This window comes from Thermodesulfovibrionales bacterium, assembly GCA_035686305.1.
GTDB lineage: Bacteria > Nitrospirota > Thermodesulfovibrionia > Thermodesulfovibrionales > UBA9159 > DASRZP01.
The window spans coordinates 57672-101273 of record DASRZP010000063.1; the positions used below are offsets into that span (position 1 = coordinate 57672).

40 protein-coding genes (1 of these 40 cut by a window edge) are annotated in these 43602 nt (G+C 52.7%); 21 read left to right on the forward strand and 19 right to left on the reverse strand.

The window, feature by feature from the left end:
* The 12 genes from VFG09_07720 to VFG09_07775 form a co-directional block, all read left to right on the forward strand.
* Positions 1 to 770, forward strand: partial view of a family 1 glycosylhydrolase gene (locus VFG09_07720; protein ID HET6515031.1) — the 3' portion only. It extends 475 nt beyond the left edge of the window; 770 of the gene's 1245 nt are visible here — the last part of the coding sequence; the start codon falls outside the window, past its left edge; it ends in the stop codon at positions 768 to 770.
* Positions 771 to 1015: 245 nt separating this feature from the next.
* Positions 1016 to 1708, forward strand: coding sequence for a PHP domain-containing protein (locus VFG09_07725; protein HET6515032.1), 693 nt, complete (start codon positions 1016 to 1018; stop codon positions 1706 to 1708).
* 6 nt (positions 1709 to 1714) lie between these two features.
* Positions 1715 to 2938 carry a ceramide glucosyltransferase gene (locus VFG09_07730; GenBank protein HET6515033.1) on the forward strand — a complete coding sequence of 408 codons (1224 nt, stop codon included), beginning with the start codon at positions 1715 to 1717 and terminating at the stop codon, positions 2936 to 2938.
* Between the two features lie 14 nt (positions 2939 to 2952).
* Positions 2953 to 3153 (forward strand): hypothetical protein, encoded by a 201-nt coding sequence (locus tag VFG09_07735; protein HET6515034.1) that lies wholly within the window; start codon positions 2953 to 2955, stop codon positions 3151 to 3153.
* An 83-nt stretch (positions 3154 to 3236) separates the two neighbouring features.
* Positions 3237 to 3440 (forward strand): hypothetical protein, encoded by a 204-nt coding sequence (locus tag VFG09_07740; GenBank protein HET6515035.1) that lies wholly within the window; start codon positions 3237 to 3239, stop codon positions 3438 to 3440.
* Positions 3441 to 3704: 264 nt separating this feature from the next.
* Entirely contained in the window at positions 3705 to 5069 is a 1365-nt protein-coding gene (locus VFG09_07745) for a PhoH family protein (GenBank protein HET6515036.1), read from the forward strand.
* Positions 5070 to 5443: 374 nt separating this feature from the next.
* On the forward strand, positions 5444 to 5833 hold the full coding sequence (locus VFG09_07750; protein ID HET6515037.1) for a hypothetical protein: 390 nt from the start codon (positions 5444 to 5446) through the stop codon (positions 5831 to 5833).
* 155 nt (positions 5834 to 5988) lie between these two features.
* Positions 5989 to 6219 (forward strand): DUF3562 domain-containing protein, encoded by a 231-nt coding sequence (locus VFG09_07755; protein HET6515038.1) that lies wholly within the window; start codon positions 5989 to 5991, stop codon positions 6217 to 6219.
* 268 nt (positions 6220 to 6487) lie between these two features.
* Positions 6488 to 7840, forward strand: coding sequence for a hypothetical protein (locus VFG09_07760; protein ID HET6515039.1), 1353 nt, complete (start codon positions 6488 to 6490; stop codon positions 7838 to 7840).
* 187 nt (positions 7841 to 8027) lie between these two features.
* Entirely contained in the window at positions 8028 to 8327 is a 300-nt protein-coding gene (locus VFG09_07765; protein HET6515040.1) for an IS1 family transposase, read from the forward strand.
* Complete coding sequence (locus VFG09_07770) at positions 8324 to 8695, forward strand: cation transporter (GenBank protein HET6515041.1); 372 nt, start codon at positions 8324 to 8326, stop codon at positions 8693 to 8695. Before VFG09_07765 ends, VFG09_07770 begins: the two co-directional genes overlap by 4 nt.
* Positions 8696 to 8957: 262 nt before the next feature.
* Complete coding sequence (locus tag VFG09_07775; protein HET6515042.1) at positions 8958 to 9800, forward strand: cation diffusion facilitator family transporter; 843 nt, start codon at positions 8958 to 8960, stop codon at positions 9798 to 9800.
* A 33-nt stretch (positions 9801 to 9833) separates the two neighbouring features.
* Here VFG09_07775 and VFG09_07780 read toward each other — a convergent pair whose 3' ends face one another.
* From VFG09_07780 to VFG09_07810, 7 genes are all read right to left on the reverse strand, one after another.
* The gene (locus VFG09_07780) at positions 9834 to 10622 is read right to left on the reverse strand and encodes a GNAT family N-acyltransferase (protein HET6515043.1); all 789 of its coding nucleotides are present in this window, start codon (positions 10620 to 10622) and stop codon (positions 9834 to 9836) included.
* 121 nt (positions 10623 to 10743) lie between these two features.
* Positions 10744 to 11955, reverse strand: a complete 1212-nt coding sequence (gene metK, locus VFG09_07785) for a methionine adenosyltransferase (protein ID HET6515044.1) — start codon at positions 11953 to 11955, stop codon at positions 10744 to 10746.
* The gene (locus VFG09_07790) at positions 11952 to 15116 is read right to left on the reverse strand and encodes an HAD-IC family P-type ATPase (protein ID HET6515045.1); all 3165 of its coding nucleotides are present in this window, start codon (positions 15114 to 15116) and stop codon (positions 11952 to 11954) included. Before VFG09_07790 ends, metK begins: the two co-directional genes overlap by 4 nt.
* Before the next feature lie 4 nt (positions 15117 to 15120).
* On the reverse strand, positions 15121 to 15804 hold the full coding sequence (locus tag VFG09_07795; GenBank protein HET6515046.1) for a hypothetical protein: 684 nt from the start codon (positions 15802 to 15804) through the stop codon (positions 15121 to 15123).
* Between the two features lie 138 nt (positions 15805 to 15942).
* On the reverse strand, positions 15943 to 16422 hold the full coding sequence (locus VFG09_07800) for a hypothetical protein (GenBank protein HET6515047.1): 480 nt from the start codon (positions 16420 to 16422) through the stop codon (positions 15943 to 15945).
* Positions 16415 to 16708, reverse strand: a complete 294-nt coding sequence (locus VFG09_07805) for a DUF5132 domain-containing protein (GenBank protein HET6515048.1) — start codon at positions 16706 to 16708, stop codon at positions 16415 to 16417. The genes VFG09_07800 and VFG09_07805 overlap by 8 nt, the downstream gene beginning before the upstream one ends.
* Positions 16709 to 17304: 596 nt before the next feature.
* Positions 17305 to 17499, reverse strand: coding sequence for a hypothetical protein (locus VFG09_07810; GenBank protein ID HET6515049.1), 195 nt, complete (start codon positions 17497 to 17499; stop codon positions 17305 to 17307).
* A 303-nt stretch (positions 17500 to 17802) separates the two neighbouring features.
* Between VFG09_07810 and pstS the strand changes: the two genes are divergently transcribed.
* The 5 genes from pstS (at position 17803) to phoU (ending at position 22114) form a co-directional block, all read left to right on the forward strand.
* Positions 17803 to 18813 (forward strand): phosphate ABC transporter substrate-binding protein PstS, encoded by a 1011-nt coding sequence (gene pstS, locus VFG09_07815; GenBank protein ID HET6515050.1) that lies wholly within the window; start codon positions 17803 to 17805, stop codon positions 18811 to 18813.
* 85 nt (positions 18814 to 18898) lie between these two features.
* Complete coding sequence (gene pstC / locus VFG09_07820; GenBank protein ID HET6515051.1) at positions 18899 to 19840, forward strand: phosphate ABC transporter permease subunit PstC; 942 nt, start codon at positions 18899 to 18901, stop codon at positions 19838 to 19840.
* On the forward strand, positions 19837 to 20676 hold the full coding sequence (gene pstA, locus VFG09_07825) for a phosphate ABC transporter permease PstA (protein ID HET6515052.1): 840 nt from the start codon (positions 19837 to 19839) through the stop codon (positions 20674 to 20676). The genes pstC and pstA overlap by 4 nt, the downstream gene beginning before the upstream one ends.
* Positions 20676 to 21440 (forward strand): phosphate ABC transporter ATP-binding protein PstB, encoded by a 765-nt coding sequence (gene pstB / locus VFG09_07830; GenBank protein HET6515053.1) that lies wholly within the window; start codon positions 20676 to 20678, stop codon positions 21438 to 21440. Before pstA ends, pstB begins: the two co-directional genes overlap by 1 nt.
* A complete protein-coding gene (gene phoU, locus VFG09_07835) occupies positions 21440 to 22114 on the forward strand; it encodes a phosphate signaling complex protein PhoU (protein HET6515054.1) in 675 nt (224 codons plus the stop codon). Before pstB ends, phoU begins: the two co-directional genes overlap by 1 nt.
* Before the next feature lie 151 nt (positions 22115 to 22265).
* Here phoU and VFG09_07840 read toward each other — a convergent pair whose 3' ends face one another.
* The 5 genes from VFG09_07840 to VFG09_07860 form a co-directional block, all read right to left on the reverse strand.
* A complete protein-coding gene (locus VFG09_07840; GenBank protein HET6515055.1) occupies positions 22266 to 23051 on the reverse strand; it encodes a hypothetical protein in 786 nt (261 codons plus the stop codon).
* A gap of 126 nt (positions 23052 to 23177) precedes the next feature.
* Complete coding sequence (locus tag VFG09_07845; GenBank protein ID HET6515056.1) at positions 23178 to 23396, reverse strand: hypothetical protein; 219 nt, start codon at positions 23394 to 23396, stop codon at positions 23178 to 23180.
* 19 nt (positions 23397 to 23415) lie between these two features.
* The gene (locus VFG09_07850; GenBank protein HET6515057.1) at positions 23416 to 23916 is read right to left on the reverse strand and encodes a hypothetical protein; all 501 of its coding nucleotides are present in this window, start codon (positions 23914 to 23916) and stop codon (positions 23416 to 23418) included.
* A 329-nt stretch (positions 23917 to 24245) separates the two neighbouring features.
* Positions 24246 to 25592, reverse strand: coding sequence for an ATP-binding protein (locus tag VFG09_07855; protein HET6515058.1), 1347 nt, complete (start codon positions 25590 to 25592; stop codon positions 24246 to 24248).
* 95 nt (positions 25593 to 25687) lie between these two features.
* Complete coding sequence (locus tag VFG09_07860) at positions 25688 to 26074, reverse strand: YbgC/FadM family acyl-CoA thioesterase (protein HET6515059.1); 387 nt, start codon at positions 26072 to 26074, stop codon at positions 25688 to 25690.
* Between the two features lie 59 nt (positions 26075 to 26133).
* Here VFG09_07860 and VFG09_07865 point away from each other — a divergent pair, with 59 nt between their 5' ends.
* From VFG09_07865 to VFG09_07875, 3 genes are all read left to right on the forward strand, one after another.
* Positions 26134 to 26547, forward strand: a complete 414-nt coding sequence (locus tag VFG09_07865) for a DUF1284 domain-containing protein (GenBank protein HET6515060.1) — start codon at positions 26134 to 26136, stop codon at positions 26545 to 26547.
* 79 nt (positions 26548 to 26626) lie between these two features.
* The gene (locus VFG09_07870) at positions 26627 to 27415 is read left to right on the forward strand and encodes an inositol monophosphatase family protein (GenBank protein ID HET6515061.1); all 789 of its coding nucleotides are present in this window, start codon (positions 26627 to 26629) and stop codon (positions 27413 to 27415) included.
* 14 nt (positions 27416 to 27429) lie between these two features.
* Positions 27430 to 28107 (forward strand): HAD-IA family hydrolase, encoded by a 678-nt coding sequence (locus VFG09_07875; protein HET6515062.1) that lies wholly within the window; start codon positions 27430 to 27432, stop codon positions 28105 to 28107.
* A 42-nt stretch (positions 28108 to 28149) separates the two neighbouring features.
* On the opposite strand, the gene VFG09_07880 is transcribed toward VFG09_07875, so the two are convergent.
* The 3 genes from VFG09_07880 to VFG09_07890 all read right to left on the reverse strand — a co-directional run bounded on the left by VFG09_07880 (position 28150) and on the right by VFG09_07890 (position 30218).
* A complete protein-coding gene (locus VFG09_07880) occupies positions 28150 to 28332 on the reverse strand; it encodes a ferredoxin (GenBank protein HET6515063.1) in 183 nt (60 codons plus the stop codon).
* 227 nt (positions 28333 to 28559) lie between these two features.
* Positions 28560 to 29399 carry a 1,4-dihydroxy-6-naphthoate synthase gene (locus VFG09_07885; GenBank protein ID HET6515064.1) on the reverse strand — a complete coding sequence of 280 codons (840 nt, stop codon included), beginning with the start codon at positions 29397 to 29399 and terminating at the stop codon, positions 28560 to 28562.
* A 294-nt stretch (positions 29400 to 29693) separates the two neighbouring features.
* The gene (locus VFG09_07890) at positions 29694 to 30218 is read right to left on the reverse strand and encodes a GDSL-type esterase/lipase family protein (protein HET6515065.1); all 525 of its coding nucleotides are present in this window, start codon (positions 30216 to 30218) and stop codon (positions 29694 to 29696) included.
* A gap of 83 nt (positions 30219 to 30301) precedes the next feature.
* Here VFG09_07890 and VFG09_07895 point away from each other — a divergent pair, with 83 nt between their 5' ends.
* The gene (locus VFG09_07895) at positions 30302 to 30856 is read left to right on the forward strand and encodes a nitroreductase family protein (protein ID HET6515066.1); all 555 of its coding nucleotides are present in this window, start codon (positions 30302 to 30304) and stop codon (positions 30854 to 30856) included.
* Positions 30857 to 30952: 96 nt separating this feature from the next.
* Here VFG09_07895 and VFG09_07900 read toward each other — a convergent pair whose 3' ends face one another.
* The 4 genes from VFG09_07900 to proA all read right to left on the reverse strand — a co-directional run.
* The gene (locus tag VFG09_07900; protein HET6515067.1) at positions 30953 to 37552 is read right to left on the reverse strand and encodes an amino acid adenylation domain-containing protein; all 6600 of its coding nucleotides are present in this window, start codon (positions 37550 to 37552) and stop codon (positions 30953 to 30955) included.
* A 3-nt stretch (positions 37553 to 37555) separates the two neighbouring features.
* Entirely contained in the window at positions 37556 to 42082 is a 4527-nt protein-coding gene (locus VFG09_07905) for a thiamine pyrophosphate-requiring protein (protein ID HET6515068.1), read from the reverse strand.
* Between the two features lie 407 nt (positions 42083 to 42489).
* Positions 42490 to 43194 carry a futalosine hydrolase gene (gene mqnB / locus VFG09_07910; GenBank protein ID HET6515069.1) on the reverse strand — a complete coding sequence of 235 codons (705 nt, stop codon included), beginning with the start codon at positions 43192 to 43194 and terminating at the stop codon, positions 42490 to 42492.
* Positions 43195 to 43215: 21 nt separating this feature from the next.
* Positions 43216 to 43602, reverse strand: a 387-nt coding sequence (proA, locus tag VFG09_07915) for a gamma-glutamyl-phosphate reductase (GenBank protein ID HET6515070.1), incomplete at its 5' end; no start/stop codon positions are given.

Below are 43602 nucleotides of genomic sequence, written 5' to 3' on the forward strand. Positions count from 1 at the left end.
GGTACTTTGAAGGGTGCACGCCTCCGGCGATAAAGAGTGTGCAGCTGGGTGTCAGGGCCTTGGCAAATATTCTGAGGGCTCACGCAGGGGCATTCGAGATCATCCATGATGCTCACCCCAACGCAAGAGTGAGCGTGGCCCATAATATGGCTGCCCTTGCCCCCTGGAAGAAATGGAATCCCCTGGACAGGCTCCTTGCGCGACTTGCGAAACGCTTCTATAATCACTCCCTCCTCGATGCCTTTCTGACCGGGTCACTGAAGATCAAGTTTCCCTTCAAGGAAGAAATGGAGATTCCCGTTCCCATCAAAGGCAAGCTCGACTTTTTCGGCGTTAATTACTACACGAGGATCCACATGCGGTTCAATCCCCTGAAGACGATGGGAGCGGAGATGAGACACCTTGACATTGGCGGTCATGGCCTAACCGACATGGGGTGGGAAATCCATCCTCATGGCCTCGAGAAGGTCCTCCGCTACGCCACAAAGCTCGAAGTCCCCCTCATCATAACCGAAAATGGCATCGCCACAAAGGACAGCCAGAAGAAGATACGCTTCATGCAGAACCATATCGATGTGATGGAGCATTGCAAGAAAGAGGGAATGGATATCAGGGGCTATTTCTACTGGTCCCTCATCGACAACTACGAGTGGCTCCAGGGACTCGATGCACGCTTCGGGCTTTACAAGGTAAACTTTGAGACCCTCGAACGTATACCCACGAACGCAGCCGCATATTATTCCTACCTCATAAAAAACAGGAAGTTTTAGCCGGTCTCCCTTCTCACCGCCAAGACCCCTGCCGATGAGCCGAGGGTCGGACCGGACTGCCCGTCGTTGGCCGGAGAGATGGAGGGGGTACCCGGCCTCCTCCGTTCAGGGGCGGAAGATAATGATACTATGCCTGCCCTTCAGGTTTCACATTTAACCATAATGTAACGCCAATTTCATCATACTGACATGTTTACTGCCTATGATATAAGCCATGATGATTATCTATCGAACCAAGCAGATCCATGCTGCTGTGTGATTTCCATATTCATACAACCTATTCTGACGGCTCAGTGGAGCTGAGGAGGACAGTCGATCTTTTCGGACAGGCAGGCTTTGATGTCATAGCGATAACAGACCATGTCGTTAATGGCGACAACCCGCTCGGCAAACTCGCCCACCGGTTTCGGCTTTCCGTAACAGCCGCCAACTTCGAAGAATATATCGAAGACATAAAAGAGGAAGCTGAAAGAGCCCAGGCCAAATACGGCATGCTCGTCATTCCCGGAATTGAGATAACCAAGAACCATCGTACCACAGATACTTCAGCCCACATCTTGATCATTGACGTCCAGGACTTTATTCCCGCCTGCATGAGTTATGAAGAGATATTTCTCGAGGCGAAAAGGCAGAAGGCCCTGACGATAGCCTGCCATCCGCACTACATGTCGGCGATGACTGACAGGGATACCCTCTTTCTCTGGAACAACAGGGAACGGTATGCGCGCTACATCGACGCCTGGGAGATCGCCAACCGCGATGATGTGTTTAACGTTATTAGCCTGAAGAAGTATCCCTATGTTGCGAACAGCGACTTCCACAAGCCGAGGCACCTCTATTCGTGGAAGACACTGCTCAACTGCGAGAAGGATACCGCTTCCATCAAGGAATGTATAAAACACAACAAGGGTGTCGCACTCACACTCTTCAGGAATTAGGAGGTGATGATGCTACTATTCTGGACATTTGCGTGCCTGACGCTCTTCGGGATAATCGGATATCTGTTTCAAATGGCCGCTGTTCGGTCATATGTCTTCCCCCCCGACTCAGGGGAAAGCGCAGGCTTTCCCCGATCTTATCCTCCTGTCTCAATCCTCAAACCTCTCAAGGGTCTTGATGACGGGCTTTTTGACAACCTCGAAAGCTTCTGCAATCTTGATTATCCCCGCTATGAGATCATCTTTGCCCTTCAGAACCGGAATGATCCTGCCCACAAGGTCGTACAGAAGATAAGGGAAAAATACCCGTCCTGCGACATATCGATCGTTGTGGAATTTTGCGATGCCGGACTTAACCCCAAAGTCAACAACCTAATCCCCGCTTATAAACGGGCGAGACACGACCTCATACTCATCAGCGACAGCAATGTGCGTGTCGAGAAGGATTATCTGAAGGATACGGTGAGGCATATGGCCGACCCGTCGGTGGGGCTGGTCAGCAATATTATCAGGGGCGTCAGGGGCCGTTCCCTCGGCGCGGTCTTTGAGAACCTCCACCTGAATTCCTTCGTCGTCGGCAACGTCTGCCTCCTGGACCGGTATCTCGGCATGCCATGTGTGGTAGGCAAATCCATGCTCATGAGAAAGGATGATCTCGAATCCATCGGCGGATTGTATACGGTGAAGGACCTCCTTGCTGAAGACTATATCATGGGTGAGCGGATACATGCTCTCGGCAAACGAGTCGTTCTCTCCGGTCACGTCATCAACAACGTGAATGAGGACTGGGGCATCGGAAAGTTTCTGGGGAGGCACATCCGGTGGGGCAAACTGAGATGGAAGATCGGGGGCGCCAAGTACTTCTTTGAACTTGTCAGCAACACGATCGTGGTGGCGTGCTTACCCCTCATATTTTCCCCGGTCACAACTGGGGCGCTCCTCCTGGCAGGTTTCACAGGAGTGGTGAAGATTGCCCGTGATTTCTACCTGGGCAGGAAGATCGGGGCGGATATGAAACCTTTCCTCTATCTGCTCGCTCCCGCCAAAGACCTCTTCATCGGAATCATCTGGATCTTTCCTATCCTGAGCAATACCGTAACGTGGAGGGGGAACCGCTACCAGATCGGGAAGAACTCGATGCTCTATCCCTGTCCCGAGACGGGGCTCAAGGTCTGGAAGCCAAGGATTATGACCGTGATAAAGACACGACTGGCGTTGTCAAAGTTCTAAGGAAGGAGGCCTCCATGACGCAACACTATGCGATATCTTACCGTGACCTGGGCGAGGAACATGCTTGCCCGTTCAGCGACAAGGAGACCAATATCTGTTCAGCGTCCCTTTCATCCATGATCATCGGCAGGCACAAGGACCAGATCTACTGTTCCAGCGACAATTATGACAACTGCCCGATGTTCCTCTCAAAGATTCTGAGAAAGAGGGGCTGATCTTGCCGGTTACAGAATCTTAACCGTTTTGTAATGTATTTTTAACAAAAGATTCTTTATTATAGTTCCCGAAGGAGGTAACGATGACAACGCTCGGATTTGTCTTCTGCCCGAATCTCAGGGGCAGCATGGAAGGGATAAAATGTGGTATTACGAATAACCTCATCAGGGACATGGACGACGTTTCACCCAAGCTCTGTATGAGCAGGAGGCACGAAGCATGTGCCATATATATGCAGTCCCTGCAGCTTATGATTGAATGCGGTTCATATACCAACTGCGCGTAGGGTCATGTGAAGATATGTGCCTTTTCCTCGAGTCGTAACGATATTCATACCGTGCCAGCATACGCATGGCGGCAGATGACACCCTTGCTCTTGTGGTTTGCCCGGCATTGATTTCCGCACGAAGAGATCGTTTTACGGATGTCGTTGTCAAGATTATCGCATTCTTAATTTATCTGCCTTCTGTCGCTTCTCTCTGTTTCCCCGCCGCTATAAAGAAAGCATGTTCCTGCTTCCACAAAGGTTCATACGAAAGGGAGGTTCCGTATGCAGCAAGCAGAATGCCTCAGGCCTCTTTGCTCTGACGGAGGTTCACCCGACGTGCCGGTTCCGGACCAGACCGTTGAAAAACGGCTGAAGAAGAAGATATTCGTCCTGGACACGAACGTACTGATCCATGATCCAAGCTCCCTCTTCAGGTTCGGCACCCATGATGTGGTGATACCGTTTGTTGTTTTAGAGGAGCTCGACAGGCTCAAGAAAGGGCACGGAGAGAAAGCGGTATCGGCGCGGAGCGCGCTCAGGATCATTGACCGTTTAACGGAGAAGGGCCCGTTGATGAAGGGCATCGCGATGGAAACAGGCGGTCTCCTTTCCATCGGCATCACGTTAAGCAGCGTCCCCACTGCCTTCATGGACGGCGTCACCGAGGATAACGCGATCATAAAGACGGCCCTCGGCGTCGTGGAACAGCAGCAGACCGACGGACGAGGAAATATGGTACCCGTCACCTTGGTCTCCAAAGACACGACGGTGAGAATAAAGGCCGAGGCATGTGGTCTCCACGCGGAAGACTACGAGAGCGATAAAACGACCATCTTCCAGAAGTATGGACGGGTGCTGGAAGAATCCGATTACACGAACGGCATTCATTCCATACGGTACGTGAAGTCAGGGGAAGAGGTCTTCAGGCTGCAGGGCTGCAGCGCCCACACAAAGATCAAGAACGGAAAATCTCTGGAAGGCATTGCACCAAAAAATATCGAGCAACGATGCGCGATCGATGCGTTAATAAACCCTGACATCGAGGTCGTTGCCCTTACCGGCTCTGCGGGAACGGGGAAGACCCTTCTCGCCCTTGCCGCGGGGATACACCAGACCACAAAGAAATCACCCTTGTATGAGCAGGTCGTGGTGGCGCGACCGGTTGTCCCCATGGGCAATGATATCGGGTATCTGCCGGGGGACGTGAACGAAAAGCTGACACCCTGGATGCAGCCGATCTTTGACAGCCTGGAGGTGATCGTCAACACGCCGAAAGGGCATATCAAGGATGATCGATCAACAGCACAATACCGGAGCTTTCAGTACCTCATCGATGCGGGTGTGCTTCAGATCGAGGCATTGACCTATATCCGCGGACGGAGCCTTCCCCAGCGGTATTTCATCGTGGATGAAGCTCAGAATCTGAGGCCCGTCGATGTCAAGACGATCATTACCCGGTGCGGAGAAGGCACGAAGATCGTCTTTACCGGTGACCTGAACCAGATCGATACGCCCTATCTGGACGCAAAGAGCAACGGCCTTGCTTACCTCATCAGCCGCTTCATTGATGAGGAGAATTTCTGTTATCTGAACCTTCACTCCAGCGTCAGATCGAGGCTTGCAGAACAGGGCGCACGACTGCTGTAAGGGGACGTAAGGCATGCCTTACGGTCTCGTGTCGACAAAGAGAGATTTGACCTTAGGTTCATAGTCATACAACAGTTTGTTGTTATCAATTTGCTGCTGTTACGTCCTCCCGCGTACTCGAATTCGAAGTACTCCTGCTGAGAATCGTGAGAAAATGATATATAATAACGGAAGGAAATTGAACCTCCGGCGTTGATGCGCTGCGTCTATTTCCCTACTTGCTCATGCTGGGGCGAGCGATGAGGTGATAGAGGAAACAACGGAAATTAGAGCGGCAAAAGGAATCATCGTTGATTCACCGGGAAATGAATCGGAAGAATAGACCCACGGACGGCTTTCCATGAAAACCGGTCGGCGGAAGAGAGGAGGAGAGAATGAATTTCTGGGAAAAGGTAAAGAAAGATCTGCAGAAGGGACTGGAGGAAGGTATCACCTATGTCGTGGAGGGCGCCTCTATCGTGAAGAAGAAGGCAGAGGAGCTTACTGAAGAAGGGAAAAGGCGGTACAGGCTCTATGAGCTGAAGACAAAAGTGCAGCAGGAGATCGCCGAACTTGGAGGAAAAGTGTATGAGTTGAGCGGGAAGGTCAGGAACCCCATGCTCGACAGCAAGGTGAAGGCAATAAAGGCGAGAATCAAGAAACTGGAACTGGAGATAATAAAGCTCGAAGGCATTCCAAAAAGCACAGTGAGAAAAACAACCTCCCGAGCGTCAACTGCGAGAACAACCACAAAGCGGAAGGCATCTGGGGTCAAGACCGTTTAGAAGAACAGAGAGCTCCGGCCTGTGACTCAGGAGATGGCCACATGCTTAGGCAAATAATGAAAGAAACCGATGTCGGCTGCCGATTCTCATGGTAAACTTAGTTCGGGGATCTTCAAAACCAAGCCGAAGTGAGAGGGTGGAAAGGGCGAGGAGTTATGGCGACTGCATATCAGTACGAAAATGATGCGGAACGGAACAAACATTGTGAAGCCATCCGGAGACTCGCAGAGAAGCTGGGCGTACCTGAAGAGCAGATAAGGATGCTCTACGAGGAAAACCTCCTCAGTATTAAGCAAGGGGCGAGAATAAAAGACTATCTCGTCATTCTCGTGAGCCGCCACGTGAGAGATTCGATAGGGAGGGGCTCGTTTCAGAAGATGTCGTAAGAGCTGAGATGCAATAAGAAACGAGCTGCTGCTCATCGCCTCAAAGGACTCAAGGGATTGGAGGGTGATCATTGATTACCCTTCCAGCCCCGGGATCGTTCCTTGGCCACATTCTTCTTGCTTTCCCGCACGTTACAATCACAATTTAACGATTCTTTCATAGAACTGACATATTTCTGTAACAATATGATGCTAAGCTGATAGCATCGTATTGGACCCATTACAGGAACAGTTTATAAAGCACCTACCTTGCCAAAGGAGGTTCTGGATGAAAAGAAGATGGTCCGCTTTTATCCTTGGGTTATGTTGCCTTCTCCTGTCAGCGGGGGTATCAGAGTCTGCAAGCATCACGAATCCTATTCTGAAGAAGCTTGTGGAAAAAGGTATTCTCTCCGAGCAAGAGGCTCTTGAAGTAATGCAGGATATGGAAAAAGAGATACGGGAGAAGGACAAAGCAACAGAAGTCAAGATTGAAGAGAAGGTTGCCGAGAAGGTCAGTGAGACAGCGCCTGCGGAAAAGAACGAGGAGATCGATAAAATTGTGAAAGCCTTCAAAGGTCTTAAGTTCAGCGGCCTCTGGTACCTCTCTTATGGTTATGGAAAGACAGGAGGCATACCAAGCGGTGCGCAATTCAACAATTTTAATGTAAAACGAGGGTATTTCACCTTAGAAAAGGAGCTCTTTCCATGGTTGTCAGGCCGGATGACAACTGATGTGACGACGGTGAATCTGAAGACACAGAATCTTGGACCTGGTGAGAATGTCTCTCTCAACGTCAACGGCTCCCTGGCGGTAAGAATAAAGTACCTTTATGCTCTCGTTACCCCTCCGGATTTGGCATTTCTCACCAAACCGGGCGCTGAAGTCGGCATTGTGCACACGCCGTGGCTTGATTTTGAAGAGCACATAAATTATTACCGTTTGCAGGACACGATGTTTATCGAAAGAAACGGCATCATGAGTTCAGCGGATTACGGCGTAACCTTTGCCGCGCTCTTAGGTGGGCTCATGGATGAGAGTTATCGTAAAAATGTCAATCCCTCATATCCTGGCAGCTACGGGAGCATTCAGGCAGGAATTTATAATGGCGGAGGATACACGACGACCGAGCAGAACAGGAATAAGGTGCTCGAGGGACGGATAACCGTCAGGCCTCTACCCGACATTATCCCGGGACTTCAGCTCTCGTATTTTGGGGTGACGGGCAAGGGCAACGTTGCCGCGCACCCCAATTGGACCGCAAATCTTGCATTCGGCAGTTTTGAGCACGAATACTTTGTCGTGACAGGGCAGTACTTCTGGGGGGATGGGAACGCCCAGGGATCGGATCAATTCCAGAAGAGAGGTTATTCCCTGTTTACGGAACTGAAGCCTTTTATTGAATTGAAGTTCCCGCTTGAGAGATTCACTCTCATTGGTCGCTTCGACCACTTTAATCCCAATAAGAATGTGAGCGATGCCTTGTCAGGGGAAAACAACAGGTATATTGTAGGTATAGCTTACAGTATAGACAGACTGCATAATAACATGGTCCTCCTCGATTACGATAATGTAGAATACAAGCAACCGGGAAAGACACGTGATGAGAGAATACAGCTGACGTTGCAGGTGGCTTTTTAGTCTGCTTTGGTGCTTGCGGCAGTTGTCGCCCTTTCCGGCCGACATGGACGGGATCCTCTACCGCGGGAAATGGAACGACCTGACCTGATATATGCGCGGCTGCTAAAGCATGGCGAAGAAATGTTACAAAAATTTAACATTCCCTTCATGTAGCCGTAACAATAGGGCGTTATAATTAATATTAGATATGCTGGCAAGCATAGCAATGGATCAAGTGACAGAAATACGATGCCCCTCCTGCGAGGGTGATGCAGTGTACCGTTACGGCAGGATAAAGACCGGTGCCCAGCGGTTCATCTGCCTCGTTTGTGGCATGCAGTTTACCCCCGGGGCAAAGAAGGCGTTGCTCAAGGGTAAGCCGCTCTGTCCGGAGTGTGGCAAGACAATGAATGTCTATAAGCTTGAGGGACTGGTCATACGTTTCAGATGCTCGGGCTATCCTGTTTGCAAGACGTTCAGAAAATACACCATGAAGGAGGAAGAATGAGCTATTACCTGCATAATGTCCCCGGTCGACTCAGAGTAAAGAGCCCCCTCTTAAAGAGAAACAGTGATGCGGGAGAGGAACTGAAAAAGGCGCTGAGTACGATTCAGGGCATCGCAACCGTTGACTTTAACCCCGTGACAGGAAGTCTCCTGGTCAACTATAACCATAGGACAACGAAGCAAGAGGACATCATCTCTCTGCTTGAGCGCAAGGGGTATTTCGACCGGGGGAGGGCGACGACGAATGAAGACTATATTCATGTCGCAGCCGAAAAGACCGGACGCCTCGTCGGCAAGGCAGTGCTTGGAATAGCGATCGACAAGGCCCTTGAAGGTACCGCGTTGTCACTCATCGGATTGCTGATTTAGTTTTTGAACGGAGGATTTCGAGGTCCTTTCTGATCTCATCGCCTAAGTATTTTCCCTTTTCTGCCAGTAGTTTTCTTTTATCGATCATTCTTTCGACTCTTTCTCGGCTCCAGGAGGTCCCTTCCCTTCGTGGCGGGCAGTTAAACACCTTCAGACGTACCATGGCTGCTTTGAATTTCAGGGCTCTTTCCTCGGAGCAGCCGCAGAGGCAGGTAATGATCGAATCATTGGACAAGGCATGTACAGCGTATTAAAGTAGGCCATGGATACTCAACCGCAAAAAATTGTTCTCTCCCTGACGATCGCGTACTTCTTTATCGAGCTCAGCGGTGGACTCTATTACCGGAGCCTCGCCCTCGTCACGGACGCATCTTTTATGGCCATCAATGTCGTGGGCCAGGCGCTCGCCTTGTTAGCGGGCAAGCTCTCCGAGAGGCTGCCGGACAGAGACAACACCTTCGGATATGAGAGGGCAAAGGTCCTGTCGGGGCTTTTCAACGGGATACTCGTGGGATTCCTCATTTTCTATGTTCTCATAGAAGCATACAAGAAGATCATGCACCCCGAGCCCATTGCCGCAGACAAGGTACTGATAATAGCCATTCTCGGCCTCGCGGTGAATGCATATGGATTATTCAGGTTCAAAGAGCATGCGAACCTCATGCATATCAAGGGCGCGAGGCTTCTTGTTCTCAACGACACCTTGGGATCAGTGGGTGTTATAACCTCGTCCGTTCTTATCCATTTTACCGGTCTCTACCTCCTCGATCCCCTTGCCGGGGTTCTCATCAGCCTCCTCGTGGGATATCCAACCTACTACCTGATAAAAGACAGCCTGCGTATCCTAATGGAGGGTAACCCCTCCTCCTTCACCGGAGAGGACATAGAGAAGTTCATCTACAGGAACTTTCAGAACGTCAAACGTGTGAAGGATCTCCATATATGGGGGTTATCTACGGAGAGGATCATCTGTGTCGCAAGGGTCAGGACCGCCGGACCGATAGACCACAGGGACACGGTGAGAAGCATGAAGCATCGTCTCATGAAGCATTTTGGATTCTCCGATGTCTTTGTTGAGGAATATGAAGCAGGAGATGAGAAGTGATCATGCGTCTGGCAGTGGCCGTAGAGGTCTTTGCTATGCCGCGCACGCATGCTCTGCCCCTTCCCTGAGGACCTTCCTGCGCCAGCGCTCAATGAGCCTATCCGTATCGAGGAGGACAAAAAAATCTGTGGTTCCGAACAAAGGATTAAAGGTCGGCTCGCCGCATATCTGGGCTCCTAGCCTGAGGTAACCCTTCATGAGCGTCGGCATGAGAGAATGGGCCGCATCCCTGTCGCAGAACGACAGCATCTGCACACCCGGCTGGCGCTTCAACGGGTCTACGGTGTAACGCTCGTCAGCCCTATGGACGCGGTTTAGGTAGGAGTATACGATATTCACCAAGGCCGTGTTCGCGCTGTGCAGGCTCGCGCAGCCGAAGAGATAGCGGATGCCATACCTTTCCACATAAGCGGCAATCCCCCGCCAGAGGAGGCCGATGATCGGGACGGTTCTGTAATCTTTGTGAATGCAGGAGCGGCCTAACTCCAGCTTTGTGCCAGGAAGACTCCTGATTGCCGAGAGGTTGAACTCAGTCTCCGAGTAATACCCCACTGAATTCTCCGCAACCACGCCCGGCATCATACGATAGGTCCCGACAACCCTTTCGTTTTCCCTGTCAACGACAACAAGATGGTCGCAGTAATCGTCAAATTCGTCCCGATCCATTCCCGTCAGATAGGATTCAGAAAGACCCTCATGCAGCTCCCTGTTGAATACGTCGAAGCGAAGTCTGAACGCCGCCTCCCGCTCATGATTCTCCACAGCCAGCTTTACAGAGAACCTGCCATGCGAAATTTCCATGCCTGCACCATCTGCTCTCATGAACGCGCTCCTCCTCCAAAAGATATTGTGCGGTATCGGCACTAGTATAACAACGGTGCTTTGCAGGAGTATTACACGCCGGTGAAATTTCGGTTACAAGGAGGCGCGCCGCTACCCGACGTCATCCCCGGGCATCTTCCCGAAGGGCAGGAGCCTTGTCGGTCAATTCCCACGGCAGACCGATGTCCATCCTGCCCACATGGCCGTAAGCGCTGAGCTTGCGGTAGAAGCCTCCCTTGACGATTGAAGGCAGAGATCTCAGGCTGAACTGCCTCAGGATGGAAGCAAGCCTGAAGTCGAAATGTCTCTCCACGAGGGCAGCGATAGCGTCATCGGGTATCTTTCCGGTCCCAAAGGTCTCGGTCTGGATACTGACCGGCCGAGGAAGGCCGATAGAATAGCTGAGCTGTATCTCACATTCATCGGCCAGCCCCGCAGAGACGATATTCTTTGCCGCATAACGGGCGACATAGGCGCCGACCCTGTCAATTCTCAAGGGGTCCTTGCCGCTCAGGGCCGCACCGCTGTGGCGGGAATACTCTCCATAGGTGTCGATGGAGTTCTTTCTGCCGGTGAGGCCGGAATGGACAGAGGGACCGCCGACAAGAAAGGGACCATCAGGATTGATGAATATCCTCGTCCTCTTGTCAGGCTGGATCTCTTCGTCCTGGAAGGAAGGATTGATCACCGTTTCTCTCATGTCGTCCTGGAGACGGCTGAAGTCCGGGCCACCCTTGTGAGAAGGTTCCATTTGGGACGCGATGACCGTAATGCTGTGAATTCGGTAGGGTCTGCCGCCCCTGAATTCAACGCCGACCTGGGTCTTTCCGTCCGGCATCAGATAGGGGAGCATCTTCTGGATCCGCACCGATGTCAGTTTCCGTGCGAGTTTGTGGGCAAGCCAGATGGGCAGCGGCATGAATGAAGAGGTCTGATTGCACGCAAAACCGAAGAGCGTCACCTGATTTCTTACGGGTATCCGCTCTATCTCTTCTTCGGACAACGTCCGTTCATCGAAGATGCGCTCGTTTTCAGGAGAGAGTTCCTTGAGGCTCGTGATGATGCTGCAGGTCTTGCTGTTGAAATCCTTCCGGTCATACCCTATCTGGCTGATGACCGTGCGCGCCACATTCGAGAAGTCCACATATGCAGCGGAAGCGAACCGCGCAGCAATGAAAAGAATGGCCGTCGAAACGGCGCACTCTGCAATAACAGATGCATAGGGGTCCTGCTGGAGGAAGTGATCCACGATGGCGTCGCTGATCTGGTCGCAGAGCTTGTCCGGATGCCCCTCGGTGACCGATTCAGAAGAAAAGATGAAGTCCTTTTTCATGCCGTTGCCTCCTTCCTGTGCTGCCCGATGATCACGCCCGCATCGGCCTTCTCAGGACCGGACGTTATCCAGTGGGTTCCCTCGGAGCCCTTTGTTGCCTCGTTGATGACGAGGGAGCCGAGGGCCGTCCCGCCGACGACAAGCCAGTCGCCGAGGCCGATCGGGGTCAGGCCGAGGAGGCCCCTGAGCCCAGGCAGAATGATCGCCAATCCCTGGATCGAGACAGAGCCGACCAGTGCGGCGCTGAGATACCTGTTGGTCGGAAGGCTCTCCTTGTCGAATATGCGGTGCTTTTCGGACCGGCAGCTCAAGGCGTGGAGCAACTGTCCGAGGGTGAGGCCCATAAAGGCCATGGTACCTGCCTGCGCTCCCATGCCGTAACGCATGATCCCGTAACCGTAAGCACCCATCGCCCCTGCCGAAAGCGCCATTGATTCAAAGGCGATGCGCTTGAGGTCGCTCTTTCTGACGATCGGTTCCTCGGGATTTCGCGGCGGCAGATGGAGGACATCGGGCTCAGGGAGTTCAAGAGCCAGGGCTAGTCCAGGGGCGATGTCCGAAATAAGATTGATCCAGAGGAGCTGCATGGCATTGAGCGGCTGCCCCAGGCCAGCCGTGAGCGACGCAAACATGACCATGATCTCGCTCATGTTCGTCGAAAGGAGGAAATGCACCGATTTCCTGATATTGTTATAGATTGTCCTGCCCTGGCTGATGGCTATAATCATGGTCTGGAGATTGTCGTCTTCGAGCACGACGTCGGCAACCTCACGCGCAACATCGGTGCCCGTGTGGCCCATGGCGATGCCGATATCGGCAGCCTTAAGGGCAGGGCCGTCATTGACACCGTCTCCCGTCATTGCCACTACCCTTCCAGATGCCTGGAGTGCCTGCACGATCTGGAGTTTGTTGGCGGGGCTCACGCGCGAGAAGACATGGACCTTTTCTGCGAGGGCCTTCATGACGCCGGGATCGATACGGTTAAGATGCGTGGAGTCGAGTATCTCGAGCTGCTCTCCCCTGCTGAGATCGAGGTCTTTGCCTATGGCATAGGCGGTAGGACCCTGGTCGCCCGTGATCATTACCGTGTCGATCCCGGCTTCATGAAACTTTCCGACCAGCTCCCTCACACCGTCCCTTACAGGGTCTGTCATTCCGGTAAGGCCGAGCCAGACGAGATCATCCGAGTAGCGTTGTATGTCGCAACTTTCCAAAAGGTCAGGCCATTCATCTCCTCCGTTGTGATATGCATAGGCGACGCCAAGGACCCTCAGGGCGTCGCCGGCCATCCGCTCGTTCTCGATCTGGATCGCCTCGCGGTCCTCATTGGTAAGGGGAATCTTCGTCCCTTCCTTCATCTGCCATGAGCAGACGGACAATACCTCCTGAGGACTGCCCTTTACGGCGATCACCATCGGCCCGCCGGCCACCGATGAATTCTCTAAGACATCATGGAGGGTAACCATGATGTTGCAGTTTTCGGATCGGTGCATCACCTTCCTGAGGGGAAACTTTTCCCTTATCTCCGGAACATTGACTCCGGCGGCTACAGCGAGATGGATAAGGGCGTTCTCCGTGGACGAACCTATAACAACAAAATCGCCCTTTTCCTTCTTGACCTCGCTTTCGTTGCAAAGACAGCAGACATGCATGAGTCTCAGGAGCTCCCCGCATTCGTAGGGATTGAGGTCCCCTGAGGCGCTCCTGAATTTGCCGTCCGAAACCGCGAGTCTCGTCATCCCCGCATAGACGCTTACGATGGTCATCCTGTTTAATGTGATCGTTCCGGTCTTGTCGAGGCAGATGGTCTGCACCGAGCCGAGGGTCTCTACTGCATCGAGATGTCTCATGAGGACATTGTGTCTCCTCATGTTCCTGATCCCGAGGGCCAGGGTAGTCGTTGCGACCATTGGCAGTCCCTCCGGGACCGCGGCCACGGCGAGTGCTATCGAAGATTTCAACATTTCGAGAAAGCCGTACCCCCTCAGGAGTCCTATAAGAAAGACGAAAGCGCATACTGCGCCGCTGATTAAGGCAAGCTGTGTTCCCATGCGATCGAGCTGTCGTTCCATCGGGGTCTCAGGAGGTCGTGCGCTGCCAACGAGGGTCTGGATCTTGCCGATTTCCGTAAACCTTCCCGTGGCAACAACAACGGCGAGGCCCTGGCCGCCCGTGACAAGGGTTCCCATGTAGACCATGTTTATTCTGTCGGCGAGGGGGATATCTTCGTCTGTCAGGGGCTGAAAGGTCTTCTTGACCGGCATGCTCTCACCGGTGAGTGCCGACTCGTCAACGCTGAGATGACTCACCTCAATGAGCCGCGCGTCGGCTGCAACATAGCTTCCCGGTCTCAGGATGAGGACGTCGCCCGGGACGACGTATTCAGCAGGGACCGTTTCTGATGCCCCCTCTCTCATGCACAATGCCGACGGACGCACGAGACTCTTGAGCGAATGGATCGTCTTTTCGGCCTGCGATTCGGTCGTATATCCGATAATACTATTAATAACGACAACGCCCGCAATAACCACGGCGTCAGCGATGCCGCCGGTGGCGATAGAGACGCCGGCAGCGACACCAAGGAGCGCTACGGGAAGGGAGTTGAACTGGCCCAGGAATATGCTCAGCCCTGACCGGGGGACCGATTCAGGAAGGAGGTTCGGCCCGAATCTCTTCAGGCGTTCACCGGCTGCCACTCGTGAAAGCCCCCAAAGCTGCGACACGCCTGCGCTGTCGAGTATCTCACTCGTTCCCTTTACGTGCCACTGCCCGGCAGGCTGTTCCTCGGAATGAAGGACGCTCTTTCGAATCTGCCTCCGGTTGTTCTTCTGTTCCTTGGTGGTGACGCCGCTCTTCGATCTCTCCGTTGGCACGGAACGGCGTGCGGTCGCGACCGTAAGGACGCCTGTGCCGGAGCGTCTGCCATTGCCGGCATAACCCCTCACAGCCTCTTCTATGACCGAACGGATCGTCTCGGCGGTATTGCCGGAATTAAAGTAGACGAGGACCTTGGAGGTGAGGACACTGACAGAGAACCCGGTGATGCCAGGATGCCCTTGAAGGGCAGACTCGATCCTGAGCTTCAGCGCATCGGCTCTGTAGAGACCTTCGACCTCGTATCTGGCTCGACCCTTTACCGCATCATGGACAGTGCGAACCACACCTTTATTCGCGCCTTTTCACTCGGGTCTTTGTTTCGACCTCAGCCGGCGCAGGCCGTTCTTTAAGTGGCGCAGGCTGTCCTGTCGACCGTGTCTTTGGTAGTGCCGCGCCTGCGACATCCTTGACTCCTTCGACGACTCCGACAAGCATGTCTCTGACAGCGCGAACAGCTGTGTTGCCGATGCCTCCTGCAGCTTCAATCGCGCCGTTCACTGCGGCCGTGGCGACGTCTCCGACATTGGCTCCCACTTCTTTACCGGCCTCGATGACGCCGTCAACAGCGCGGCGCGCTACGAGGGCCACATCCGCACCGATCTCGGCTGCTCCCTTAACTGCACCCTTCACCGTATGTCCCGCTACCGTGATCACGTCTCCGCCGACATCGCTCACACCCATGATCACGCCCTTTGCAACGCTCTTCGTGCTGAGGATGAGGCCCGTCCCCACCTCTTCCGTCGCCTGAATCGCGCCCTTAACTACGTCCTTCGTGATGGTGATGCTTTCAGTGGCTACGTGACCAGTTGCCCGAAGTGCATTCGAGACCGTATTCCTTACGACGGTCACGATCTCCGCCTCGATCTCATTGATGCCCTTGAGGCTGCTCACCACGCCCTCCTTGACGGCGGAACCAGCCCTGCCGATGCCTCCCTCAGGTGCTTCAGCGGTCGACCGACCTTTCGTTGCCATGACACCCTCCTTTTACGTTCCCTGAGCGACTCTCCCTCAGGGGTTTAAGGTTTATTGATACTGAAAAGGAATTAATAATACCGACATTCCTTTACAGGAAGATGACGTTCAGGTTACATTGACGTTACGTCAGCGAACCTACGCCTTCGTCGCATTTGACTTGAGGAAGATGTTAAAGGCATACCACGCTGCTGTATACCAAGGTATTGCAGCGAGATTCCCCATGGATATCTGATAGATACCGGCGCCTATAAGCGCAAGAAATGCAACTCCGCCAAGATCCAGTTCGTTCGCCGATGCACGCCTCAGCGCCCCATCCATATCCCCGAAGGTCTCGGAGAGCCGCTGGTGCAGATGCGTTGGGATGGCTCGCGGACCTCCCATGCTCAGGAGACCGGCCTTCATGGAAGTCTCGATAATCCTCTCCGCCTCGGACTCATGATTGATCAACACGCTGCCCGTGAGCGGATTGACCTCAACGCTTCTGACCCCTTCAAAGGCAGAAAGCCTCTCGGCGAGGGAAGTGAAGAAAGCACTGTCCCTTCTCTTCGAGGGTACCTTGATTCTCAGCCGTCCGCCGGTCCTGTGGCTGACGACGGCAACCGGCAGATCATGCACCCGCCTCTCCTTCAGAAGCAAGCGGACGGGACGCAGCCTCCGTATGAGTCTCTGCAAGCTCAGACTTTGCCTCAGCAACGACGTCCTCGAAGATCTCGCCCAGCTCAGCGACGCTTTCCTTGCCCTTTTCGTAAATGATGATCCCGCTTTTCACAGCTGCCTTGATCAGCGGCTTAGCTACCCCTGCCAAAGCCGGAATCACCGCCGGCGCGAGGATTGCGGCGCCTATGCCTATCGCCAGTCCGGTGGCAACATTTCCTTTTAAGCAGTCGTCAAGTAATCCCATAGGACCTCCTGTGATGTGTAGATTCTCTAACTATATTTTAATACAAATTACGAAAAAGTCATAGTTTTTCGGCGAGGAAGCAGAATCCTCTGGCACCAAAAAATGATTGTTAGCCGGTCTCTTTTATTTGAATTTATCACCACCATGCCGCTCTGTCCAGATGATCTTTCATTACCTGCCTACCCATTTAACCGAAATTTAATATGCCTGACATAACCTTGCAACACTAAAAGAATACTATAGATGTATCGAATCGATGAGCACGTGCGAAAGGAGCGTCATTATGAAGTGCTGCGAGTTTCTTACCGAACAGTCCCGTTGCAAGCGAGGAATTCCGGTTGCCCGTCTCTTCAGGCATTACTTCTGTGAGGGCAATCATGCGAGATGTCCCCTGAAGACTATCGATGAGGAAGAAAGAGAGCGTGCTCTATGGAAGTTGCAAGGTCTCCCGGCAATCAAGGGGGGAGCGTGAAATGCGCACACCTCATCGACTGCGAAGACACGGCATCATGCTCAGCTCTTGATACCCCTTATGCGCCGAGTCTCTTTCAGCTCGGGGAATATTGCAGAACACGTGGCCATAGGAAATGTCCTTTTTATGCAAGGGGGCCGATCGCTGCTGATCGAACTGAAGACTGCAGGCTTGTCAGCAAGGAGCCCTTTGCTTCCACGGGAAGGAGGAGAAGATATTCCACGGTGAAGACGAGGAGCTTCTCGAAAATATCGTAACGATAGCGTTTGCAGGTCTTCCTGAAAACAATGACAGATTTCGAAGGAATCAAATTCTTCACCGAAATTTAACCGTTCCTTAATATTACCGTAACAATTTCCATGCTATCCTAATGCGCGGTTTTCACGACACTGAGACTCGCTGTCCTCATGATCGCATTAGATCCTGCTCTTCAGAGGAGAAAGCTCACATGGTTAGCTTCCTCCTGTTTGAGAGAATTTCTGAGGTCCCCTTTTCATAACACGCAGATAGAATTATCGAGATTGAAGGAGGATGAGAACAGATGTAACAGAAAATTAACATTTCTGTAACGAAGCCGTAATATAATATCGGTATCCTAAAATTAATAAACAAGGAGGAACGTATGAAAGTATTTCTTAAGATGGTCTTTGTACTGGCAGTTGTGTTGTCTTTCACCTCGGTGAATGCGGCGGAAACTCTTAACGGAGCAGGAGCATCATTCCCTTATCCGGTGTATTCTGCCTGGGCCTTTGACTATAACAAAGTAGCGGGAGTGCAGCTCAACTACCAGTCGATCGGCTCAGGTGGCGGTATCAAACAGATCACTGCGAGGACGGTCGATTTCGGAGCGTCCGATGCCCCTCTGACCACTGAAGAGTTGAACAAGGACGGTCTTCTTCAGTTTCCTGCGGTGATGGGGGGGGTTGTCCCCGTAGTGGCGATCCCTGGAGTGAAGGAGGGCCAACTCAGGCTCGATTCCGACGCGATTTGCAAGATCTACCTTGGGGATATAAAGCACTGGGATGACAGCAAGATCAAGTCCCTGAACCCTGGACTCAATCTGGCACATGATGAGATTACGGTCGTCCACAGGTCGGACGGTTCCGGAACAACCGCCATATTCACTACCTATCTGAGCGAACTCTGCCCTGACTGGAAGGATAAGGTCGGCGCCGGCACCTCGGTGAAATGGCCTGTCGGCATCGGCGGCAAAGGGAACGAGGGCGTTGCCAATTATACGAAGAGGACGCCGAACTCGATAGGATATGTCGAGTTTGCGTACGCGGAGCAGAATAAGCTCGCCTATGTGCTTCTCAAGAATCCTGCAGGCAATTTTGTGGAGCCCAATTTCAAAACCTTTGAGGATGCCGCGGCCACCGCCAATTTTGACCCCAAGAAACATTTTCATCTCTGGCTCGTCAACGCGCCCGGCAAGAACGCCTGGCCCATAGCCGGAGCAACCTTTATTCTCCTTGCGAAAGAAAAGACGGATTCCAATAAGAAAGTGGTCGCTTTTTACGACTGGGCTTTTAAGAACGGCGACAAGAAGGCGAATGAACTCGTTTACGTGCCCCTTCCAGCCTCTTTGAAAGACAAGATACGGGCTTACTGGAAGGCAAACGGTCTGCAATAGACTGCCGTATTGAAGGGAGGGCAGGTAAACCGGCCCTCCTTTTTTTCTTTCTGAGCATGGATTATAATAATACGTCGAGGATTACATGGCGACATCTGCAAAGAAGAATCCCATTGATACAATCTTTTCTCTTGTTACCGCAGCGGCATCGCTTACGGTAATCATTCTCATCATCGCCATCCTCTTTGAACTTTTTCGTGAATCGTCTCCTGCCATGGATAGATTCGGCGTCTGGAAATTCCTCTCTTCCACCGACTGGAACCCCGTCAAGGAATCATTCGGCGCTCTTACGAACATTTATGGAACGGTCCTTACGACGCTGCTGTCATTGGTGATGGCCATACCGGTTGCAATGGGCATCGCCATCTTCGTAACCGAGGTCTCACCCAATTTTCTGAAAGGGCCCATCGGGATTGGTATCGAGCTCCTGGCTGCAATACCGAGCATAATCTACGGCATGTGGGGCCTCTTCACGCTTTCTCCCATAATGAGCGGATACATTGAGCCCTTCCTGAAGAAGATTCTTGAAGGAGTGCCGATTGTCGGCGTCCTTTTTCAGGGGACCCCGATGGGGATCGACATACTGACCGCGAGCATAATCCTGAGCATTATGATTATCCCCTTTACCGCGAGCATATCGAGAGACTCCTTTAATCTTACGCCTGCCGTTGTGAAGGAATCGGCATACGCCATCGGAGCAACGAAATGGGAGGTTGTGAAAGACGTTGTCATGCCTTATTCCAAACTTGGAGTATTTGGAGGCATTGTCCTCTCCCTCGGGAGGGCCCTCGGCGAGACCATGGCAGTCGCCTTTGTCCTCGGAAACAATCACAGAATTACGACATCGCTTTTTGACGCAGCCGCGACAATAACCGTCACCCTCGCCAATGAATTTGCCGAGGCAGATAAGGACATATATCTCTCCTCCCTCTTCTATCTTGCATTGGTGCTCTTCATGATGAGTTTCATAACCCTCGCCATAGCCAAGTTCTTTCTCCTGAAAGCGGAAAGGAAATACTCGCGATGACGAGGGAACGATGGAGAAAAGCCGAAGGATTTTTCGCCCTTCTATTGAGCACCCTTGCCGCTTTCCTGGGCCTCTTCTGGCTTATCTTCATTCTTGGCGACGTGCTTGTGCATGGAGTGAAGGCCCTCAATCTGGGTCTCTTCGTGAACGATCCGGTTCCCCCAGGAGTTGAGGGAGGCGGCTTGAGAAATGCCTTTACCGGACAGCTTCTCATAACCTTTTCTGCGACCCTGATCGGTGTGCCGATAGGAGTGCTCGGAGGCACATTCCTCGCAGAGTATGCGCGCGGTCACAGGATAGCCAGGCTCATCAGCGTTCTCGCCGACATCATGGTCAGTGTTCCATCCATTGTTATCGGCACCTTCATCTATGCTATTCTCGTCAAACCAATAGGTCATTTCAACGGCTGGGCAGGGGCAGTCGCGCTCTCGATCATCATGATCCCCGTCGTTCTCAGGACTACGGAGGATATGCTGTCCCTGGTGCCATGGACATTGCGGGAAGCGGCCTTTGCGTTGGGAGCCCCCTATTATACGGTGATAACGCAGGTGGTTTACCGGGGAGCGGCCACGGGCATCCTGACCGGTATCCTGCTTTCGATTGCCCGTGTTGCAGGAGAGACCGCTCCCCTGCTGTTTACGTCATTCAACAATGCATTTTTCTCGGTCGACATGAAGCAGCCTGTGGCCTCCCTGACGGTCACCATTTTTCAGTATGCCATGGGGCCTTATGAAAATTGGCATCAGCAGGCATGGGCTGCATCATTTGTCATTACCCTATTCATCCTGCTCATCACAATCGCCGGACGGCTCATCATTAAATGGAGGTACAAATAGTGCCTGAATCGATCGAACTCGAAGTCAAGGGACTCAATTTCTATTACGCAGGAGATATCGGCGCCTTGAAGAGCATAAGTCTCCCAATCTACAAGAATACTGTTACAGCATTGATCGGCCCTTCAGGATGCGGCAAGACGACCCTTCTTAGGTGCTTCAACCGCATGCATGACCTCTACCCGAAGAACAGATATGAAGGAGAGATCCTGTTCCAGGGAGAAAACATTCTTTCGAACGGGACGGACATCATCAATCTGAGAAGCCGCATAGGAATGGTCTTTCAAAAGCCTACGCCATTCCCCATGAGCATCTTCGACAATATCGCCTACGGGTTGAAGCTCAAGGGAATAACAAGGAGGGCAGAGCTTTCGGAACGAGTGGAGCGGGCGCTGAAACATTCTGTGCTCTGGGATGAGGTAAAAGACAAGCTCAGCGCCAGCGCCTATGAGCTTTCCGGCGGCCAGCAGCAACGGCTCGTTATTGCACGGGCCTTGGCGGTGAACCCTGAGGTTCTCCTTTTTGATGAGCCGACCTCAGCCCTCGATCCGATCTCCACGGCCAAGATCGAAGAGTTGACGGACGTCCTCAAGAAGGATGTCACGATCGTTATCGTCACCCATAATATGCAGCAAGCCGCGAGGATTTCCGACTGGGCAGGGTTTCTCATGCTCGGTGAACTCATAGAATTCGACAAGACCGACAGGATATTCACTGCGCCTTCGGAAAAGCTGACAGAAGACTATGTGACGGGGAGGTTCGGATAATGACTATCTTTGATGATGAACTGCAGCAGCTCAAGGACAAGATCCTGAAAATGGGCTCTTTCGTTGAGGACGCCATAAGGAATTCGATTCGGGCCCTTGTGGAACGTGATAGTGAGCTAGCACGAAAGGTCATCGAGAATGACAGAATCGTCAATACCCTCGATGTTGAAATCGATGAAGAGTCCATCCGGCTCATTGCCTTGAGACAGCCGAAGGCGGGCGACCTGCGGTTCATCACGACCGCCATGAAGATAACCACAGACCTCGAACGGATGGGGGACATGGCAGTGAATATCGCCGAGAGGGCCCTCGAACTCAACGAGGAACCGCTCCTTAAGCCCTATATCGACATCCCCCGGATGAGCCAGATCGGACAGGGAATGACAAAGGACGCCCTCGATGCCTTTGTGACGAAAAACAAGAAGCTGGCCATGGACGTCATCATGAGGGACGATGAAGTGGATGAACTGAAGCATCAGGTCCTCAATGAATTGCTGTTCTTCATGGTCCAGGACCCGTCTACAGCCTCACGGGCGATGAAGATCAGTTTCGTTGCCCAATACCTGGAACGGATTGCAGACCATGCCACGAATATTTCAGAGATGGTGATCTACCTTGTCGAAGGGAAGATCATACGGCACATGATACCGCCCGTCGGTCACCATGAGGCATGACAGAGAATAGCCCCCTGTGATCGTCCCGGCCACATAATCCGAAGAACAGTCTGTTTTGAGGGGACGGTGACGGTCCGCATACGCTGACTGACCAATACCTCTGACCCTTGACTGCAAATCGGACGCCGACTCCAAAGCGGATGGATGATAATTATGTGGGTAAGAAAGGACCCTTCCCCTGAACGATTCTCTGACTGACTTTGGTAAAGCAGGTGAGGTGACCGTCGGTGTAGGAGAGGGAGAAACTGTCATCCAGGAACTCAGCGAGGCAGTCGGCAACACTCAGGATCGTGAGCTGCTTACGGATGACGGAGAGTCTGTAGGCAATGGTCCGGTAGATATCGCACCCTCCGTCGAAAGGCTTTACCGGGCGGTAGATGTAGATGAAGTCTGCTCTCTCAAGGTCGACGTTTCTTATGTCATCATTGATCCATTCCACACGGTCCGCGCTGATCCCGAGGGCTCTCTGAAATATCTGTCCGACGCGGATCATTTCAGCTGAGAGCTCGATCTGTAATGTCCTCCGATGAGGACGGATGCGCTGAAGCAGTAACCCCTGCAGTCCGTTGCCTGCGCCGAGGTCGGCGACAACGGAGTCCGGCCTGATAAAGGATTTGGCCATGATGAGCGGTGAGAGGCCTCCCGGATGGCATGAGTATCCGTTTCCTGTGGCAAGGACTTTCCGTTCAGATGCCGAATACGTTGATCCGGCGCGGTGCAGACAAACGTAGAGAGCGACGAGGGCCTGTTCGGCAGCCGAAGGATCGTCGCCCTTGAGAGCGGTTAAGAAGCCTCTCAGGGAAGAGCCGATCCCTGAGAGATAGGACTGAGTCGTAGCGTCGGCTGCAAGTCCGAAGATCGCCCGTGCTATGGTCCCCATCCCCTGTTCCGGGAACGTCTTTTCCAGTTGATCGTTCAAGTCTTCAGGCAATTCCATCGTACTTGTTTCCCGGTTCTCCAGAGAGCTGACAGAACTCCTCGCAAAAAATAGAGCTAGGAAGGGTGAGGTTCAGGAGACCGCCTTCTTGCCGAAACACGTTACCTCATGCCTCGCGGAGGGCTGTCAGTTAAGACAGATCTCGATGTCGGTGATAGGCCGACCAAAGACCGTGAAATTCGGTGAGGTCACCTTGAATGATACGCCATTCTCCTTGAGAAATTCATAGAAGCTGAAATTGACATCGTACCGGTAGTTGTGGAAGCTGTTCCATAGCCCCTTGATCGTCTCTTCACTCGCATTTGTTATAACGAAGTGACTGTTGTCGACCATAAAGAAGAGCATGTCTGTCACCTCCCTTCCCCTATTTGACGACGGTGAGGCTGAACATCTTCAGCGTCATGTGGGGGCTGCTATGGGTCAGGAAGCTGTCGAGCAATCTGTCGATGAAGGACTGTCTCACCGTCTCATATACATCTACCATCATCTTTATTGCCCTCCCAAACCTCTTTACAAGGAGCGAGTTGATGATAACGGCTGTGATGATTACGAGGATCGTGCAAACCTGGGCGAGGAGGTTGAAGACGGGGTTGATGTTCAACACCATGCACGTTATGGAGAGGAGCAAAGCACCTATCATGCTCAGCATGACCTTTACGAGAAGGCTGTTACACTTCTTGAGCCTTTCGGTCTTCTTGAATAAGGCGAATACTATCTCGGTCTGGAAGAGCTCTTCAGCGAAATCCTTGGCGAGCCCCATCTCGTTCCTTCTGATCTTGCTGTCTATGAGGTTGAGAAGTCTTTCCCTCTCAAAATTGAGGTCTTCCTCATAGCAGATCATCTGTGGCGGTGTCATCTCCTTCATGCTCGGGAACCTCCTCTACAGGAATCTATCATTGTGCATGCAACGGACATGCCAATACTGCAATGCTAGGACCTGCGGGGGACAAGATGGCGACAGCTTCCAATGCCCTGATAGAAAAAGACAAAAACGTGTATGCCCTTTCCCGGGATGAGCACGAATATTGATTATTGGAGAGATGCAGCATGAAATATGTCACTCCTGTGCCAATTTTGTGTTCGTCCTACACTTTTGTCTCCAAGACCCCTCACAAGTCTTCATCTGCCAACAACCCCTGCTCCCTTCCGAGGAGTGGATGCCATTCATCTCTCCCGAAGCAGCGCGAAAATAGGTTACTTCGGCAGGACAAAGTAGAAGTTGTTTCCATACTGCGTAGGCTCATATCCGACCACGCCGTGGTGCATCTCGACGGCATTCTTTATGAAAGAAAGACCGTGCCCTGTTCCTGGTTTGGCCTGAGAATTCGAGCCGCGGTATTCATCCTCAAAGATCTTCTCCCGTTCTGCGGGAGGGACGTGGGGGCCGGTGGTAAAGACGTTGTATTTGATTCCGTCCTTGCCTGGCCCGAAAAAATCCCGAATGATCTCCCGGCCGTAGGCCATGTACTTCTTCTTTTCGCCCTCATGGGTGACCACTTCCTCGGTGTATTTCAGGGCATTGGAGAATAGGTTTGCATACACCTGGGCCATGAGGCCCACGTCTACAACGCTGATGACATCTTCGTCGGGGATCCCGCTGGACTGTTCCGACATCTCGATCCCGGCGAGTCTGAACCGTTCGGCGAATCTCTCGATCTGGGGTTTGAGGATGGTCTTGTTCATGTTGCAAGGCCTCGTGCGGAGGGTAAAATGTCCGGTCTCGAAATGACTTCTCCTGAGAAGGGTCTCGAGGAAGAGTGTCATATTCTGATAGTGTTTCTCGATATTCTCGATTTCTTCCAGGAGCCCGTCATTGACCTCCCGCAGCTCAGCAAGAAAGGTTTGCCGTTCTGCCTCGTCACAGCCCCCCTCCGATGGACCCTGTGCAAAGACCTTCTCCAGTTCGACGTTCTTCATGATCTTCCGCTTCAAATGCCTCAGATAGAGCTTGTAGATCATGTTCGGCGCGATGATATTATGTTCAATGTCTGCTACGAGTGACCTGATGAATCTCAGATGTTCGATGTTCTTCTCGACGATGAAGCGGTTGTGTATGTTGAAGCCGATACGGTTGGCATACTTCTCAAAGAAGAGCTCTCCATGGGGTCCCAGATCCCTCACGGGGTGTATTTCGAGGAGACCGATGACATTGTCTCTGAGCTTGAAAGGAAGCTGGTCAGTAAGAAAATCCTTGCCCCGTATCGTCAGCACGAGGCTGTTCCCTTTCGAGTAATAGGGATGGTCATTCGGCCTTATCTCGGGAGGAGGGGGCGTAAGGAGCCCGAGCTCAGGATCTTCGGTCTTTGCGACAAGGACCAGATTGTTCAGCTTTGGGTCTATTACGTAGAGCCGCGCTTCCCGGTTAAAGAAACCCTTAGGGATCGCAACGCAGACCCTGTAGAGATCATCGATCCCGTCGAATTCCTGCGCCAGATCAAAAAAGGTTGTTAACGCGTTATTTTCTGTTTGTGTGAAATCATAGTGGTTGTAATCGACCTTTTTTGTTTGAATCCGCTCCAGGATAAAATTCAGTGTCGCCATATCTTCGGCCTTCCCTGTGAAATCTTCGCCTCCTCTGAGGGGGTCACGCTACAGAACAGACAGGGTCATTTTCATTATAGCAAACCTTTTTTCCGTCAGAGTAATATCCTGATCTCTTCAGGGATAGCGATGGGTCTGAGGTTCTTCCCCACACAGACCAACGTCGTCTTTGCTTCACTTACGACCTTCTCCACCCTGAGGATCCTTTGGGAGAACCGGATAGCAGCGGGTCGAGTGTTCTCGATTGACGTGAGTATGCGGATCGTATCCTGGTAGCGGGCAGGCAATTTGTAATCGATCTCGACTCTGGCAACGACAAAGATGATTCCGTCCTTGGACAGTTTTTTGAGGTCCACTCCCTTCACCAAAAAGAATTCCGTGCGAGCCTCCTCAAGATATTTGAGGTAATTGGCGTAGTAGACTACCCCACCGCAATCGGTGTCGTGGTAATATATCTTCTTTTCATAGGAGTGATCGTCCATGGTCCCTTTATTTTACCTGAAGGATATGGAAAATTTGCTAACCTATGGAGAGGTGAAGCATGCCGAGACTAAGAGGACATCATCTCATCTGCCTCCGGTTCTTTCAAGGTGAGGGGTACTCTCCGGAGTTTGTGCATAACCTCACGGCCGTTCTGAATCTCGCAAGGGACGGGGATATTATAGAGCATTGCGATGGACCGGACGATATCTGCCGGAGATGTCCTCATCTCCACGATGAGAAGTGCCGATACACCGAGACTGCAGAGGCAGAGGTGAGGGGAATGGACGAAAAAGCCCTGAGTCTCCTCCGCCTAGACCGGGGGAAGTTCGTCCGCTGGCGGCAACTAAGGGAAAGACTGCCGGAAGTGTTCCACGAATGGTACGGATTGTATTGCACGCGCTGCGCCTGGAAAGGGGCCTGCGAAAGGGATGAAGCATACAGGCAGTTGGTCAGAGAAAAGAAGGAAGGTTGACTAGTCCGGATTATCTTCATCAGTGGCTAAAGAGGCCGAAGGTTGCGATGAAGAGATCCATGCTGTACAATAGATCGCCATGTATCAAGCACTGTTTCATAGGATAAAGGAGCGTCTCCTGAGAAGGTTGTTAGAGGAACGGTCTGTTCCAGCGACACAACGAGCCCTGGGAACGGGCGCAGCAGGTGATAAGACCTTTCCCATAGACAAGCTGGCGGAAGACATCATAATCGCCGAGTTAGAGTCTTCCGGCCAGGCCTTCTCCATTGTTTCTGAAGAAGCCGGGCTTAAGGAGATCAAGGGAGGGGGAAATAAAGTCCTCATAGACCCCATAGACGGAAGCAAGAACGCCATATCGGGGATCCCTTTCTACTGCACATCGATTGCGATTGCGACAGGGGACACCATTGGGAGCATTGTAGCGGCTTCTGTGGTCAATCTCATCACGGGCGACGAGTTTCTGGCTGAGAAGGGGAGGGGGGCGTTCCTGAATGGGGAAAGGATCTCGACACAGAAGGATGAGGAGTTCCGTCTCGTTGCCTATGAGGCGCAGGCTCCCGCTCAAGATATACCAAAAATCATGCCCCTCCTCGCAAGATCTCACAAGACGAGGTGCCTTGGCGCGACAGCCCTTGACCTCGCCTACCTTGCACGGGGCTCTGTGAGCGTATTTGTGAGCTCTTTCCTCTCAAGGAGTTTTGATTTCGGAGGCGGATGGCTTCTTGTCAGGGAAGCGGGGGGTATCTTCACCGATTTGGATGGTAAAGCCGTCGATGCCATTGTCCTTGACCTTAAGAAGAGTTCGCCTCTTCTCGTTTCCGGAAACGAGAGGCTCCATGACAAGGCACTACGGCTGCTCAGGGGATGACGAAGATGTCGGTAATGAGCGAGCTTCGGAGGTCGTTATGGGGCACCGAGATTCAATTTGTCCTCCTTGACATGGACGGGACCCTCCTTGATAAGTACTTTGACGATTATTTCTGGGAACACCTCGTACCGGAGAAGTACGCCGAAAAGCATGGTATAACCTTTGGGAGGGCAAAGGATGAACTGATGATGAAGTACAAACATCATGAGGGGACACTGAACTGGACGGACATCGATTTCTGGTCGAGGGAACTCGCCCTCGATATACCTGCGCTGAAAGAGCAGATACGGCATCTCATCGAGGTCCATCCCCATGTAGAAGACTTTCTGAGACTCCTCGGGAGACACAGGAAGAACGTCTTTCTCGTAACGAACGCACATATCAAGGTCCTTAACCTTAAGATGAAAGAGACGGAGATCGGCAGGTACTTTGACAGCTGTATCACCTCTTTTGAGACGGGCTATCCAAAGGAGGACATAGGCTTCTGGGAAAAGGCAAGGGAAAGGCTCGGATTCGAGGAAAGGCGGTCACTCTTCATTGACGACACCCTGGAGGTATTGAAAACGGCCCATCGGTTCGGGATTCAGTACGTCATGTATAAGGCAATAGCAAGCTCCAGAAAGAGATCTCCGGTATCAAAGGATTTCATGACCGTAACGGACTTTAAGGAACTCTTGCCGCCAAGGACTTGAAAAGGGGTATGGCCACGCCAAAGACCTTACCCCTTCAGAGGACTATTCGAACTTTATCGCTTCAACAGGACAAGAGTTCGCTGCTGCTTCGCAATCACAGCTGCTGCACTTGTCAGGCCCAATAACCCATGCCTTGTCATCCCTCATTTCAAAAACTTCAGGACATAACTCAACGCACGTCCCACAACCTATGCAGAGATCCATGTCGACGACCGGTGATGCCATGTTTTATTCCTCCTTTTTATTTTTTGTGGCCCATAGCCATCTCTGATTGTCCCTTCGGACTACCGGCACCAAGGGTTCTATTATAATTGTTCCGCCGGACGGAAGGCAATGAGATCATGCAGCCTTGTTCGCTACTTTCTCTTTGCCTCGGGCGGAAGGGTCCTGTCGATGATATCATCGACGGTCACGACCCCCGGCAGGATGCCGTGCTGTCCACAAAGGGGAGGTCACCGAAGAGCGGCATGGTTCACCCCATGAAATATTCTCCTCTCCTCAGCCTTGCGGAAAAGTTCTTCTATGGCACGCATCCCTTCATTCCCCAGGTCGAGAGAGTACTCATTCACATAGAGCTTGATATGCTGCTCTATCACGTCATCAGCGAGTTCCTGGGAATGAGACTTGATATAGTCTCTCGTCTCTTCACGGTGAGAAAAGGCGTATTCGATACTCTCTCTGATGAGGCCTTCGAGGGTCTTTATCACTTCACTGCTGAGGCTCCTCTTGGCGATGATGCACCCAAGGGGGATCGGGAGTCCGGTCTCAGTCTCCCACCACTTCCCGAGGTCCTCTATCTCGACGAGGCCATGAGAAGGATAGGTGAAACGTGATTCATGAATAATCAGCCCCGCATCTGCGTCGCCGCGCCTGACGGAATCCATGATCATGTTGAAGGGCATGACAACAACGTTCTCTGCCAGTGCAGGGTCGAAGAGCTGAAGGAGGAGAAAGGCGGTTGTGAGATTACCGGGGATCGCGATTCTCTTCCCCCTCAACTTTTCTGCAGAAGTCCTGTTTTTCGTCACGAGCAGGGGCCCGCAGCCTCTGCCGATGGCCCCGCCGGAAGAGAGCAGGGAATACCGGTCCCGGAGATATCCATAGGCATGAAGGGAGACCTTTGTTATGTCCAGCTCGGAATTCAGCGCCTTCCGGTTCAGCGTCTCGACATCGAGGAGGATCTCCCTGAACGAAAAACTGCCGGTCTCGATCTTTTTGTGCACAAGGGCATAAAAGATGAACGTATCGTTCGGGCAGGGCGAATAGCCGAGGGTAAAGGTCTGTTCCGCCATTCAGTCCTTCTCCTTTCGTTATGTCTTGTGGCCTGTCATGCCGCAGGAGACGTTAATGTTCTCAAAATTGAATAGACATTTGATGAGAAAATCTCCCCTCGCCCCTCTTTGCCAAAGAGGGGTAATAATCCCTTCCTTTAGAAAAGGGAGGTTGGGAGGGATTCTTTCAGAATCATGCAAATGCCTATTATGAGAACCTCATGTGATTAGCACTATGAGACATACTACACTATTATCCTCAGGGAAAACTACGGGAGCAGGAACGTGCCGGAAGGTCCATAGGTGTTCCTTGGACTAGCCATCGAGGAGTGGAGCTAATACATCAGCCCATGCAGCGTATCCCTTGTCGCTCAGATGCACGCCGTCGCTGAGGTAGTAGTCCTTTACCGGTGCTCCCTCGCGGTCAGTAAACTTCGCATAGAGATCGAAATACCCAACTCCGGTTTCTCCGGCCATCTCCCTGAGATGCGAATTCATTCTTCGGATGGAACCGTCTGATATCCAGGGAATCAGCGTCGGCAGGAGGCTGTGAACGATCATTTGCGCACCCGGATAAGAAGAGGAAAAGTTTTCAAGAACCTTTTTATAGGAACCGAGGAAGGCAAAATCCTCCATGGCCACGTTATTGATCCCTGTCATGATGAAGATGAGGTCAAGTTGCCGGCACCTCTCTATAACCCTGCCGGTCCTGAAGAGAAGACCTTCAACCGTCTCTCCTGCCACGCCGAGGTTGCTGATCTCGTGTGCAGGAAACCTGGACTGCCAGTCAAAGAACTCTATGAGGGAATCCCCGATGAAAAGTATCTTCTTGCGACCCATGATGATAGCCTTTTAAGTCTGCACCTATTATAATTATCTATCTTATATTTATTACCCGGGAAAAGATACTATGAGGAGGTTCTATGGATACTTTTGAGGCGATCAGGACAAGGAGGAGTGTACGCAAGTTTACCGATACGCCGGTTGAGGATGAGCAACTGCACTTAATTCTTGAGGCCGTCCGTCAGTCGCCCTCATGGGCAAACATGCAGTGCTGGAGATTTGTCATTGTAAAGGATGCCGCGGTGAGAGAAAAGATCAGCGAGTTGTCCTATGTCGAGTCTTTTTTTGCACCAAAGGGCTACAAGTCAAATCCTGCCAAGAAGGGACTTGCCGAGGCCCCTGTTGTGGTCATTGCCTGCGCAGATCCTTCACAGTCAGGGGTTATCTGGGACCAGCAGTATTATATGGCTGATATAGGCATTGCGTCGCAGACCCTCATGCTCGCTTCCCGGTCTCTCGGTCTCGGAACGGTATTTGTCGGCGTCTTTGACGAGGAAAAGTTGAAGGATCTCCTGAATATTCCTTCAACCATTCGCATCGTCGGGCTCTTCCCCCTGGGCTACCCGACAGAGGAGAAGGCAGGACCAGCAAGAAAACCGCTCAGCGAAATCGTCTTCTATGAAAAGTGGGGGTGAGATATGGACGTTCCGTGGAGATGCAGGAACAAAGAGAAGCAGAGGTGTAGTGATACTTGATTTAAAACTAGCCCTTATTCGAGGGATTTTCTGGATTCATTTCTCGCTTAATGTGCCTATAAACTTCACAACCTCCAACTTGGTATCCAGTTCCGCTGCCTCTCCATATCTCAGCAGTGTTCGATAGGTGGAAGGCAGGAGCGGTACCCCTTCCCGCATGTTACGCTCACGCGCCCTGAGTTCGGCCTCACCGGGGATAAGGATCTCATGCGCATTTTGTGCGAGCTCTCCCGACTTTGTCTGCTCGATCATACGATCGACTCGTGCCATAAATTCGGCTGAAGACATGAAGAGTTCGGGGTCGATCACCATAAAAAAATGGCCGAAGTCTGGTGGCCTCAAGTCCTTGTACATCTGTTCTCGGCTATGGTCATGGCAGAAGCCCGCCCCGCTCAGAACACCTGCCATCGCCTCCATGACGAGCGCGAGACCATATCCTTTATGCCCCCCGATTGGCACACCAAGGCCAGCTGCGAGATCGGCCGGATCTGTTGAGGGACGACCAAAATGATCGAGGATCCACCCCGGCGGTAACATTTTACCTTCAGCAAGTTGCAAGCCGATCTTTCCTCGTGGCGCAACACTCATCGCGATGTCCAGGAGAATCGGGTTGTAACGCGACGCTGGAATACCCACACCCAGCGGGTTGTTCCCGAATGTTGGAGTGACCCCACCGGTAGGCGCAAGGATCACCGGGCCGTTCGTAGTGCAGAGCCCTATCAGACCTTGCTGTACGGCGAGCCAGACATAATGTGCGGCAGCTCCAAAGTGGTTGGAGCGACGTGCACTTACTATGCTCATACCCGCCTGCTTTGCTTTTTGAATCGCCGTTCGCATAGCAATAACCCCAACCCACTGCCCGGGGCCGTTGTCTCCATCAATCCGCGCACTGATTGATGTCTCATGCTCTATCCGGATCCGGGGTTGTGGATTCGTCACGCCCGAACTGATACGCCGGGCATAACGGGGGATGCTGTCCATATTGTGCGTTCGTTGCCCGCGCAGGCTGGCCTCAAGCTGAACTTCTGTGACAATCGCAGCCCCTTCAGGCGACAAACCGGCCCTTTCCAACGCCTCACGGCCATAGGCCCGCAGGCTTTCCGCTGTCACAAGGACCAAAGGCTTTACCGCGTCCTTCGCCATTGTTTCCTCAGGCTGAACCGAAGCGGTCGCCGTCTTCGGCTCGGTCCGTACATTGTGTGCGTTTTCAGAAATCCTCGCCAGTTCAATAACCGTCTGGTACTGGAAAAGCTCCTTAAGGGTAAGCTGCAACCCTCCCCGATTTGCGAGGCTGATTACTTGAATACTCAGAAGAGAATCCCCTCCCAATTCAAAGAAGTTATCCTCAATGCCTACACGGTCCACATTCAGAACCTGCCTCCATATGTCTGCCAGTGTCTTCTCGGCATGGGTTCGCGGTTCGATAAATGCCCCTAAAAGTTCTTGCCGTGCCCTCTCGGGGTTGGCACAAACTGAGCCTGCCGCCAGGGCGGAAAGGGCTTTTCGATCCAACTTCCCATTCGGTGTCAGCGGTAATGCCTTAAGTGCCACAATCATGGATGGAACCATATAACCCGGTAGCGAGCGCTTCAGAGACTCTCTCAATTCTACTATCACCCGCTTAGGAATCCGCAACACTTCTTTCGGAACTTCAGAAGCAATGGCATGATGAACACTCTCTCTAGGGACAACAAAGGCCACCAATTTTTGATTGCCTCCAGTGGCCGGCATACCACTCTTTACCATCACGCGGGTACCCTCCCCCGCTACCTCACCGGGAGTAATGACTGCGCTTTCACCCACCCACGGATGTTTTCGTAAGGCTGCTTCAATTTCCCCTGGTTGGATAAGGAAGCCGCGTAGTTTGATTTGAGAATCGTAGCGGCCGATGAGCACAATGTTTCCATCCGGCAGATAACGCGCCGTGTCACCGGTCCGGAAGAGTCGGGCTCCAGGGGCATCACTAAAGGGGTCAGACACGAACCGCTCCGCTGTCAGTTCCTGCTGGTTGAGGTACCCCCGGCCCACTCCAGCTCCACCGATATATACCTCGCCATAGACGCCGACTGGCACAAGCTGTCGGAGGGCGTCCAGGATATATACTCGCGTATTCTCAATCGGACGACCGATGGGGACGCCATTTGCGGCTTCAGCGCCAGGGTGATGGATATGATACATGCTCACGATACCCGTCGTTTCGGTCAGCCCATACATGTTGATCAACTTCGCACCGCTTCGAAAGCAGGACGCCCACTCCGCTGGGATATCCGGGGACAGCGTTTCACTGGCGGAAAGGATCAGCCTCAGTCTACTGTTGAATGCAGCTGCCCTTGCGTCAGGCGCCAGACGACGCGCCATTTGAATACAGCTACGCCAGTACGACGGAACGACATCAAGAATCGACACGTGATGTTCACGAATGAGATCAAACAGAACTAAGTGGTCATGGATTTGATCGGTTGTGGCTATGACCACTGCTGCGCCGCAAGAGAGAGGGAGTAAAAATTGGCGAATGGATGAGGAGAATGCGAATGAGGCAGTGTGGAGATATCGATCCTCAACCATAATTCCTAACGCCTCACGCATTGCATGGACATAATGGCAAAGGTTGGCATGCGTGATCATCACACCCTTGGGGGAGCCTATTGAACCTGAGGTATAGATAACATATGCTAAATTCGTTTCTGTCGCACTGCTTTCAGGGTTTTGTTTGCTCTTTCCGTCAATAGCTTGGCAACCCGCTTCCAGACACACCAGTATCGGGGGGACGGGCTCTGAACCTTCGATTTCAGATTCCTTCTGACCAGACACCCAAGGCGAAGTCCCGGGTCTGGCATTCAAGGCGGAAAACAGATGCTCTCCCGTGATAAGAACCGATACCTTGGCATCCCTCATCATAAAGACAAGACGCTCTGACGGGTATTCTGGATCAAGGGGAAGGAAAGCACCTCCGGCCTTTAATACCCCCAGTATGGCCATCGCCATCTCCGCAGAGCGGGGAAGGATGATCCCCACCAGTTTTTCTGGCCCCACTCCGAGTTTCTTGAGGTGCCAAGCCAGTTGGTTGGCTCTGCTATTCAGCTCGTCGTACGTGAACCTCTCATCTCCACATTCGACTGCCAAGGCATTTGGTGTCTTGGACACCTGGTCTTCAAACACGTGATGGAGACAGAGATCGAAGCGATATGAATTTTCCGTGCGATTCCACTCAACCGCCTGCTGGCGTCTCTCTGTGTCATCAAGTAACGGAAACTCCGAGAGACGCCTCTCGGGGTTGGCAACAATCCCTTCCAAAAGTACCTTGAAATGCCTTGCAACCCGCTCGATTGTGTCCGCCTCGAACAGGTCGATATTGTATTTCCACAACCCCTCCAGCCCTTGCTTGGTTTCCGCAAGGTACAGGGTCAGGTCGAACTTCGCGGTTCCGCTAACTGTTCTGAAAGGATGGGCACTCAAACCCGGCGCAAGTTGAAACGGCAGTCCGGTCGTCCATATATCGTCCGACTGCTTAACCTCTCGTATCTCATTTTCTGTGGTTTCTGACCCAATCCCTATGTCAGGAAGATTCTGGAAGGCGAACATCACCTGGAATAAGGGTCCATGGCTCGGATCCCGCTCGGGCTGCAGCACCTCCACCACTTTTTCAAATGGCAGATCCTGGTGCGCGTATGCGCCCATGGCTGTTATACGCACCCGAGCCAGCAGCTCTCGGAATAAGGGATTTCCGGACAGATCATTTCTCATAACCAGCGTGTTCGCAAAGAACCCTATCAAAGGCTCTGTCTCGACACAAGGCCGGTTGGCGATCGGGACGCCTACTGGGAGATCGCTTTGCCCCGTGTAACGGAAAAGCAAGGTTTGGAATGCTGCCAGCAACGTCATGAAGAGTGTCGCTTTTTCACTCACGCTCAACGCCTTCAGCCCCTCGGTCACAGTGCGAGAGACTGTCAATTGGAGTGTCCCTCCTCGATACGTCTGCAAAGATGGACGAGGGCGGTCGGTAGGCATCCCAATCACAGGAGGAACATTCTGGAGCTTCTCCTTCCAGTAGGCAATCTGCTTTTCTAAGACCTCTCCTTGTAGCCACCCTCTCTGCCAGACCGCAAAATCACCGTATTGGACGGCCAGTTCCGGGAGCGGCGACTCGCAGCCTGACAGAAATGCCTCATAGAGCATTGCCAGTTCCCGGTGCAGCACTCTCATGGACCAGCCATCTGAAATGATGTGGTGCATTGTAAGTAAGAGAATGTGCTCTTCAGCGTCCAGCCCGATGAGTGCAGTCCGAAATAGAGGCCCGTGAGCAAGATCGAATGGCCGGCTGACCTCCTCGGCCCCCAGACGAAGCGCTTCGGCCTTCCGGTCGGAAGGTGGCAGCATCGTCAAATCCGTGATCGGTAGTTTTGTTGTCTCTTCTTTGACAATGACCTGTACAGGCTGCCCGCCGACCAAATGAAATGTGGTACGCAATATTTCGTGTCGGCGTCGGATTTCGTTAAGACTTTGCTCCAGTGCATCTTTGTTCAACCTGCCTTTGAGCCATAGTGAGGCGGACATGTTATAGGCGATGTTGCCGTGCTCGAACTGTTCAAGGAACCACAGCCGATGCTGAGCGAAAGAGAGAGGTAAAGGGCCTGTCATGCGCCTCCGTGGGATGCTCGCTGCTCTGGCGCTGGATAGTGTTTCTCTCGAAGATCGCTGGTCACACAGTATGTACCCTTGGGATAAATGACCGGTCGTGCTTCGGGTGATCAGCTTCGCCAGTTGGGCAATGGTAGGATTTTTGAAAAAACTCTCCACAGGCAGGTCGACCTGGAATTCGTCCCGCAGCCGGACGACAACTTGGCTCGCAGCCAATGAGTGGCCGCCCAAGAGGAAAAAATTATCGTGAATACCAGGGCAGTCGATTTTCAGGACACCGGCCCAGATATTTACCAACCTCTGCTCAATAAGCGAACGCAGAGGTTCAGGATCACAATGTTCTGGTTTCTGTTGGGCATTCAACTCCGTCAGACGTAGTTGCCGAGCAAGATTGGCACGCTCCAGTTTCCCTGTAGGACCCTTCGGGATGTCATCCACGATTACTACGTGATCCGGGACTTTGAAATAGGCAAGGTGCGTCGCGACAAAGCTGCGGATCTCCTGAATCAGATGATCGGGCTGGTCTGCTCTAATGCCCGAATACCCAAAGACTTGAAAATCCGGCTTAAGAACTACCGCAGCAGCGACGTTCTCGCCGAGCACGGGATGGGGGACCTTAAAGGTGACGGCCTGTGAAACTGCCGGGTGGTCCATCAGAACCTGGTCCACTTCCCTCGGTGAGATCTTCTCACCTCCCCGGTTGATTATCTCCTTGAGACTGCCGGTGACGAAAAGATAGCCATCCATATCCATGTATCCTATGTCTCCGGTACGGAACCATCCGTTGACAAAAGCGTCCTGCTTGGCCATGGTATCGTTTCCAGGGGACTGTGCAACGTTTGCACCACGGATCACGATCTCTCCTGGCTCTCCCGGCGGCATAATATTCCCCAACTCGTCCCAAATGGCGACCGCGGGTCCCGCGGCTCGACCTACTGAACCGGCCTTGCGCGGATGAGGGGGCAGCCGGTTACTCGCAATTTGAGGGGACGCTTCGGTCATCCCATACGCTTCAATAAACGGCGCACGGAACAGCCGCTCCAATTCAACCATCACAGGCAAAGGCATTGCTGCGGAGGCTGAACGAATAAAACGCAACTTGGCGCGCGCTGTGATCTCGGGATAGTGAAATGCGTTTTCGAGAATTATCTGGTGTATCGTCGGTGCTGCTGAATACCACGTTGGATGAAAAGAATCAAGACACTCGAAAAACTGCGCAGCGGAAAAGCCGGAGGGGTAGACCACACTCGCACCCGCTGCAAGTGAAGCAAAGAGCGTGCTCAGACCGTGGATGTGAAACAACGGCATCACACTGAGACAACGGTCGCTCTCCGTCAGCTGAACCGCAGCGCAGATGTTGTGTGCAGCGACGCAAATGTTCTGGTGCGTCAGCCTCACTCGCTTTGGTCGAGCAGCAGTTCCTGACGTGTAAAGCGCCAGCGCCGCATCGTCCGGCTGGGACAAGCCATGCGTTATTGGAGCTGATACACTCCGACCGGCAAGGGTGAAGAGACCTGCCTCAGCTTCGGCCTGCGGAATCAATTCGAGAACGGGCACGCCTCGCGATCGGGCTACCGCCGCCGCAGTAGCCTCATAGCCTTGCAATACGATCAACGCTCTTGCATTTAAATCTCCGAGATAGAAGTCCATTTCGCTCGCGCGATAGGCGGGGTTAAGAGGTGCGCATACAGCGCCTGATGTAATAGCAACAGAGGCCACAGCCATCTCCGGCCCATCCGGAATCACCATTGCGACACAGTCCTCCCTACTCACACTCAGGGAATGAAGCGCCTCGAGAACGTACTCCACTTGGCGGCTCAAACGGCCGTAAGTCAGAGGTCTTCTTCCCGGGGCAAGGATGAAACTGGCGTTGGGGTTTCGCTCGGCCTGTTCGCGAACCAGCTGAAGGAGACAGTACTGCCGGGCCGGATCCCCCATTTGGACAGGATCAGCGTTCATAGTTCGCTCCCGCCTCTTCATTGCTCGCGCGTGCTGCATAGATCACTCCTCCGGCATCCGCCCAACGGTCTGTGGGGACGAGACGCAGATGTCAACCAGCGCAGAACGGCCGCGCCGCACTTCGCTGAGCGCCTCACGGAGTACCGACCTGAGTTTTGCAGGATCGTCCACTGTCCTGGCCCACAGACCCATTGCTTCTGCCATTTTTGAATAGAGTGGCGGCTTTGGCAGATCGCATCCCGGATAGTTCCCTGTCCGCCTCGCGTATCCGTCAGGAGCTATGCCCAGGATCGCTTCGGTGGTGGCAGCATATGCCTGATTATTGAAGACAATCGTCAGGAACGGGCTTCGGGACTGCTCGGCTGCCCAGTAGGCTGCGAGGGGAGAACCGAATATCCAGGAGCCGTCTCCTAAAGTGCAGATGATGGTTTTGGAGGGGGATGCAAGCTTGGCTCCAAAGGCTGCTCCAAGGCCCCAACCAAGGCCGGACCCGAGGCTTTGATAGTAAGTTCCGGGCGTGTCCAACTGCAAATAACGCCACAGGACTTGGTTGTTACTGACAGCTTCGCTGACGATTACCGTGTCCTCATCCACAATCTCGCTCAAGCAGTACGCAGCCCATTCAGGCGCGATCGGCTGTCGCGCCGCCAGACCGAAAGCTCTCTTCTGCCACCTCGCCCTTTGCGCCTGGTGTTGGGCGGTCAGGACATGGCGGCGTCTTTCAATCCGTGTGCGATCTGCACGGCTCAGCAACCGCTCGACCTCCTCGGCCAAGGCCGACATGGCATGGGACGAGTCGGCCTGAATGGCAAGATCCACTGGGAATCCCCAGATTGGAATATCCCGTTTGAGAGGGTCAATGTCCACATGGATTATGCGGCATGCAGACGGTGGTCTATATTGCGCTGGCACCCATGGAACGTCGTGATCGACGATCAGAACGCAGTCAGCTCGGTGCAAATGGGAACCGGCCGAAAAACCGAGATGAAGAGGGTGACCAGAAGGAAAATTGACTCGGTGGCGCGACTCCACTACTGGTGCAGCCAGCGTCTCCGCGAGTCTAACCAGAGAGGCAGCAGCCTTGGGATTACGGCCCGCATAGGCTACAAGAATCAAAGGTCTATCGGCCTCGATCAGCCACTTTGCTGCCCGGGAGAGGCTGTCAGGGTCAACCGCCAGCGTCGAAATCGCCGGCGCACGATTGGCATCAACAATAGGGGTTTGCACGGTCTGCACAAGCACTTCCCTGGGGAGAGTCAAATATACCGGCCCAGCTGGCTCCGTCCGGGCTACCTGGAACGCACGCTGCACCGCTAAGTGAAGGTTTTCCCGGCAGGTCAGCTCGTAATGCCATTTAACATAACCGTGCACAATGCTCTCCTGGCTGAACTGCTCTTGTATCCAGTGGATATAGCTATCACGCCCACCTGGGAGACTGCCATCAACGGTGTACGGGGCCCTCCCCGCACAGACGACTACTCCGGCGCGGCCCCGCTGTGCGTTATGCAGGTTTGCGCCGATGTTCTGGGTCCCTACGTCAACGTGAACTAGGACTACCTGGGGCCTACCGCTGACCATGAAGTAGCCATGCGCGGCGGCCATAGCCACGGACTCGTGTAGACAGAGGATCAGTTCGGGCGACCGGCGCCCCTGGACTTTAAACTTTGCAATGGATTCCTGGATCGGCACAGTGTCGGTCCCGGGATTGATAAAGATGTAGTCGACAGCGCAAGCGTTCAGCGACTCGAGATACCCGTCGGCTACGTTGTCAACCCCAGGCGGCTGTTGTATTCCCAGGTTGAGATGCTGAAGTTCTGCATGGCTGTCCTCCGTTGACATGGTCTTGATCTCCTTGAGTTCTCTGTTGATTTTCTCTGCCAGCATCCTCACATGCGGTTCTTTCAAAATACTCATATGATGTCCCGGAATGGACTGGATTCCCACACACTCTGCAACGCTACTCCATTCCATATCCTCGCAGGACGGAATTAACCGCTGAGCTCTTGCCCGATAAAGGGTAATACGGCCGGGATATTTTTGAGGGGTATATCTTCTCAGCCACCGAATTATTTCCCGTAAGTTATCTATCGATTCTTCAGATACCTCGGTAGGGTTATAGGGTTTGCGGAGAAAAGTCTTTTTCATTTTATTGTTGGCAATCGTCCAATAATGGCTCAGCCAGAAGGGGAGCGTGTAATATAACCACCAAGGAAGGTTTCTCGCAAAGGCCCTTATCATTGCCGCTTCCCATGGTTTTGGTTTCTCCTTGGAACGATCCGGGCAAGAAGTATCAAGAATTCCGAGGAAGAGGACATTAAGGTTCATCATCTGAAGCTGCCTCGCCATCTCAAATGCCACAAGTCCACCGGATGAAAACCCGATCAGCATGAAAGGTCCATTAGGTATTTTCCCGCGTAATTCACTGACATACTGAAATGCTATTTCTTCTATGGACCGACAAAGTACATCTTCAGCACCCTCTAACCCGTAGACCGGTTGGTCCGGATCCAGGTATTTTGCAAGGTGACGATAGATTAACGTGCTACCCATGACATCAGCCACGCAAAAAAGCGGAGGGTTAGACCCCTTTGGCTGTATGGAAACCAGGGAGGATTGAGACTCCGGTTCTTGATAATTGGTGATTACGGCGGCAAGCTTTTCTACAGTGGGCGACTGAAAAATAGCAGAAAGAGGAATCCTTATCCCAAATTCTCTTTCTATCCTTCTGAAGAGCTGAACGACCATAAGAGAATGACCACCCATATCAAAGAACGAGTCTTCAATGCCCACGGTATCAATTTGGAGCAGCTCAGCCCAGATTCCCGCCAAGACCTCCTCAATCGCATCACGCGGAGCGACAAACGGGCGAGCAAGTGTCGGTCGTGTGCGCCACGGGCGGCTGGCGGTGAAGTGGGCAGCGAGCGCCGCATGATCGACCTTGCCGCTTGGCGCACGCGGGAACTTCTCCCGCATTACGAAGACAGAAGGGATCATGTGCTCAGGCAGTGTCTCAGAAAGAGAGCGCCTGAGATCGCTGACGGTTGGTGCTGGCAGACGAGCTGGCACGAGGTAGGCTACGAGACGCTTCTCCTCGGGTTCCGTTATCTGCTCGTGATTTCCCGTCTCGCCACTCCCTGTGGGTGTCAAGTTGTCGCTTTTGGCGTGGAGATGAAACCGCCCGGAAGGGTTATCCTCTACCGTCCCCAGCGCAAGAACAACTGCCTCTGTGAAGGTGCCCAAGTTGAGCAGGGCAGTTTCCACCTCAATTGGTTCGATCCGGTGCCCACGGACCTTCACCTGGAAGTCCTTCCTTCCCAGGTAGAAGAGACAGCCGTCTGAGCGCATCCGTCCCATATCCCCTGAGAGATAGATTCGCGCCTCTCCGCCGTTCGGATCGGGCAGGAATCGCTTCCGGGTCAATTCGGGTTGGCGCCAGTAGCCTAGTGAGAGGTAGCGGCTCTTGACAGCAATCTCCCCGACCTCGCCGGGACCGACCTTCTGTCCGTTCTCGTTGAGCAAGAAGATCTCTGTCCCTTCAGTTGGGTAGCCGACCGGAATAAGCGCGTCGGTGAACTGGGTTTGTTTATCGATGAAATAATGGCAGTCACTCCCCGTTTCCGTCGCGGCCAGATTAATCAGCATCAGGCATTGGGGTGAAAGATACCGGCGGTAAAGCTCAACATCGCTTCGGTAGACCGGTTCCCCTCCAAAGGTCACCAGGCGGAGCCGGGGGAACTGATCTTCCCCGGTGAGAGAATGTCTCCAATCTCGCAGAAGCCGCCGCCCATTGCTGATCGTGATCTCTTCTTGCTCAAACCACCGGGGCAGGTCTTCCAGTCCCACCGTCCGCAAATCCAATGGATGGAGCGACGCACCGTTCAGCAGAGCGGGGAAAATTCTCCGCAGTGATGCGCTAGAGCTACAGGGGTGTAACAGAGCCAGTCGATCATCCCGGCAAACATGGAAGCTGTTCGTAACCCGTAAGACTTCGAACAAAAGGTTTCGGTGGTTCTGGAGGACTCCCTTAGGGGTTCCTGTCGAACCCGAGGTATAGATAATGTTAACACCATAATCGGGTGAAATCGCAATAGCCGGATTCGTGGAGGAGTAATGAGAACTCGGCGTGTGTAGATTGATCCTTGGGATCTTTCGTGGCGTTAGTTCAGCTGCGGCAGACATATTCCGGGAGTCGGTGAGAATGAGGCTGGTCTGGGAATCCTCGATTATGTAGGAAAGACGAGGCCGTGGAAACCGGGGATCGAGAGGCACATATATCTTCCCTGCCTTCAACACCCCCATTATTGCAGCTACTACCCATGCACCCTGATCCAGTAACAACGCAACCGGTTCCTCGCCTTCGCCGTATTGTTCCAGAATGGCGTCCGCGATCCGGTTAGCTGCCTTGTTCAGCTCGGCGTACGTGAAACTGCGGTCATGACTTCGAACGGCAAGCCGGTCAGGGTATCGCAGCACCTGTTGCTCGAAGCGAGACGGGATTGACTGCTTGATATCCTCTAGGTCAAAGGGCTCAAAGTTATTCGTCGGTGTTACCAGTCGGGCCCTCTTCACTGGAGTGATATCGGAACCACTTGGGATGTCTAATTCTCTCCTTGCTGATTCCAAAATGCTATTAGACTGCGGAAGAGTTCTTTTTTTTGGTTCTTTTAGAGGTTATATTATAGAGTGAATAGTTGGGATATTGCAACTTTTTCTGATAATGCACAGCTTTTAATCAACAGGATAACTAAACGTCAGTCTTTAAGCGTACGCTTCACTAACGGTTTCTTTGCACCAATTGCCTCAGATAACTCGCACCTTGTCGCTTCAAGGTTTCAGTGTTGATTCCAGTCATCACCCCGCTTCGATATCCTGCTCCTTCTCTCGAACTGGCCTGACTGATACACCATGGGATCTATGCCGGCAAGAGCGATGGAGTTCTGACCTCCAAATAGTAAGTCTTTGATATCTGCCGAGGGTCATACAATCTTCAGTATCTCCATTACTGCTTTCTGGCAGTTCTCTGCCGCGAGCGGGATATTCCATTTGTCCCTGTCCCGGTCCTCCACGATATTGCTGATGCCCCGTATCTCGAGCATCGGGACTCCATACAAAGCGCAGATCTGTGCAACGGCAGCGCCTTCCATGTTCTCGCAGATGGCATGGTACTTCTTCTTGAGTTCGACGGCACGTCTCCTTGTCCCAGTGCATGTAGAGGTCGTAATGAAGGTGCCGGACTTGATGGGTGCAATACGCCCGCCAATCTTCAAAACTCTTTTCAGAAGTCTCTTGTCGAGCAAAAATTCATTGAAGAAGGTCTTCCTCCCCTTTCTTAGGAGCGGGATACCGACGAACTCGGTTCCATGGAAGCCATAACCTGTCTGAACCCCCTCATCGCCGTAAACCTCTTTTTCAGCGACTGCCACGTCACCAACCTCAAGTCCAGCGGAGGGATAGGCGCCTCCGATGCCGAAGAGGATTATGATATCAGGTGAGAATTCTTCGATCAGGATTGTTGCCGCATGTGCCGCGTTTGTCTTTCCCATGCCGGAGATGATATACGCGGTTTCTCTTAATCCGATGGTACCTCTGTAGAGTGTTCTGCCTGAAAGGGTCCTCTTTTTCCTAATGCGGTCAACGAGTACCTTCCCTTCTTCGAGGACTGATGATATAAGCCCAAGCATTCTGTCAGAAGCGTCTCAGACTTACTCCCTCAACTGTCCGCTTCCGAAGACGATGAACTTTGTGCAGGTGAGTTCCTCGAGTCCCATCGGGCCCCTCGCATGGATCTTGTCGGTCGATATCCCGATCTCGGCGCCGAGGCCGAACTGGAAGCCGTCATTCAGCCTCGTCGAGGCATTCACAAGGACTGCAGAGGAATCAACCTCCCTCAGGAACCTCATGGCCCTATCATAGTTCATCGTCACGATGGAATCTGTATGGGCTGAGCTGTATGTGGCGATATGGTCCATGGCCTCCTCCATATCCTTTACTACCTTCACATTGAGGATCAGATCGAGATATTCCCGGTAATAGTCCTCTTCTCTGACCTCGGTTATATCGGGATAGATCGAGAGCGTCCTGGGGCATCC

Coding starts and splice junctions, on each gene's coding strand:
- VFG09_07725 (HET6515032.1), top strand. CDS start 1,016: ATGCTGCTGTGTGATTTCCATATTCATACAACCTATTCTGACGGCTCA.
- VFG09_07730 (HET6515033.1), top strand. CDS start 1,715: ATGATGCTACTATTCTGGACATTTGCGTGCCTGACGCTCTTCGGGATA.
- VFG09_07735 (HET6515034.1), top strand. CDS start 2,953: ATGACGCAACACTATGCGATATCTTACCGTGACCTGGGCGAGGAACAT.
- VFG09_07740 (HET6515035.1), top strand. CDS start 3,237: ATGACAACGCTCGGATTTGTCTTCTGCCCGAATCTCAGGGGCAGCATG.
- VFG09_07745 (HET6515036.1), top strand. CDS start 3,705: ATGCAGCAAGCAGAATGCCTCAGGCCTCTTTGCTCTGACGGAGGTTCA.
- VFG09_07750 (HET6515037.1), top strand. CDS start 5,444: ATGAATTTCTGGGAAAAGGTAAAGAAAGATCTGCAGAAGGGACTGGAG.
- VFG09_07755 (HET6515038.1), top strand. CDS start 5,989: ATGGCGACTGCATATCAGTACGAAAATGATGCGGAACGGAACAAACAT.
- VFG09_07760 (HET6515039.1), top strand. CDS start 6,488: ATGAAAAGAAGATGGTCCGCTTTTATCCTTGGGTTATGTTGCCTTCTC.
- VFG09_07765 (HET6515040.1), top strand. CDS start 8,028: ATGCTGGCAAGCATAGCAATGGATCAAGTGACAGAAATACGATGCCCC.
- VFG09_07770 (HET6515041.1), top strand. CDS start 8,324: ATGAGCTATTACCTGCATAATGTCCCCGGTCGACTCAGAGTAAAGAGC.
- VFG09_07775 (HET6515042.1), top strand. CDS start 8,958: ATGGATACTCAACCGCAAAAAATTGTTCTCTCCCTGACGATCGCGTAC.
- VFG09_07780 (HET6515043.1), bottom strand. CDS start 10,622: ATGAGAGCAGATGGTGCAGGCATGGAAATTTCGCATGGCAGGTTCTCT.
- metK (HET6515044.1), bottom strand. CDS start 11,955: ATGAAAAAGGACTTCATCTTTTCTTCTGAATCGGTCACCGAGGGGCAT.
- VFG09_07795 (HET6515046.1), bottom strand. CDS start 15,804: ATGGCAACGAAAGGTCGGTCGACCGCTGAAGCACCTGAGGGAGGCATC.
- VFG09_07805 (HET6515048.1), bottom strand. CDS start 16,708: ATGGGATTACTTGACGACTGCTTAAAAGGAAATGTTGCCACCGGACTG.
- pstS (HET6515050.1), top strand. CDS start 17,803: ATGAAAGTATTTCTTAAGATGGTCTTTGTACTGGCAGTTGTGTTGTCT.
- pstC (HET6515051.1), top strand. CDS start 18,899: ATGGCGACATCTGCAAAGAAGAATCCCATTGATACAATCTTTTCTCTT.
- pstA (HET6515052.1), top strand. CDS start 19,837: ATGACGAGGGAACGATGGAGAAAAGCCGAAGGATTTTTCGCCCTTCTA.
- phoU (HET6515054.1), top strand. CDS start 21,440: ATGACTATCTTTGATGATGAACTGCAGCAGCTCAAGGACAAGATCCTG.
- VFG09_07840 (HET6515055.1), bottom strand. CDS start 23,051: ATGGAATTGCCTGAAGACTTGAACGATCAACTGGAAAAGACGTTCCCG.
- VFG09_07845 (HET6515056.1), bottom strand. CDS start 23,396: ATGCTCTTCTTTATGGTCGACAACAGTCACTTCGTTATAACAAATGCG.
- VFG09_07850 (HET6515057.1), bottom strand. CDS start 23,916: ATGAAGGAGATGACACCGCCACAGATGATCTGCTATGAGGAAGACCTC.
- VFG09_07855 (HET6515058.1), bottom strand. CDS start 25,592: ATGGCGACACTGAATTTTATCCTGGAGCGGATTCAAACAAAAAAGGTC.
- VFG09_07860 (HET6515059.1), bottom strand. CDS start 26,074: ATGGACGATCACTCCTATGAAAAGAAGATATATTACCACGACACCGAT.
- VFG09_07865 (HET6515060.1), top strand. CDS start 26,134: ATGCCGAGACTAAGAGGACATCATCTCATCTGCCTCCGGTTCTTTCAA.
- VFG09_07870 (HET6515061.1), top strand. CDS start 26,627: ATGTATCAAGCACTGTTTCATAGGATAAAGGAGCGTCTCCTGAGAAGG.
- VFG09_07875 (HET6515062.1), top strand. CDS start 27,430: ATGAGCGAGCTTCGGAGGTCGTTATGGGGCACCGAGATTCAATTTGTC.
- VFG09_07880 (HET6515063.1), bottom strand. CDS start 28,332: ATGGCATCACCGGTCGTCGACATGGATCTCTGCATAGGTTGTGGGACG.
- VFG09_07885 (HET6515064.1), bottom strand. CDS start 29,399: ATGGCGGAACAGACCTTTACCCTCGGCTATTCGCCCTGCCCGAACGAT.
- VFG09_07890 (HET6515065.1), bottom strand. CDS start 30,218: ATGGGTCGCAAGAAGATACTTTTCATCGGGGATTCCCTCATAGAGTTC.
- VFG09_07895 (HET6515066.1), top strand. CDS start 30,302: ATGGATACTTTTGAGGCGATCAGGACAAGGAGGAGTGTACGCAAGTTT.
- VFG09_07900 (HET6515067.1), bottom strand. CDS start 37,552: ATGCAGCACGCGCGAGCAATGAAGAGGCGGGAGCGAACTATGAACGCT.
- mqnB (HET6515069.1), bottom strand. CDS start 43,194: ATGCTTGGGCTTATATCATCAGTCCTCGAAGAAGGGAAGGTACTCGTT.